Here is a 57671-nt window from a genome sequence, read left to right on the forward strand (position 1 = left end):
AACTTACCAAGTTAGAAATCAAGGGCTTCAAAAGCTTTGGCGATAAGATCACCATTAATTTTAATGAGGGTGTTACTGCTATTGTGGGCCCTAATGGCTGTGGTAAAAGCAACGTGGTCGATTCCATCCGTTGGGTTTTAGGCGAGCAAAGCACCCGCGCCCTGCGGTCGGAGAAGATGGATAACATCATCTTTAACGGTACCAAAAGCCGTAAGGCGGCCAATCTTGCAGAAGTATCATTAACTTTTGATAATACAAAGAACGTTCTCCCTACCGATTTTTCGCAGGTTACCCTTACACGCAGGCTTTACCGTACCGGCGAAAGCGAGTATCGCTTAAACGACGTACAGTGCCGCTTAAAAGATATCACCGACCTGTTTTTAGATACCGGCATAGGTGCCGATTCATACGCCATCATCGAGCTAAAGATGATAGACGAGATCATCAACAACAAGGAAGGTTCGCGCCGTAATTTATTTGAGGAGGCTTCGGGTATCTCAAAATATAAGCTCCGAAAAAAGCAAACCTTTAGCAAGCTAAAAGATACAGAAGCCGACCTGGAGCGTGTAGAAGACCTGCTGTTTGAGATTGAGAAGAATTTAAAAACGCTGGAGAACCAGGCAAAAAAAACCGAGCGTTACTATAAGCTGCGCGATCAGTATAAAACATTAAGCATTTCGCTGGCATCGTTCCGCATTGCAAACTTTAGCAAAGCGCTGGCAGCCATTGAAGAAAAAGAACAGATACAGCGCGAGCAAAGATCGGGCATTGCTACACAGATAGATACTTTGGAAGCTACGCTACAGCAAAACAAGCTGGATAGCCTTACCAAAGAAAAAAACCTTGCGGCGCAACAAAAGGCCAGCAATGAGTACACAGCAAAGATCCGTGCCTACGAAAGCGAGAAACGGGTAAAGAACGAACAGCTAAAGAACGCGCAGGATAAAGAAACCCGTTTAAAAGAGGAACTGGAACGCGATAACAACCAGTTTAAACACGTACAATACAACATTAAGCGTCTTAACGAGGAAAAATTACAGGAAGACGAAAACCTGCAAACCATAACCCTTCGCGTTGCCGAATTAAAAGAAGCCGTTGACGAACTGCGTGCCGAACAAGCCGAGGCCCGTAACCACCTTAACGAGCTGAACAGCATAAACGGCAGGTTGCAAAACCAGCTTTACAAGGCCGAAAAGGATATCGATATCCTGAACATACAGCAGCAGGCCCTTGAGCAGGAAAGCCAGCGCAATATGGAGGATACAACCAACAAAGAGGCGGAACTTTCGCATTTTAACAAGGTGGTAGCCGAGTTGGACAGCAGGGTTGAAACCTTAAAAAGCGAATACGAACTTGCTGTTGAAGCCGAAAACAAACTGCAGGAGCAAATAACAGAAACCGAAACCGGGTTAAAAACTGTAAACGATAGCATAGCTGCCGACGGCCGTAAACTGGATGCCAAGCAAAACGAATATAACCTTACCAAAAGTTTGGTTGATAATCTGGAGGGCTTCCCGGAGTCGATCCGCTTCCTGAAAAAGAATACAAATTGGGCCAAAACGGTCACCCTGTTTAGCGATATACTATTCTGTAAGGAAGAATACCGTGTAGCTATTGAAAACTACCTGGAGCCTTTAATGAACCATTACGTGGTGAATACTTATGACGAAGCTATTGCAGCTATCAACCTGTTAAGTAATTCATCAAAAGGGCGCGCGCAATTTTTCATTCTTGATAACTACGAAGCCGCCAAGCCGGCTGATAAAACCCTGGTTGATGATGCTGCAATCCCTGCCCTATCTGTTGTGGAGGTTGAGGAGCGGTACAAGCCATTGTGTAATCATTTATTAAAGAATGTTTATTTGGTTAACGATGCTACCGAGCAGGATATCAATGGCATCCAACTACCTGATGGTGTGGTGCTGATTGGCAAAAGCGGCAAGTTCAACAAATCAAAACATACTATGGCCGGTGGGTCTGTTGGGTTATTTGAGGGTAAACGTATTGGCCGGGCAAAAAACCTGGATAACCTGCTAAAGGAAATAAAACAAGCCGAAACCCGCATCCAAAACTTCAGGAACAATAGTGAAGAATTGCAGAGCCGCTTATCGGCCTTAAAGCAATCGGGTAAGGCAAACGAAGTTAGGCAAAAGCAGTACGAGCTTAACCAGTTGAATACTGAGCTGGTTACCGTTAAAACCAAACAGGAGCAATACCAGGCCTTTATTGAGAACAGCTTAAACCGCAAGCAGGATATTGCCAACAAGGTGGCGGGTATCAAAAATGAGATATTAACGCTTGGCCCGCTGCTGATAGAACTAAAAGAACAAAAGCAGGCCCAGGCCGACCTGATGCTGGATAAGCAACAGGCATTTAATGAGCTGAACGAGATGGTATCGGTGCAGTCAAACACCTATAACCAGGAGAACATCCGTTTTCATCAGCAGCAAAATAAGGTATCGGGCCTGGTAAAAGACCTTGATTACCGCGAAACGCAGCTGGAGCACCTTGATATCCGTATCAAACAAAACAGCGCCGAACTGGAAAAGGTGAAGGCCCAGATCATGGAGAACCTGCAGCAAACCGGCGACAGCGACGAGAGCCTGCTGGAAATGTACGAGCAAAAGGAAGCCCTTGAAAAAGGCACCGCCGAAGCCGAACAGGAATACTATGCATGGCGCGCCGCCATTACCGAAAGCGAGAACGAGGTATCAAAACTAAGACAAAAGAAAGACCAGGCCGAGGCTATAGAGAATGAACTGAAGGACGAGCGCAATAACCTTAAGCTGGAACTGAATGCTTTACGCGAGCGCCTTTCAGTAGAATTTGACGTAGATATTAACGACCTGCTTGACCTGGAAGTTAACGAAGCCGAGAACGAAGATGAGATTCGTGATAAAACGGAGAAGATGAAACGCCAGTTGGATGATTTTGGCGCTATAAACCCCATGGCTGTTGAAGCTTATAACGAAATGAGCGAACGACATGCCTTTATACAAGGCCAAAAGAAAGACCTGGCCGAAGCAAAAGCATCCCTGCTGGCCACCATACAGGAGATTGACGATACCGCCAAAGAGAAATTTATGGCAGCCTTTATTATGGTGCGCGAGAACTTCATTAAGGTATTCCGCTCGTTGTTTAACGAGGAAGATTCATGCGACCTGATCCTGAGCAACCCGGATCAACCACTTGAATCGGATATCGACATCATTGCAAGGCCGAAAGGTAAACGCCCGCTGTCTATCAACCAGCTTTCGGGTGGCGAAAAAACGTTGACGGCTACGGCCATCCTGTTCTCGCTTTACCTGTTAAAACCTGCCCCCTTTTGTATTTTTGATGAGGTTGATGCCCCGCTTGATGATACCAATATTGATAAGTTCAATAACATTATCCGTAAGTTCTCGAAAGAATCGCAATTCATCATTATATCACATAATAAGCGCACCATTGCCTGCACCGATATTATTTATGGCGTAACGATGGTTGAGCAAGGTATATCGCGCGTTGTACCTGTAGACCTGCGGGAACTGGCAGATTAAAAAACTTCATAAAACCAAGAAGCGGCAGGGAGTTTAACTCCCTGCCGCTTCTTGGTTTGCAGGCTATTTATTTCTTAGCCTTTGTATTATTATATATCATACCTCTAAAATACTTCTTCCCTTCAACTTGCAAACCAACCTCGCGGGATTGATCAATGCTTAACTTTTGGAGCCTTGAAAGGCTTTGTATCTGCTGCTGCGGTAAAGAGAAGTTGCCGTTTTTAACGAAGTTAAGGGCATATGAAAACAACGACTCTGTTGGGTCGCCAAAATCTTTGCTAGCATCATCACCGGCAAGTTTCCCTCTGTATAAACCTTTTTCGGGGGTCATACCGGCATAATAGCCACCATTACCTGCAGAATTTTTTGTTTCAAACTGTGGGATATACATTTGGTACTTGTTAATATCAATATCAAAGAAACCAACCGGTTTACCGTAACTGGTAGTACCTATCAGTTGAACATCCATTACAGGTATTAAATTATTTATGGTTAGTTCGCTTGCAGATGCAGTAGAACCTGTAACAATAAAGAATACATGGTTTAAGTTAAGTGTTACAGGTACATCCGTTTTTGAGAATTTAACGGTATTACCTGCAATGGTATAATCAAAATCAAAATAAGAATAGGTTTGGTTCCCATCCTTACGCAACTGGTTCTTTAAAATAGTGGCCTTGCCGTCGGCCATTGTTTTAGTGAAATTATAGGTAAACATTGTAGAACCATTTGTGCTTGCAGGTGCAATAAGATTACTCAAATATTGGGCTGTTTCCACAAATCCCCCTCCGTTGTAACGCAAATCAACAACAAGGTCGGTTATACCACCTGCTGAAAAACTGTTAAATGCAGCATCAAGGTATGGTTTGGCATTGGCCTTTGATGTAAAACTATTAAATACAATGTATCCTACTTTTTTATTATTACCGGCATCAACAATCTTTGAAGTTAAAACAGGGTTTACTGTATAAGTACCAGTTGACAGTGTTACATCAAATGTATTGCCATCTGGTTTTTTTAACGTAAGGTTAATTGTGCTTGAATTTGAGTAAGCATTAATAAGGAAGTTAACATTTGTACCGCTACCACCGGCACCACCATCATACTTTAAACCACTACCAGTACGGCCATTTATCGCAGTTATCTGGTATCCTCTTTTAAGCCCCTTAACATCAGCCGGAGAGCCTGGGTAAACATATTTAACCCTGATGTCAGTATTATTATCTATCCAAACGGGGGCAAAACCAAAATCGCCTTTTACACCGTTTAATTCGCCAGATACGCTGCCATCATCTATAAACGAATATTTAGCGTAACCGGGAGCTGGTGTGTAATATTCATACGGCTTACCGGTTTCGGGGTTGGTGCTATATTGGGTCATTGCATCAATTTCTGTTTGCAGCGCATCAATATCACTTGAGCCTGTAAAGCTGCGTGGCTTAAATGCATCGTAGGTGGGCAGGCTGGTGTTCCAGTAATATACCTGTTGTGCATATAAAAAAACCGAATCCTTTATCAAATCAAGTGCTGATGCGGTAACGGTTGGGTTATTACCGTTATTATTACCTCCATTATTAGTCGGCGTTATCTTTTTATCTTTTGAACAAGATGCTACAACAACAGTAACAACAACGAAAGACAGGTAAAATATTTTCTTCATAGTTTATATTAATTATATCCGAGTTAACGTTAGTATTATTTATATATTATATTGTTTAAGTTATATTATTTCAGTTACTGCTAAATAATCTATTCCGCAACTTTCAGCACATAAACTATCTGTGTCAGAGTTACCTATCATTACAAGGTCTCGCCTTTCAAGGTTATGCTCTTTCATCAGCAAATGCAAAGCATCAGGTTCGGGTTTGGGTGATGTTTCTTCCGTAAAATAACAGGTTAAATACGTTTCTAAACCGTGCCATTCTGTTTGCCGCATTTTATTTAGCTGCATTTGCGGGTTGCCGTTTGTTACTATAAATAGTTTTTTACGGTCTAAAACTACTTCCTGCATAAATGTAAGCATATTTTTATACAGAAGCAATTTCAACGGCAAACGCGCTGTTAACAGCATTATCTCCAAATTTTTGCGGTATTTTTCATCAACACCCAGCTCTGCAACTATGGTATCAAATACTTCACCCTCTCCTTTGTTTGTATACGTATCTATCATCAGATCGGTTGTCTGCGAGGCACTATTTAATTCGGTATACTCCAACAAGTTCGCAAAAAGATAGTAGATCTGGTAGTAATAATCTTTAGCCGGGTAAAGTACATCGTCCAGCTCAAAAATGAATGCTTTTTTGCGCGGGTCTATATCACTATAAGTTATCGTGGCCATTTATAAGGGTAATATTATATTCTTTAAATAATTGTTCTGATAGTAAAAGCACAGCAGCCTCCTGCGCGTTGAGCAGATAAATAGCATCAATGTTATTATCTAATGCCAGGGTAAGCATTTCATGCGCGTAAGTGTCTGTTGCAGGGTTAGGCAGTTTCAGGATCCCCATAAATGCGGGCATTTCGGTAAAATCGCCTAAAACAACCTCATCATTTATCAAACTATTTTTTAGCTTATGGGCCTGTGCCGACGTAGCTGATGTAATAAGAACCTTCACCTATAAATTATTTACAATTAATCCATCTTTCATTAGTATAGTCCGGTCGCTCATGTCAGATAGTTCCTGGTTATGCGTAACAATTACAAAGGTTTGGTTAAAATCGTTACGAAGCTTAATGAACAGCTCATGCAGTTCCAGCGCGTTTTTAGAGTCGAGGTTACCTGATGGTTCATCGGCAAATATCAAAGCGGGGTCGTTTATTAATGCCCGGGCCACCGCAACACGCTGCTGCTCGCCGCCAGATAGCTCTGCGGGTTTGTGGGTTGTCCTATCCCCAAGGCCAAGCATTTCTAACAATTCTTTTGCTTTTTTCTCGGCTTCGGCACGAGGTACACCTGCTATAAACGCCGGTATACAAACATTTTCGATAGCATTAAACTCTACCAGTAAATGATGGAACTGGAATATAAAGCCTATTTTTTGATTGCGGAACGCGCTTAAATTTTTATTATTAAGTTTACTAACCTCCACATTGTCAATAAACAACTGTCCCGAATCAGGGCTATCTAATGTACCCAGTATATTTAACAAAGAACTTTTACCGGCACCGGATGCGCCCACAATGGTTACAATTTCGCCTCGCTTTACTTCCAGATCGACCCCTTTTAAGATATGGAGCTTACCGTATGATTTATTTATTGATTTTGCTTTAAGCATGGGCGAAGTTAGTGAATAGAGATTAGTTAATTAGTGATTAGTTACCAAAAGTGGCAGAGCGAAACCCTCGGTTATACAAATATTACAAATCTCTAACGTGTACCCTGTAATCTTTAAAACGAAAATAGTAGCTTTACCGCAAATTCTTCAAATAACATGAACATTCACGAATATCAGGGCAAAGCGATACTAAAAAGCTTTGGCGTAAGAGTACAGGAAGGCATAGTTGCAGATACACCTGAAGAGGCTGTTGCTGCCGCTCAGAAAATGAAGGAAGACTTTGGGTCGGACTGGACAGTTATAAAAGCACAGATACACGCAGGCGGCCGCGGTAAAGGCGGTGGTGTAAAACTGGCCAAAAATGCCGAGCAGGTTAAAGAGATTGCTGGTAAGATAATTGGTATGCAACTCGTAACCCCGCAAACCGGCCCCGAAGGTAAACTGGTTAAAAAAGTTTTGGTTGCGCAGGATGTATATTACCCCGGCGAAAGCGAAACCAAAGAGTTTTACATAAGCGTATTGCTTGACCGTGCTAAAGGCCGCAATATCATCATGTACAGTACCGAAGGTGGTATGGATATTGAAGAAGTTGCACACTCTACACCAGAGCTGATACACAAAGAAGAGATTGACCCTAAAGTTGGCTTACAAGCTTTCCAGGCGCGTAAAATTGCGTTTAACCTGGGTCTGTCGGGCGATGCCTTTAAGGATATGGTGAAATTCATCACTGCTTTATATAAAGCTTATGATGCTACCGATTCATCACAGTTTGAGATTAACCCGGTGTTAAAAACATCTGATAATAAAATTTTAGCGGTTGATGCTAAAGTGAACATTGATGATAATGCTTTATACCGCCACCCTGATTATGCTGCAATGCGCGATACCGACGAGGAGGACCCTACCGAAGTTGAAGCAAGCAAAAGCAACCTTAACTATGTAAAGCTTGACGGTAACGTTGGTTGTATGGTTAACGGTGCCGGTTTAGCTATGGCTACTATGGACATTATTAAAATTGCCGGTGGCGAGCCTGCTAACTTCCTTGATGTTGGAGGTACTGCTAACGCGCAAACGGTTAAGGCTGGTTTTAACATCATCCTGTCAGACCCTAACGTTAAGGCTATCCTGATCAACATATTTGGCGGTATAGTACGTTGCGACCGCGTTGCACAGGGTGTTATTGATGCTTACCATGAAATTGGCAATATCCCTGTACCAATTATTGTGCGTTTACAAGGTACCAATGCTGCCGAAGCAAAAGAACTGATAGATAACTCTGGCTTAAAAGTATTCTCGGCTATCCTTTTAAAAGAAGCTGCAGACAGGGTTAAAGAAGTGTTAGCGCTTTAATTTGAGATTAGAGATCGGTTAATTAGAGATTATTTAACCTGAAAATATGAGGGAGCCCAAAAGGCTCCCTTTTTTGTTGCTGTTAGTTTTGTACGTAAGCACTTGATGCGGTAAGTTCCACCTGCGATACCTTGCTATAGTCGGGCACAAAGGTTTCGGCACTGCTCAGGGTCATATCCATTTCAAAGCTTTGCGGGTAAGGCGTATTTAACAAACTGCCTTTGGGTATATAAGGGAACAGTTCTGCATAGGTTTGAATCTGGCTGGCGTTTACCCGCCTGTATATAAACATACGGTGCAAGTCGCATGGTTTTTTCATGCCTGCCGCCCCTATCATTTGTATAGCGCTACTCACCGTTTGTTTGTGAAAATTTGCCACACGCACTTTTTTATCTTCTACATCCAGGCCACGCATCAGGCCTTTATCCTGTGTGGCAACACCTGTTGGGCAGGTATTCATATTACACTCTAAAGCCTGTATGCAGCCAAGCGCAAACATCATCCCGCGGGCGCTGTTGCACATATCGGCACCCAGGGCAAAGTTCTTTACCAGGTCAAAACCTGTAGCCACCTTGCCCGATGCGATCAGTTTAATGTGTTTTTTAATATCAAAACCGGTTAGCGCATCATATATAAAGGCCAGGGCCTCGCGCAGTGGCATACCAACAGAGTTTGAAAATTCAAGCGGTGCTGCGCCGGTACCGCCCTCTCCCCCATCAACAGTAATAAAATCGGGGTATATGTTTGTTTTGATCATGGCCTTGCAAATAGCCAGGAACTCGCTTTTATGGCCAACGCATAGTTTAAAGCCGATAGGTTTACCACCCGAAAGCCCGCGTAGTTTTTTTATAAAGTTCATTAACCCCACTGGGTTGTTAAAAGCGGTATGATATGGTGGCGATACCACATCCTCCCCCATTTGCACCAACCGTATACGGGCAATCTCGGGAGTAACCTTGGCTGCAGGCAGTATACCGCCGTGCCCGGGCTTTGCCCCCTGCGACAGTTTTATCTCGATCATTTTTACCTGCGGTAATACCGCACGTTCAGCAAAAGCATGTTCATTAAAAGTACCGTCGGTATTACGGCAGCTAAAATAACCAGTGCCAATTTGCCATATAATATCGCCATTGTGTTGTAAGTGATGATCGCTCAACCCGCCTTCGCCGGTGTTGTGAGCAAAGCCTCCAATTTTAGCCCCGCCGTTTAAAGCCAGGATAGCATTTTCGCTAAGTGAACCAAAGCTCATGGCCGATATATTGTACACGCTTGCACTGTAAGGTTGTGTACAATCGGGCCCGCCAACTTTTACACGTGGGGAAAGATCAAGTGCTTTATGGTCTAAAGCGGCTATACTGTGGTTAAGCCACTCGTAGCCGTTTTCGTAAACATCCAGCTCGGTACCAAACGGGCGTGTATCATCAACCTTTTTTGCCCGCTGATAAATAACGCTTCGGTTTTGCCTGTTGAAAGGTGTGCCATTGGTGTCGCTCTCTATAAAGTACTGGTATATTTTAGGGCGAAGCTCCTCCATCAAAAACCGAAGGTGTCCAAACACAGGGAAATTCCTTACTATACTATGCTTTTTTTGTATCAAGTCATAAACACCTATAATAAATACCGGCCCTAAAAGCACAAACGACCATACCGCCGGTGGCCATATTACACTCCAGATAGTAACCAGTACAAGTATTATTATAGCCGATATGATAAATAGCTTCCTCATAAAATGTAATTTGAATAAATGTATGCGCTTATCCGAGCAACAAACTTACTACGTTGCCGATATTGAGCATCCTGTAAAGATGAGGATTACTTCGGTATCATTATCTATTAAACTACCCTTTTACTTATCATTAACAATTGTGCATTAATAATATAAGTTTAAACAAACATTATATCTATTAATAACGTTATTTTGGCAAATGTCTGTAAATTGTAATACTTTGAAAACATAATAGATGTTTAAACATCTATTATTATCTTTGTTCTATAATTAATCAGAAACACAACTAAATAAAAAATATCATGGCAACAACTAAATGGGTTTTAGACCCAATGCACTCAGAAGTACAATTTAAGGTAAAACACCTTGTAATATCAACAGTAAGCGGTTTCTTCAAAACATTTGAAGGCGAATTGACTACAGAGAACGAAGATTTTACCGGTGCAGAGATCGACTTTTCACTTGATGTGAACAGCATTGATACCACACAACCACAAAGAGACGAGCACTTAAAGTCTGCTGAGTTTTTTGACGCGGCAACTTACCCGAAGATCACTTTCAAATCAACCTCGTTCACAGCTGATGGTGACGATTATAAATTAGTAGGTAACCTTACTATTAAAGATGTAACCAAACCGGTTACCCTTGCAGTTGAGTACGGTGGTAATGCCGGCGATTTTTATGGCAACACCAAAGCAGGTTTTGAAGTTACCGGTAAAATTAATCGTAAAGAGTTTGGCTTAACCTGGGATGGTGTAACCGAAGCAGGTTCTATCGTGGTAGGCGAAGACATTAAACTGAGCATGAACATACAGTTTGCTAAACAAGCGTAATTGATTATCAGCGATTAGTTACTAAAACACATACTTAAAAAAAGCTACCTTATAAATCAGGTAGCTTTTTCATGGCCGATTAAGCGTAAATATCCTTATATTGGAAAAGAATTATCCATGAAAACGCCTGCCTTAATACTGCTTGTTTTTTTGATCACAGCATGCCATACTACGCCGAAATCTAAAGAGGTTTTATCTGCAACTAAATCAAAAATCGCAGATACACTAACCGGTGATTCTTCGAAAGTGAACATTTCGACCCTCCCGACTGATACCGTGCTTGTTACAAAAGCAGAAATTGCACGAATATTGAAATTTTATCCCGAATTGAGTGATACCAGCTACAATTATAATCCGTACACTTTATACGCCATGCGTGGTTTAAATGGTACTGAAAAACAACAGGATGGGGATAAAAAAATAGATTTTAATAGCGAAGTTGGGCAGGACGATTATTTCTTGTTTTACGCTTACTTTTTAAGTTTAAAGAACGGGCGCGAGAAATACCAGGGGCAACGAGATACCTTAATTAAAATTTACGATGGTATTAATTCTATAATGCAAAATTTGGCCAATGGCGGTACCTTTTTTGGGCATCAGCAAAGGCGAATATTAGGTTATGCGGAATATTCAATTTATACTGGTATAAACAACGATTATTATAATAAAGAATACAACATCGCAAAGCAAAAATCATTTTATATAAGTTCGTTAAAACAATTAATAAACGATGATTTGAGTACCAATTTTGATATAAGCGAAAAAAGAAAACCACCCCTGCTAAAAAAATTGCTAAAAACAGTAAACGATATAGATGGTTTAATTAGTAATTACTTCTATTTAAATAATGCCCGGGAGTTTGAATACTCGAATTACTAATTTGCCTGTTACATTATGCTGATAAAGATCTACCCTGAAAACCCAAACGAAAAAGCCATTGAACAAGTGGCAGATATATTGCGCAAAGGCGGTATCATCATTTACCCTACCGATACGGTTTATGGCTTAGGCTGTGATATAACTAATCAAAAGGCCATTGAGCGGATCTGTAAGATCAGGAATATTAAACCCGAAAAGGCGAATTTTTCGTTCATCTGTTATGATCTTAGCCATATATCAGACTATATAAAGCCGATCGATAACACTACCTTTCGTGTGCTAAAGAAGGCCTTACCCGGGCCGTTCACCTTTATCTTTAATGCCAGCCACGCTGTACCAAAGCTATTAAGCTCCAACAAAAAAACAGTAGGTATCCGTGTACCTGATAATAACATCGCGCGTGAAATTGTAAAAGTTTTGGGCAACCCTATCCTGTCTACCTCCATACACGATGAGGATGATATTATCGAATACTCTACCGACCCCGAACTGATCTACGAGAAATACCAGGACCTGGTAGATATTGTGATTGATGGCGGCTATGGCGAAAACATCCCATCAACCGTGGTTGACTGCACATCCGGCGAGTTTGAAGTGATCCGTGAAGGCAAAGGCGAATTGGAAGATTATTTATAATCCTATATTTGCCACGCTTAATTTTTTAAAACAGCATATTGATCAGTAACCTTAAACAATTCGCCGAATTTATACGCTCATACGCTACCGGTGGCGGTATCCTTATCGTCTGCGTTATTGTTTCACTAATAATTGGCAATACCGGGTTACATACATCATTCAACCATACCCTTGATACCCCTATCGGCTCTTATACATCATTGACATGGATAAACGATGGTTTAATGGCTATATTTTTTCTGCTGGTTGGGCTGGAGATTAAAGACGAAGTTTTAAACGGCGAACTTTCAGATAAGCACTCGGCCACACTTCCTGTATTTGCAGCCCTTGGCGGCATGCTGGTTCCGGCCGGCATTTATGCCATCATCAATCTACATACCGCAACCAGTAGCGGCTGGGGCATCCCTATGGCTACAGATATTGCTTTTGTGGTGGCTATCATCAGCATTATTAAAAAACGCGTACCACAATCCTTACAGATATTTATAAAGGCATTGGCTATTGTGGACGATTTGGGCGCGATATTAGTTATTGCCATATTCTATTCGGCGGGCTTGCATACAATTTACCTGCTGCTGGCATTAGCCATGTTTGTTTTGCAGATGCTGTTTAACCGCTTTAATGTGCGTTATCTGCTTGCATATCTTATCCCCGGTGTGTTTATGTGGTATTTCATCCATCACAGCGGCATACATGCAACGGTGGCAGGGGTGCTAACGGCTATGGCTATTCCGCATAATGTTAAACTAAATTACTCACCGTTAAAGAAATTGATCCACCTGCTGGAGAACCCGGTGAATTTCATCATTATCCCCATATTCGCGCTGGCAAATTCAAATATCAATATCCATGAGAGTTTGGCGGGTGGCAGTATTATCACTCCGCTATCGGCGGGGATATTATTTGGCCTGTTATTAGGTAAACCTATCGGCATTACGCTATTTAGCTGGCTGGCGGTAAAGCTAAAATTATCCAGACTGGCCAATGGCGTAAAATGGGCACAGGTTTGGGGGATCGGTCAGCTGGCGGGTATTGGTTTCACCATGTCCATCTTTATGGCGCTGCTTTCTTTTGCCGATGCCGGATTACAAAGCCAGGCAAAATTCACCATACTGGTAACATCTGTATTGGCCGCAATAACAGGTTATGTTATCCTGCTCCGCATCAAAAAAAGAATCTGATGTAGAGACGCAATACTTTGCGTCTTCTTTAACACGGTAATGAATGTTCAATTAGACGCGAGGTTTCGCGTCTCTACGAAAAACAATTTAAGATTTAATCCCGTCAATAAACGCCGGGATCTTATTCATATAATCATCCTCAGCAAGCAATTTTACAAATGCGCTGCCCACAATGGCGCCGTTAGCGTATTCACAAGCTTTACTGAACGATCTGTGATCAGAGATCCCGAAACCAATAATGGTTGGGTTTTTCAGCTCCATGGCTTTAATGCGGCTGTAATAACCTTCAATACTATCCGTAAGTTGCAGGTTACCACCGGTTATGGATGATGATGACAGCAGGTAAATAAAGCTATTGCTCAATTCATCTATCTTGCGGATACGTTCCTCAGATGTTTGCGGTGTAACTAAAAATATATTACTCAGCCCGTTATCTGTAAAATGGTTACTGTACAGCATTTCGTACTCGTACATAGGCAGGTCGGGCACTATGATGCCGTCTACCCCTGCCGCCGCTGCCGCTTTGCAGAAACGTTCAATACCGTATTGCACAATAGGGTTTACGTAGCCCATTAACAGTACCGGGATATTTACACGGCTGCGCAGATCTTTCAATTGCTCAAACAGTATGTTGAGGTTCATGCCGTTATCCAGCGCTGTTTGCGAACTATGCTGAATGGTTGGCCCATCGGCAACCGGGTCTGAATACGGGAAACCTATCTCCAGAAAATCTGCCCCGGCTTTTTCCAGCGCTTCAGCAATGTCAACGGTAGTGTTCAGTTCCGGGTAACCGGCAGTAAAATATATAGAAAGCAGGTTATTATTCTTAGTTGCAAAAAGTTGGTTCAGACGGTTCATTGCAGAAGTTGTATTAGCCATTTCAGTGCAAAAGTATTGTTTAATAAATAGTATTTATAGTTTTTTTACCACAGAGGGCACAGAGTTTTTTCACAGAGAGCACAAAGCTTTACAAACTATTCAACCTCTGTGTACTTTGTGGTTCTTCTTTGTGTTCTCTGTGGTTAATAACCGCCATGCAACTAAATAATTTTGTTTTTGCTGATCCTAACTTCTACTTTAGGGCAATTCGTTTAACATTCTGTAAAAACTAAATTATGTCGCCGGCAATATTACTATCCTTCATCATTGGTTACTTTTTGGTATTGATGGTGATATCGTACCTCACCTCCAAAAAATCGTCAGATAACGATACCTTTTTTGTGGCTAACCGCAACTCCAAATGGTATTTGGTAGCCTTCGGGATGATAGGTACAGCGCTAAGCGGGGTAACCTTTATATCGGTACCCGGCAAAGTTGGCGAGCCAAGCGGCGATCAGTTCGCATACTTCCAGTTCGTATTGGGCAACGCGGCGGGTTTTATTATTATAGCTACCGTTTTGCTGCCTTTATATTATCGCTTAAAGCTTACCTCTATATATAGCTATATTGAGCAGTCGTTGGGTACATGGAGCTATAAAACAGCCGCAGGCATCTTCCTGTTAAGCCGTACTATAGGCTCATCGTTCAGGCTTTATTTGGTGGTTATCGTATTGCAGAAGTTCATTTTCGACAGCTACGGAGTACCCTTCGCAGTTACGGTGCTCATCTGTTTGGTGTTGATCTGGTCGTACACGTTTAAAGGCGGTCTTAAAACCATTATTATTACCGATAGCTTGCAGACGCTGTTCCTGGTATCATCGGTATTTCTGTCAATCTATTTCATTTGTAGAAGCCTTAATTACAATATATTTGAAGCTGCCGAAGCCATCAAGAACAGCAGCTACTCCAGGATCTTTTTCTTTAACGATTTCCTGGGCAGCCATTTTCACCTGAGCAAGCAATTTTTGGGCGGCTTGTTCATTACCGTGGGTATGACGGGACTTGACCAGGACCTGATGCAGAAAAACCTGAGCCTTAAAAACATCAAGGAAGCACAGAAGAATATGTTCAGCTTTACCGCTGTATTTGTGGTGATCAATATTTTCTTTTTAAGCGTAGGCGCACTGCTTTATATGTATGCGGCCAAAAATGGTATATCAGTAGCCAAAACCGATTACCTGTACCCTACCATCGCCCTGCAATATCTGGGTATTGTACCGGCCATGGTGTTTATGCTGGGTTTAACAGCCGCCACATTTGCCACTACCGATTCGGCACTAACGGCGCTTACCACCTCGTTTTGTGTTGATTTTCTGAACTTCAACAAACGCGGCGACGTGAACAGCAAAAAAATGATAAACGTAAGGCATTATGTACATATAGCCTTTTCGGGATTAATGTTTCTGACTATTATTTTATTTAACGCCCTGAATAACGATGCTGTGGTAACCGCTATATTCAAGGTCGCGTCATATACTTACGGGCCGTTACTGGGTCTTTACAGTTTTGGCCTGTTTGTGAGCCATAGGCAGGTAAGGGATAAACTGGTGCCTTTTATCTGTTTAATATCGCCCGCGGTGTGCTATTTCCTGAGTACCGAATCCAAAGTACTTTTAGGCGGATACGTTTTTGATAACGAGCTTATCATTGTTAACGGATTAATTACCTTTGCCGGCCTGTGGATCTGTTCATCACCTAAAATTAAAACTGTAAAAGCTAATCCTTCTTTGTCATGACTAAAATAGTCACTTGTAAACTGTTGTTATCCGTTCTTTTTTTATGTTACTGCACAAATACTAACGCGCAAGAGTATTATAAAAATTTAAACATCATCCCCTATCCGTCAACCCTTACACCGGGCGAGGGTTACTTTGTGATCAATGCACAAACCACCCTTATTGCCCCCTCCAGGTTTGTAAATGGAGCCGCACAGCTTAATAAACTCGTAAAAGCAGGAACAGGGCATACGCTCATACAGGGCAAATCAAACCCAACAAATACAGTAAAGTTTGTTTATGATGGTTCTATAAAAAACCCGGAAGCATACCGACTTAATATTACAACCAAACACATTATTATTACTGCAGGTACGCCTGCCGGCGCGTTCCACGCGGTAGAAACCATCAGGCAATTATTGCCGGTTTCTGTTGAAACAGGGCAAAAAAACACACAGGTAAGCCTGCCATCGGTAAATATTGATGACCAGCCTGCCTATGCGTGGCGGGGCATGCACCTGGACGTATCAAGACACTTTTTTTCGATAAGTTATCTTAAAAAGTTTATTGATGTAATGGCCCTTTACAAAATGAACAAGTTTCACCTGCACCTTACCGACGACCAGGGCTGGCGTGTTGAAATAAAAAAGTACCCGAAACTAACTGAACAAGGCGCCTGGCGTACATTCAACAACCAGGATTCGGCCTGTATGAAAAGGGCTGCAGATAACCCCGATTTTAATATGGATCAAAAACACATCATCCATAAAAACGGAAAAACGCTTTACGGCGGGTTTTATACACAGCAACAATTAAAAGACCTTGTTGCCTATGCGGCCAATCGTCATATTGATATTATCCCAGAAATAGATATGCCCGGCCATATGATGGCTGCTATTAACGCCTACCCTTTTTTAACCTGCGACAGCCAGAATAAATGGGGCGAGCTATTTTCAACGCCGATATGCCCATGTAGCGAAACCACCTTTGAGTTTGCCAAAAATGTATATACCGAGATCATGGACATCTTCCCTTCAAAATATATCCATATTGGTGGTGATGAGGTTGACCGCCGTGACTGGGGCAAATCTGAAGCCTGCAAGGAACTGATGAAGCGCGAAGGTATAACCAGCTTACCCGATCTGCAAAATTACTTTATAGACCGAATGGAGCAGTTTTTCAACTCAAAGGGCCGCAAACTCATCGGTTGGGACGAAGTGCTAGAGGGCAAAATAAGTTCGACAGCGATGATCATGTATTGGCGCAGTTGGGTGCCTGACGCGCCCGTTAAAGCGGCACAGCACGGCAACCAGGTTATCATGACACCCGGCACACCATTGTACTTTGACAACCCGGCCGATAAAAATTCCATTTCAAATGTATACCATTTTAACCCGGTGCCTCAAAACCTAACTGCAGAGCAGGCTAAGCTCATTATTGGGGCACAGGCTAATATATGGACTGAATACATCCCATCCGAAAAACGGGCCGATTATATGTATATGCCACGCATGACCGCCCTGGCCGAATTACTATGGACGAATAAACAAGACTATTATAAAAGCTATACCCAACGCCTTGTTCAGCAATACAGCAGGCTGGAAGCACTGAATATAAATTACAGGCAACCCGATCTTGAAGGAGTACTTGACACACGGGTTTTTATCACCTCAGATACTGTGAAAGTGAATTCGCCGTTAAGTACATCTGCCATCAGGTATACAACTAATGGTGATTTGCCCGGTCAAAACTCGCCGCTGTTACGTAATTACGTGGTGAACCACCCGCAAACTATAAAACTGGCTGCATTTACCCCAAGCGGTAAACGCGGCGATATTTATACAGTAAAATACGTGCAGCAAACACTGGCTCAACCTGTAACAGCTACAGGCGTTGCCACGGGGTTAGCAGCAAATTATTATAAAGGCTTTTTTAAAGGAGCCTCGGGTATAACACAGGGCGCTGCCGATAGCACCTTCGTTACGCAAACCATTTCGGTACCGGCATCGGTCAAGGCACCCTCGTTCGCTATAAAATACAGGGGATATATTGACGTACCGAAGGATGGCGTTTATACATTTTACCTAACCTGTGATGATAGCGGGATATTGAACGTGGCCAACCGCGAAACGGTTAATAATGATGGAATGCACTCACCAATGGAAAAAAGCGGCCAGGTTGCCCTAAAAAAAGGTTTGCAACCATTTGCTTTAGATTTTGTTGAAGGAGGCGGAGGCTACACACTTAAACTACAATACAGCATAAACGGAAATGAGCGGGAAGATGTCCCTGAATCATGGTTTAAACATAACCAATAACATAAAAGCTACTGAGCATCATATTTAATTTTTTGTAATAACATGACTGGTGAAGAAAAGATAAGACAAGCATTTGAGAATAAAAACTGGCAGGAAATAAAAGTAACAGACTCCTGGCAGATCTTTAAAATAATGGCCGAATTTGTTGACGGCTTCGAGAAACTGGCTAAAATTGGCCCCTGCGTATCCATCTTCGGGTCGGCACGTACGCATAACGATAACAAGTACTATAAACTGGCCGAGAATACCGCCCGCCTGCTTACCGAGCGTGGTTACGGTGTAATATCGGGCGGTGGCCCAGGTATTATGGAAGCTGCTAATAAGGGCGCTTACGAAGCCGGTGGTAAATCGGTAGGTTTAAATATCGAACTGCCATTTGAGCAATTCCATAATAAGTATATTGACAGGGATAAGATCCTGGAGTTTGATTACTTTTTTATCCGTAAGGTAATGTTCATGAAGTACTCGCAGGGCTTCATCATCCTGCCGGGTGGTTTTGGCACCATGGACGAATCATTTGAAGCCATAACGCTGATCCAGACCGGTAAAATTGCCCGCTTCCCTATCGTTTTTGTTGGGGTTGATTACTGGGGCGGCCTGTTTAAATGGGTAGAAGAGAAAATGCTGGCTAATGAGCATAATATCAGCCCGGACGATTTGAACCTGTACCGCGTAGTTGATACCGCCGAAGAAGCCGCAGAGCATATCTTCCGTTTCTATGACAAGTATGTATTGAAACCCAACTTTTAACGGGTTCTGTCAACATAAAAAAAGGCGGCTCAATTTTATTGAACCGCCTTTTTAGTTTAGGTAAAATAAATATTATTTACTCTCCGATGCTTTTGGCACATTGGCAACCGCTTCCGGGTCGGCAGCCATTTCAACCATGTTTACCACCTCATCAAGTACTGCCTCTGCCGAGCCTGAGTAACCGGTATATTTAAACCTGGTGTTACCGTTCTTATCAATAATAAATTTTGTTGGTATAAATTCCACCTTAAATAAACCCGCAACCTTTCCTTGCCTGCCATCAGCAGCTTTATCATCTAACAACACCTGGAAATTGTACTTTTTATCAGCTATAAACTTTTTAACTCCCGGCACATAATTATCACCACTTTCAAATGTATCCACAAACAGGAACTTCACATTCGGGTTGTCCTTGTACTTGTTCACAGCCAACTGCATACCCGGAAAGGATGCTATACACGGGCCGCACCAGGTAGCCCAAAAATCTACCACAACAACTTTACCTTTAAGGCTTGCCAGTGATACCTCTTTGCCGTCAAAATCTTTCAGCGCGAAAGCCGGTGCGGGTGTATTGATCATATCCTTCACCAGGTTAGCCCTCGCAAGCGCTGTTTTTTGCTTATCCAGCCCGGCAATGTATTCGGCAAAACCGGCATCGCTCCCTTTTACCTTAGCGTAAGCAGTAGCTAATTGGGCCTTTAATCCTTCCGAACTTTTACCCGCAACGATGGATTTTTCGGCCACTTCCTTTGTTTTGGCATATTGGCCGCTTGCGTTCAATATCATCGCGTAGTGCTCGTTTATCTCTGCATCCTGATAAGTCATACCGTTATAAACTTCACTTTGATATTTTAACGCCTCTGGGAATTTACCCAGTTTATACATGATAAAAGCGTAGGTATCAGCGTTATTTCTGTAAGTAGCACGGTTATTCTCATTAATTTGCCTGGCGGTCATAAACATACCGTCGGCGCCCGATTTTAGCTGCTCGTCTAAAATATCTAACGATTGTTTAGACAGTACCGCGGCTTCATCAAGGCGCTCACCTTTCTCGGCCCAATTCCAGGCAACGCTATTTAAAGCTATTGCTAATTGCGATTTGTTTTTCAACTGTGCAGCCCATTCATTATACTTTGCAATGTTACCGGCATTAAGATATGCCGATGCTATTTGCACCCTAAAATTATCCTGAATAGTAGCTTTCTCATTCTTCTCGGGATATTTGGCCAGGTAAGCACGATAAAGTTCTTCTTTTTTAGCCGCGTCTTTTTCTTTGTTAATGGCCATGCCCGCAGCATTTTGCGCGGCCTCGCCATTAGGGAATTTAGCAACAATAATGGCGTTCAATGAATCGGCCGAGCTTTGTTTCCTAAGCCGGGCGTACATATTAGACGCCATCATCATTTCTTTTTCTTTACCACTTTTTGTCCACGCAGCAATTTTATCTTTTACCAATTGCTGGCTGGCGGCATCTTTCGATGCGGCTATCAGGCCTACGTAATTTAAACCATAATCCAGCTCGCTTTGCGGGTATAATTCAAATTCTTTTTTGTACAGATCAATAGCTGCCGGTGCATCGGTTTTTAACTTGCTAAAGTAAGCGCCCATACCACTCCCTATTGTGTAGGCTTTCATAGCATAAGCACCTGCAACCGGTTTATCATTAGTACCATATACCAGGTATACATATCCCTTTTCAACATTATCATCTATAGCTTCGCCGCTGTTTATTTTAAAAAATAAGCTTTTGGTATCGGCTGGTACAACAAACTCTCCTGCAAGGTTTGCTCCATCTTTTTTCAGGTCAGCATCTACAGCGCTATTACGCTTATTATCTAAAAAGTAAATAGTTGCTTTAATATCCTGCTTCCCATCAAGCGGTGTTCCTGCGGGGTTATAGGTAAAGCTTATCTTCTGCCCCACCGAGGGTGTTTCATCAGATAATTTAAGATGATCTGCTGTTTGCCCAATAGCACTTTGCAGCATCAAAGCACAAGGTAGTGTGATAAGTAGGTTAAGTGTTTTCATGGTGAACTAATTTTTTAGTCAATGTAAGAATTTAGTTACATTATTTCCAAATATTATATGGCAATAAATAAAGATATTTAAAATATTAGTTGTTTATTTACGGCAATGGACGCGCTTACCCAACCCAAAAAGAAGGCTGCCCTGAGCTTTATATTTATTACGCTGCTTATCGATGTTATAGGTTTAGCCATCATTATCCCTGTTTTCCCTAAACTGATAGAAACGCTTATACATGGCAATATCAGCCAGGCATCCAAGTATTCGGGCTTGTTGCTGGTAGCTTATGCCGTTATGCAATTCCTGTTTTCGCCGCTGGTAGGTAACCTTAGCGATAAATATGGCCGCAGGCCGGTATTGCTGTTTTCGCTTTTAGGCTTTGGTATCGATTATCTTTTCCTGGCATTTGCTCCTACTATTGGCTGGCTGTTTGTTGGCCGCATAATAGCGGGTATTACAGGCGCAAGCTTTACAACGGCATCGGCCTATATAGCTGATGTGAGCGAACCCGAAAAACGCGCGCAAAACTTTGGGATGATAGGCGTTGCATTTGGCCTGGGTTTCATCATAGGGCCTGTTATAGGCGGCATACTGGGTAAAATGGATACGCATTACCCGTTTTATGCCGCTGCTGCACTGGCACTGTTAAACGCTGCCTATGGTTTCTTCATATTGCCCGAATCGTTAGACAAAGAACACCGCCGCGATTTCGACTGGAAACGCGCCAACCCAATGGGTTCTCTGATCCAATTAAGAAAATACCCGGCTGTAATTGGCCTGGCTGCATGTTTGTTCATCGTTTACTTTGCCGGCCACGCCGTACAAAGCGTGTGGACTTTCTACACCATGGAGAAATTTAAATGGACCGAAGACATTGTGGGTTATTCGTTAGGCTTTATTGGTTTGATGATAGCCATCGTGCAGGGGGGCTTGATCAGGATTGTTATACCTAAACTTGGGCAAAACCGCAGCATCTGGATCGGATTGGTTTTATACGCCATAGGTATGCTGCTTTTTGGCCTGGCTAACAAAAGCTGGATGATGTTCGCCTTTATGATCCCTTATGCCTTAGGCGGTATTTGCGGCCCTGCCCTGCAAGGTGTGATGACCAACGAAGTACCCAAAAACGAACAGGGCGAATTACAAGGCGGCTTAACCAGCTTAATGAGCCTTAGCTCTATATTCGGCCCATGGTTTATGACGTATATATTTTATTATTTTACAAGTACCAAAACAGTTATTCACCTGCCCGGTGCGCCATACTTTGTAGCATCGGCATTAATGCTGATTGGCGCGATACTTGCCGTACGTAGTTTCAAAAAAGAGAAACAATCAGTTGATAAAACATCTTATAACAGCGGTTCGCATTAACATCCCATACTTTATATGAGTAAACCCGCCCAACATGGCAAAGCCGCTTTAGGATTTATTTTCGTCACCATATTTATTGATGTACTGGGTTTAGGTGTTATTATCCCTATCCTGCCCAAATTACTGGAAGAACTTGGCCATGTTGATATTAGTATGGCCAGCCAGTATAGCGGTTACCTCACTTTCACCTACGCATCTATGCAGTTTTTGTTTGCACCCGTGTTAGGTAACCTGAGCGATCTGATAGGCCGCAGGCCTGTGTTGCTTTTTTCCCTTTTTGGGTTCGGTATCGATTACCTTTTTATGGCCTTTGCCCCTACTATTGCCTGGCTTTTTGCAGGCAGGCTGATAGCAGGTATTGCCGGGGCCAGCACCACAACAGCAACAGCTTACATAGCCGATGTAAGTACCGGCGAGAAAAGGGCTGCCAACTTTGGCCTGATAGGTGCAGCAACAGGCCTGGGATTTATTTTAGGTATTGGCCTTGGTGGTTTTTTAGGCGCTATATGGATAAGGCTGCCGTTTATTGTAGCCGCAGGGCTTGCCTTGCTGAACGCCCTATACGGCTTTTTTGTACTGCCCGAATCATTGGCGATAAAAAACAGGCGCAGGTTTGAGTGGAAACGTGCGAACCCCGTGGGCTCACTGTTAAGGTTGAGAAAATATTCGTTAGCCATAAGCACGCTGATTACAGCATATACGGTAGTTTATATTGGCCAGAAAGCGGTGGAAGGTGTATTGCCTTTTTATGTGATAGAAAAATTCCAGTGGACTACGCAAAGCATTGGGGCGCTGGGGATCTTTATAGGCCTGCTTATAGCAGGCATACAGGGAGGCTTTGTCCGCTGGACGATCCCTAAGTTTGGCTTGCGGAAAAATATACTGGCAGGCATAGCTTTTTACGGTATAGGGCTTGTGCTTATCGCATTTAACAACGTGGGCTGGCTGATGTATGTTTACATGATCCCTTATTGCCTGGGTGGTATAGGCGGTACTGCGCTACAGGGCTTTATATCTGATAATGTACCCGCCAATGAGCAGGGCGAACTACAGGGCGCGCTTGCCAGCCTGGTAAGCCTAACAACCATTATTGGCCCGCTGATGATGACCACGTTATTCCATCATTTCACCATAAAAGGAGCTTCGGTATATTTCCCCGGTGCGCCGTTTTTATTGGGTGCGATACTGATGTTTATCAGCGTTATTTTAACGATAAGAAGCTTTAAGAAAAAAAACGATTCGCATAAACTGCCCGAGACTAACTTAATGTAACCCGCTAACCCCGCCTGATATCACAAACTTCATCACATCGGCAGCGTTGCGGTTAATAGGTTTTACTTTATCTGCCGATACAATAACCACCTGCCCCGCAAACGAGTACGACATGGGAAAATATACCGCAACTTCGCCGGGCAGGTCGATAGACTTCATATCCTTTTGAACAAGGAAACCTATTTTCTTCAACCCAAATTCGTTTACTTCAACTAAAACGGGCTCGTTAAACTTCTTCTCCTCGCCTACAAAAGCTTCAGTAAGGTCCTTAATGGATGAATAGAGGAATTTAAAGAGCGGCAGGCGGTTCAGCCAGCGGGCAAACCATTTTTTAATAGGATCGGTAATAACGTTGGTAACCAGTATCCCCGCTATCAGGATGATCACAATTACATTTAAAATACCCAAGCCGGGGATGTAAAGCGGTTTACCCTGGCTGTCAACCAATATCTCGCTGCTCAGGTTAAGCGAAGTATCAATCCGCGATACGATCCAGAAGATCAGGAAGAAAGCTGCGCCAAGAGGCACAACTATCAAAAGGCCTTTAATAAAGTAATTAAGCAGGGCGCCGAATATTCTCTTCATCCGAAAATAATTAGTGATTTAGTGAATGAGCGACTTAGTGATTGGCATATCCATCTTAAATCTGCACATTCAAAATCTGCATATCTGCACATTTACTCGTAAAAGTACACTCTTTTTACCCTTTGTGAAATGTTTGTTAATATTTCATAAGGGATGGTACCTATTTGCAGGGCAAGTTCCTCAATCCGTTGTTGCTCATTAAACACAATAACCTCGTCGCCTTCTTTTACCTCCACGTTGCTTACATCAAGCATACACATATCCATGGTAATGTTGCCAACAGTAGGTACAAGCGTGCCGTTAACCAGCATGCGGCCAACACCGTTACCAAAAGCACGCAAATAGCCATCGGCATAACCAATACGCACGGTGGCTATTTTACCATCAGTTTTAAGGCTACCGTTGCGGTTATAGCTAATGGTTTCATTCGCGGCCACTTTTTTCACCTGCGATATCGTAGTTTTTAACGTGGCGACAGGCTGCAATCCGCTTTCTTCGCGCGGCACGGCTGCGTCAACACCGTACAGACCGATCCCCAGCCTAACCATATCATACTGCGCATTTGGCCAGCGGGTAATACCCGATGTATTGCTGATATGCTTAATAACCGTATACCCCAAAGCGTCTTCTATCTGCTTGTAAGCCGTTTCGAAGATCTTGATCTGCTGCATGGTAAACATATCGTGCTGCTCGGCATCACTGGCTACCAGGTGCGAGTAAACCGACTGCACCCGGATATATTGGTTGATCTCCAGCAGGTCGCAAAGCGTTTCTACCTCAAAGGCTTCAAACCCAACGCGGTGCATACCGCTATCTATTTTAATGTGCACCGGGTAGTTGATGATGTCTTCGCCCTGCGCAAATTTCACAAATTCGTCAAATAAACTAAAACTATAAATAGCAGGCTCTAACTTATTAACTACCAGCTTATCATACGATTCAGGCTCGGGGTTAAGCACCATTATGGGCATGGTTATACCATTCTCGCGAAGCTCCACGCCTTCATCGGTATAGGCAACCGCAAGGTAATCAACCTTGTTGTATTGCAGCATATTGGCCACCTCGAAAGTGCCGCTGCCGTACGAGAAAGCCTTTACCATGGCCATTATTTTAACACCGGGTTTTAGCCTGCCTTTATAAAAGTTAAGGTTGCTGAGCAGGGTGTTCAGGTTTATCTCTAAAACGGTTTCATGAGCCTTTTGCACCAGTGCGCGGCTTATCTTTTCAAACTCAAAGCTGCGCGATCCTTTTATCAGGATGGTTTCTTCCTGCAGGTGCAGCTTGCCAAGCTCTTTTAATAAAGCGGCTGTATCGGCATAAAAATGAGTTTGGGGCAGGTTAAACAGTGATGCATACTCTTGTAAAGATGTACCTACGCCAATAAAGCGGTCGACATGTTTGGTGGTTACCAGTTGGGCCACCTGTTTGTATAAAGCATCCCGTTGCAAGCCTGACTGATAGATATCCGAAAGGATCAGCGTTTTCTTTTGGTGCTGGTTTTGCTGGTTCAAAAAGTTCAACGCAATTTCAAGCGACTGGATGTCGGAGTTATAAGAATCATCAATAATAGAACAATCGTTAATTCCATGTTTAAGTTCCAGGCGCATGCTTACGGCAGCGAGGCGTTCAATCCGGTCGTCGGCATCAACCGGGCTATAACCCATGGCCAGCATGGTTGCCCAGCAAACAATAGCATTTTCTACAGATGCTTCATCCCGGTACGGTAACAGGCATTCAATCTCCTTTTCCTTATACATGGCGCGCATATAATACTTACCGGATATGGTAGTTTCGCTGAAAACATACAGATCTACCTGGTTAAACTTGCGGCTCCAGGAGAAGCACTCACGGGTTTTCAGTTCGTCTTTATGATCTATCAGCGCTTCGTAATTATAGATGAGCTGCTTGCAGTTTTTAAACAGTTTTAGTTTTTCAGACAGTTTTTCTTCCGGCGATTCAAAGCCTTCATCGTGCGCAGTACCAATATGGGTAAGCACCCCAATAGTAGGTTGTATAACGGCTTCCAGTTTATCCATTTCGCCGGTGGTTGAGATACCCGCCTCAAATATGCCAAGGTTATGCGTTTCGTTTACCTGCCAAACAGAAACAGGCACCCCTATTTGCGAATTATAACTCTTGGGGTTGCGTACAATGCTTTTTTCGGGGCTCATTAATTGGTACAGCCACTCTTTTACAATGGTTTTGCCATTACTGCCGGTAATGCCTATAACATCCAAATTAAACTGCTTACGATGATGAGCAGCTAATGCCTGCAATGCTGCCAATACATCGGCTACCACCAGGAAATTGGCATCGGGCATAATGGTATCGGGCCTATGGTTTACCACAAAATTGCGCACACCTGCGGTGTAAGCATCGGCAATAAATTCGTGGCCGTCCCTCCGGCCATCTAATGCAAAAAATAACGAACCTGCGGGGTTATTTATACGGCGGCTATCGGTAAGCAGGGTGTTTATGATGGTATCATCTACTATATTACCACCTGCATTTATAACCTGTTTTATATCACTAATAGCGTAAGAATGTTGCATGACACGAATTTGCTTATATTTCTATGAATAGAAGAATTTTTAACGAATTTTGGTTTTGATGGATACCCCTAAAAAAGTAAAAATTACCGATATAAACGTTGCTATGGCCAAGGCAGAACATTACTGCGCCTACCAGGAGCGGTCGCAGCAGGAAGTGCGCAATAAATTATATGAATGGGGACTGTGGACAGACGCCGTAGAAAACATCATCACGAGGCTGATTGGCGAGAATTACCTGAACGAGGAACGCTTTGCCAAAGCTTATGTAAAAGGCAAATTCAGCCAGAAAGCCTGGGGTCGAATTAAGATAAAGCAAGGGTTGAAACTGAAAAATGTATCGCCGGTGCTCATAAAAAAGGCGCTTTTAACTATTGATGCCAGCGACTATATGGGCGCTTTAAGCCGTTTAATTGAGAAAAAGGAAGCCACATTAACCGAAAAAGACCCTTACAAACGCAGGTATAAACTGCAACAGTACGCTTTAAGCAGAGGTTTTGAGCCCGAGCTTGCCGCAGAGGTTTTGAAAAACAGCGAGTTATAAAAAACTTAAAAAAAAGTTTAATTTTTCCTTGCAGAACATTCATTTCTGTCTATATTTGCACTCCCGCAAACGCAGTAATGCAAAGCAGGAAATACCAACGCGAAAGTAGCTCAGTTGGTAGAGCACGACCTTGCCAAGGTCGGGGTCGCGAGTTCGAATCTCGTCTTTCGCTCAAATCCCTTCATAACCCGGAGGGATTTATTGTTAAAAGGTTAATCACCTGCTCAGATGGTGGAACTGGTAGACACGCAGGACTTAAAATCCTGTTCCCGTTAAAGGAGTGCGGGTTCGATTCCCGCTCTGAGTACTAAAGCCCGATACATGTCCGTATCGGGCTTTTTTGTTCTATACCGGTTCTACTTCGGCCCCAGGCTATTGCCAGGGATGGTGTTTGTGACAATATCGAAATATTATTTTTCAGCGCCCAATATGCCTGTAAGTGTTCACAAACCAACCTGTAAGCGCGGTAATAAAATCAACAAAAGTCATCCAGCGAGATCTGTTCAAATATTCTGATCTTTCTCATTGTTGTTGTTTTAACCTTTTTATTCGCCTACTGTACCTGTTTTAACCTCTCCTGCCTTTTTATAATTAACCAGGATAACGCCGCTTGGGGTAACTGTACTTTCTGCAATGGTAAATGCTGCCGGTGCGGCGCTGTCGTCAAACAATCGTTTGCCTTTACCTAACACTACAGGGTGAATATTAAGCCAGAACTCGTCAACCAGATCATGCTTTAACAGTAGCTGAACAAGCTCGCTGCTTCCCCAAATTTTAAGGTCGGATCCCTCTGATCTTTTAAGCTTTTTGATATCTTCCACACCGGTAAGGAATATACAATTGTTCCAGTCCGACTTTTCAACGGTATTAGAGAGTACATATTTGGCAACCTCATTTACGCCCGGCCAGTGCTCTGCATGCCGGGGCCAGTATGATTCAAAAATGTCGAATGTTTTCCTGCCCAAAAGAAGGTCTGCAGGTTCCAGTTGTTTTTGCATGGCCTTGCCCGAAGCCTCGTCACCATAGGGTGCGGTCCAACCACCATATTTAAAGCCGCCTGATGGATCTTCTTCCGGGCCGCCTGGAGCCTGCATTACGCCGTCTAAAGTTATAAACGATAAAACAATTATTTTTCTCATGTCATTTTCCTCCTGTTACAGTTTATTAGAAATTGGTTTTGTTATGATACAAATCTCAATATTATGACCACAACGCGTAGGGTGTATATGCGACAAAACAAGGGTACATTGTGACCAAAAGCGGTTAACACGGTAAATATGTATCAATCTTACCTACTTCTGTATAAACTGCACGCCGCGCGCCCATATAACTTTGCCTTAACATTTTAAAACAACAACAATGGCAAAAACAATTTTTATTACCGGCGCCTCACGTGGCTTCGGTAAACTATGGGCCGAGGCACTTTTGCAACGAGGCGATAAAGTAATAGCAACAGCACGCGACCTGAGTACACTCAACGATCTGGTGAGCAAATACGGTGATAATATTTTACCGCTGCAACTGGATGTTAACGACCGCGCTGCCGATATCGCAGCTATCCAAAAAGCTAAAGAGCACTTTGGCAGTATTGACGTGCTGATCAACAACGCGGGTTATGGCCTGTTTGGCAGCGTTGAAGAAACAAGCGAAAAAGAAGCACGCGAACAAATGGAAACCAACTTTTTTGGTTTACTATGGCTTACACAGGCGGTATTGCCTGTAATGCGCCAACAGGGACACGGTCACATCATCCAGGTATCAAGCGTGTTAGGGCTGGTTACTTTACCGGTACTGGGCTTATACAATGCCTCTAAATTTGCGGTAGAAGGTTTGAGCGAAACATTAGCCGCCGAAGTAAAAGGCTTTGGCATTAACGTTTCACTAATTGAACCTAATGGTTTTGCAACCGACTGGGCGGGCGCATCGTCTGCGCGAACTGTTGCTATGCCCGAGTATAATGCCGTACGGGCGGCTTTCCAGGCAGGGTTAACGGATGATATTTTCGGTGTACCGGAGGCCACAACCCCAGCGGTACTGAAACTGATAGACAGTGAAACCCCTCCCCTGCGTTTATTCCTTGGTAAAGTGGCTTACCCCTGGGTAAAACAAACTTACGAAGGCCGTTTTGCCGAATGGGAGAACTGGAACGAGGTTGCATCTGCCGCACACGGTAAATAACCTGTTTAAATGATATTGTTTTGACTGATCTACGCCGTATTACGGCGTAGATTTGTGTAACTTGTATAACCATGCAACACTATAAAAATTTAGCGGATATGCACCGTGCAAACGGTTTCCCAATGCCTGAAAACCCGTTATTTAGTCTTTACAGATGTACACAAACCTGCGGCCTCGGCGACAGGGAGTTCACGTCAGATTTTTATATGATCGGGTTTAAGAAACTGAAGTCGGGCCAGATTATGTATGGCCGTACGGAGTACGACCACGATAACGGTAGTATGATGTTCATTAAACCACGCCAGGTTATTGAATTTCAGGGTGTGGAGTTTGAGGAAGACGCGTTCATCATATTTATACACGAGGATTTTTTGAATGGCCACATTTTGCATACCGAGATGAATAAATACGCTTTTTTTGACTACGAAGCCAACGAAGCGCTGCACCTTTCGCCATCCGAGGAGCAAATTATGTGGGACCTTTACCACAAGTTAGACGCAGAGTACCACAACAATACCGACGAGTACAGCCGCGATATCATACTAACGCATATCGATTCGATGCTGAAATACTCGCAGCGCTTTTATAAGCGCCAGTTTATAAACCGCACCCAGCTATCGGGCAAAACAGTATCTAAATTTAATGATGCCCTGGCTGCCTACTTTGCAAACGGGTTACTGGTTACGCTGGGCTTGCCGAGTGTGAATGTTATGGCATCGCAGCTCAACCTTTCGCCGCGTTACCTGAGCGATATGCTTAAACAGGAAACCGGCAAAACTGCTATAGAACTAATCCATATTTACCTGGTTAACGAGGCCAAGAACCGATTAAAGAGCGACGACCAGCGGGTATCAGAAATAGCGTACGAGCTCGGTTTTGAAAACCTGCCCTATTTTTCGAGGCTTTTTAAAAAGGAAACAGGCTTAAGCCCTAACCAGTTTAAAAAGAGTTTGGTTAATTGATCTGGCAAACAGCTAACAGGCTCTCAAAATTCTTTTAGAATTACGGCTCCATTTTTTTGAAATTCTTATATTTTTATGCTTTGCAATTAATTGATATTACAACTCTTTTAAAGCATTAATTTACTTAAATCATTAAAACATGGAAAATAATAAGGCGCCGCTGTTTACTTTTAGTATCATAGCAATTATTTTGGGCGTAGCATTGCATAAACAATTCGATTATGAAAACTTCAAGTTTGAGAAACCGGCACTGGCAATTGTTTACTTCATCGTTTTTGCAGCCTCTGTTTTTTTTATAATTAAAGGCTCAAAAGCAACAACCAACACGGGGAATAACGATTAAAATTTAACCGATAATTTTTCTGAAACAAGCTTGCCGCCCTTGTAATATTCAAAAAACCATTCGTCGCCTTTTTTGAGTGCTATACCGCTGGTATCTGCATTACTGGCTATGTAAACGTTTTCTGCGGATGTTTTAAGCAGGGTTAAAACTATTTTTGGGGTGGTATCTATCAACTGGTAACCGTTGGCAATGGCCTGTGCATACAATGTACCGGCCGGGCGGCTGGTTACCTTTTCGGTTGATTGTACCGGCGTTATTGGAGCTGCCGCCGCCGATGGTTTTACAGGTGCTTGCACGGCTTGGGTTACCGGCGTTTGTTTTTCGGGTGTTATTGCTGCTGTAACAGTTGGCTGCGATGCCTCAGCAGCCGGCCCGCTATAACTGTACGAAACAGAGGTAAAAGCATCCCTTAAAGCTATATTATAGGCTGTTTTATAATCCTTCTCCCGGCTTTTGCCGGCATTACTTTTATAAACAACATTACCTTTGCAATCTTTTAATATAAGCGTGATTTCGGTGGTGAGCATCCCGCTTTTTTCCAACAGATCGGCGCTTAGCGTTTGGCATTTATTGTTGGCTACTTCAGATGGCATGTCGGCATTTTCAAGATAAACTGTAAGCCCTTTATACTCTAAAAGTCCTTTAGTGAGGCTTTTTAGCATATCCTGATAAGCATCTTTAAACTGCGTAAATTTTTCGGGCACTACCACATATTTATAATTATTAATGGTGGTTTGCGAGTAGCCTGATAAAGAGATAAATAACAACAACAGTAAAACAGACCTTTTCATGTATTAAACCTATTAAATTATAAATTGGGTAACAGAATTGATTGCATTAAAATTAAGGTTATTTCTGGAATGAGTGACAATTTGTTGAATAGGCTACCACCTTTACCCCAACACCAACAACGCCGAATTAATAATATCGTCAAAAACGGCCCGCTCGGTGGTCGATTTCGCAGTTACCTGTATGCCCTTCACCGTATTAAACAGGAACCGGGCCAGGGCACGCGCATTTTGTGTTTTGGCTATCTCGCCACTCTCCTGTCCTTTTTCAATCGCCCGGAAAAACGAATCTTCTACCGCCTGGTCGTTCTTTTGGATCATCTCGCTCACTTCTTTATCATGCAGGGCCACCTCTACTTCTGCATTTACAATAAAGCAGCCTTTTTGGCTTTTATCGTTCAGCAGGTTGCTAACAACAAAATCAAGCAGGGCTTTGATGGTTTCTTTCGCAGATGTATTGCCTTCAATGATCTGTACAAACTTACCGGTATTGGTGCACTGGTAACTCTCCAGCGCTTTTATAAACAAGCTGTGTTTATCCCCATAGGTGTCATATAAGCTGGATCGGCTGATGCCGAGCTCGTCTACAAGGTCCTGCATGGAGGTGGCATTATAACCCTTTAGCCAAAAAAGGTTAACCGCCTTAGCCAGCACTTCGTTTTCATCAAAATCTTTCGTTCTTGCCATAACAGGAATAGCTTTGCTTAAAATTAAGCAAAGCTATTCATTTAAATATATTTATTAAAAGCAGGTATTATCTAACACCGCCACCTGCAAGCAGGGTTTCGTTTGTTAACCAGCGCGAATCGTCTGACGCCAGGAAAACTGCTATCAGCGCGATATCTTCCGGCTGACCGATCCTGCCCAGCGGTGTGGTTTTAACGGCTTCGTGGTGGAAGTCGCTGCCAATAAAGCCCGCAGCATGCGTACCTTCGGTTTCAACCATGCCCGGGTTAATTGAGTTTACCCTGATGTTTTTAGGACCAAGCTCTTTTGCCAATACGTGTGTAATAGCATCAACCGCGCCTTTTGTTGCTGAATAAACAGCACTGCCTGCAGGGGTAATAGCACTCACTACCGACCCAATATTGATGATACTGCCACCATTTGTATTGAAGTTTGCTACGGCAGCTTGTGTGGTTAACAATAACCCAAGCACGTTGGTATCAAACTGATTGTGAAAATGATCTTCGGTTATCTGCCCTATCTGGCCAAATTCGTACACACCGGCGTTATTTACCAGTATATCTGTAGGGCCAAATGCTTTGGTGGTTTCTTCAAACAAACGGGTAACATCCGCTTGTTTAGCCACGCTGCCCTGTACCGCGATGGCTTTACCGCCTGCTGCTACAATCTCTTCAACAACTTTATCGGCGCCTTCTTTTGATGACGAGTAATTTACCACTACCGATGCGCCTGCTGCTGCAAGGCTTTTTGCTATACCTGCGCCAATGCCTTTAGAGGCGCCGGTTACTACTGCTACTTTGTTTTCTAATTTTTTCATTTTTGTGAACAATTATTTATTAATTGGAATAATCGTTCCGCAAATATATAGCAATAACGGAATGAGCGTTCTGTTATTTTAAAAGATCATTTTAGGATGACAAATTGAGTGAAATACGCGCTCGTAATAAACCCGGGGTGTTTAATGCTTAATAAGCATATCAATCAAAACGCCCAGCAGCAAAGCAGCTACAGAAAATGTAAATAGGCCCAGCAGGTAGGCAAAAAACGATTTTACGTAATCTGATACCTTTTTCCCGTTAAAAAACTGAGCGATGGCCCAGGTACAATAGGCCATGCAGATAACAGTTGATATCTGCATAAGCTTAATCTTTAACAAAGCTTCAACAATGGCGAAAACGGAAAAGATGAGCATCTCCATGCCTATAGCAAAGCATAGCAAAATTAATATCTCAAAAAAGTTATAGTTATATTTTCTAAAAAACAGCTTTAACCAAAAAGCGATAAATATCCCCATGATGATATTGGCATACCCGTAATGGCCTTCTACCCAGCCGAAGATGTGGAATATGGCAGACTTTTTTGGACCTGTATAATTTATATACGCTTCCTCTACATGGAAAAAATGATTGATGGAAGAATATATTAGCGAGGTAATGATTATAAAAACAATGGGCTTTACCAGGCGCTCGCGGTTATCGCTAATAAACTCCCTGATGCTTCTCCCCGGGTAGATCAAAAGCTCCTTAACTGTATATAAGATCCCTTTTTCGAAATGTAGCAGGTGTTGAATTTCGTGCGACACATAATGCGCATCTACCCTTTTTAATGATCTGGCATGGCCACAATTAGAACAATATTTATCTGTAACAGGGCTTGTACAATTTTTGCAGGTAATAGTATCTAACACGTGTATATAGTATATTAATAAGGTTTTGACTTTGGGGCAAAAGCTTACCACTCAAAATCAAACCAAGATATGGATTATTCGGGTTCCCCGGAGAATATTTTCTGTTTAACTATTCGCCAACTAAACAGGCTATTTTGATTTTGTTATCCTATTAGCTGTATTCTTCAGAATTTGATAGCTTTGGGCATGAAAACATCTGCCCTGCTTGTTGTATTTACACTTTTTTGTTCCGCTACATTTGCACAATCCTTAACATCTATGAAATGGTATAGTAAACCTGTTAAATCGGCTGTGGAGGGTAACACCTTAAAAATGACCGTTGACCCTGGCACTGATTACTGGCAGGTAACACATTATGGTTTTAAAAGAGATAACGGCCCATTCTATTATACAGAACAAGCAGGCAACTTTGAGGCAAGCGTAAAAATTACCGGGGCGTACCAGGAACTGTTCCACCAGGCAGGCCTTATGGTGCGTATTGATAATAAAAATTGGATAAAAACCGGTATTGAGTATGTAGACGGTGTACAAAATGTAAGCGCAGTGGTTACCCGGGAGGTGTCCGACTGGTCGGTAGTGCCAAGGCATGACAGCCCAAAATCTGTTTGGCTAAAACTGTTGCGCAAAGGCGATTATGTAGAGATCAAATACTCTTTTGATGGTGTAAAATACGATATGCTTCGCCTGGCCTATTTCCCGCCAAATGTAAAGGCTATGATAGGTATGGTAGCGGCCGCCCCTGGCAAACAGCATTTTGATGTTACATTTGAGGATTTTAAAGTACAGGAAGTTAAGTAACATTCACCGGCGATTATAAATCCCTACATTTGCACTTTATGAAGCACGAAGATATAATTACCGCATTACACAAAATAGCTACTACCGGCGCGGCGGGTAACCTTACTAAAGACGAGCTTGCCAAGCTAAGATCATATACCCTGATAGATATTTTTAAACCGGATGGTAAAGGCAAAAAAGAAACTTACGGCCTAACCAAAAAAGGGCGTGTAATGCTAAAAGCTAATATAAAGCCCGAAAAAACTGAGGAGGCGGAAGACGGGGATTCAGAATGATCTTATCCCAGATAATTGGGCGGGAAAAGCTTTTGCCCATATTTTTCGGCAATTGCTGTAAACTTCTTCAGGGTTTCTTCATCAATAGGTTGCGGGGCTATATATTCACCCGCTTTTACCGGCTTGCCAATTTCCATAAACATTTCTTCGAGCCCGGCGGGTACAACAGTGCAAAGTAATTTGGCCAGGTTAGCCGATTTATTTTTGAAACAATGCACCATACCACCCAACGGGATATTTACAAAAGCGCCTTTGGTTGCCGTGAACGTTGTTTCTTCGGTTTTCACCTCTACCTCTCCTTCTATCACATAAAACGATTCCTGGAAACCAGCATGTGCATGCGGCCCGGGCCCACCGCCTGCAGGTACCGACATTTCTATCACTGCAAACGCACCATTGGTTTGTTTGCCACTCACCAGTATGCGGTAAATACCGCCCGCTATAGATAGGTTATCACCATCATGCGGACCGGTTGCCACTAAAACGTTTCCTGAATTTTCCATATGCTAGCAACATAAAGTTACGGTAACTGTTCTATAAAAGCAAAAATGATAAACTAACAGGTATATTTAATATATTGCAGTTAGCATATTACATAATACTTGATGAAAAAGCCGGTTAACAACACCTTATCGCGCAGAAAATTTATCGCTGCTTCGGCCATATCAGCCGGGGGATTAGCATTATTATCCGTTAAACCTGCGCTGGCAGATGGCATACTATATCCCCCAAAGCAATATACCGTTCAGCAGGTTATTGACCTGATCATAAAGGAAGGCAACCTCTCGCCTATCCCCGATACGGTTGATACGCTAAAATCAGGCTCGGCAAACCAGGTTGTTACCGGCATAGTTACCACTATGTTTGCCACGGTTGATATTATAAAACAGGTAGCAAAGCTGAATGCTAACTTTATTATAGCGCACGAACCCACCTTTTATAACCATACTGATAACCCCGATTGGGTGAAAGACAACACCGTTGTTAAACAAAAACAGGCATTGCTCAAAAAGCATAACATTACCGTATGGCGTTTTCATGATTATATCCATTCCCTAAAACCTGATGCTATAAGCTACGGAACTGTAAAAAAACTAAACTGGTTACCTTATTTCAAAACCGGCGAAGCAACCATTACCATCCCCCCTGTTACGTTACAGCAGCTGGTTCAGCATTTTAAAACATCGCTGGGGATAGCGCACCTGCGCATTATTGGCAACCCCGAACAAAAATGCAGTCGTGTTACATTATTGCCGGGCGCATGGGGCGGCCAGGAGCAGGTTGGGCACGCCGAAAAGGATAAACCTGATGTATTGGTTGTTGGCGAGCTCTCTGAATGGGAAACTGCCGAATACATACGTGATGCACGGGCAATGGGCTCTAACATGGCTTTAATAATATTGGGCCACGCTTTGAGTGAACAAGCCGGTATGGAATATTTTGTAGATTGGCTTCAGCCAAAATTAAATGGCGTAAAGGTTAGTTATATCACAACCAGCGATCCGTTTACTTGGCTATAGCCCATTTGGAACCTACCTGAAGTATAAAAATCAGGATAACTATTGAAATTGCCAAACAGCATAACAGGGCCGGACTGTATTGATATATATTTACATCGCTTAAAATTGTACATGCCTTTACTAACTATAACAGGCTGTACTTTTTTAAGCGATGTAAATTAAAATGGCACCTATTAATAAACCGCGTCGGGCGCGTTATAGTCGAAAATAAAATCAACTATTTTTTTCAACTCGGGCATTTTTAGTTTAGTGCCTTTGTATTCCCATTTCTCTTTTTCTTTGTCAATGCTTATCTCACCCAAAAAATTCGGGTCGTTGCTATCTGTAGGTTCGTGTGGAACATCCTTATGGTAAAGTTTATTCAGGAATTTTGCTGCAAATATTTTGTATGCGCCGCTTCCCCATACACCTCTTTCAGTAACAATTTCAACGTGCTTCTCGGTTTCGTTTTCTGTACCAACTTTTAAGATCACCATATTGCTTTAAGATTATATTGTTATGACAAAAATACGTGTAAGTTGTTTGATTAATTGTTAACTTTTTGATAAGATAATATTACATTAATACATGGTTCAAAATTAACTAAAAATTGAAAAACAGAGCAACCAGGCCCAATAAAAACGTATAATTTGGTATATTTGATCCCCTTAATTACTGGCGCTAAATAAACTATATAATTGAAATTGCGTTTGCATATACCTATGTGTTTTTATAGAAGTATTGCTGTTATTATACTTTTAGCTACTGCCCCGCAAACGTTATGCGCCGCCCAACCTGTTGCAGATACAATTGAACATTACAATAAGTTAATTTCCCGTTATCGGTACGACAAGCCCGACTCGGCCATTTACTTTGCAAACATTGGGCTTAACCTTGCCAAACAATTAAAAAATTTACCCGGGCAGGCCCTGATGCTTAATCAGCTGGGGATGATAGATGATAATTTAGGGCAGTATGATGATTCTCGAAAAAAATACCTGAAATCTCTTGAACTTTATAAACAGGCAGGCCATACAAAAGGCATGGCTACAGAGAACATTCGCCTGGGTGTGGTTGAGTTGCGCAAAGGCCAGTACGATAAAGCCATTGAATACTTTTTAAGGTCGCTTGATTTAAGCCAGCACAATGGCAACCTGCTTGGCCAAATGGAAAGCTATATTACACTGGGCGAGGCTTTTGCCGGTCAAAAGAAATATCCCGAAGCCATCAGTTATTACCGCACTGCCGAAAAAATAAACGATAGCATCCCCTTTTCAAACCTGTCTCTTAACCTTTTTAATGATATCAGCATAGCCTATCGCGAAACAGGCAAATTTGCCGAGGCGAAGCCTTATTTATTAAAAGGCATTGAACTAAGCAATGTACCCCAATACCAGGGACTAAATATTACCCTAATCAATACGCTTGCATCGGTATATGCTAAAGAGGGCGACATTAAAACATCTATCGAACTGCAAAAATCGGCACTTGATAAAGCCCGGAAGATAAACAATTACATACGCCAGATACAAACCCTAACCGGCCTGGCAACTACTTATGGCAAGGCCGACCCTGCAAATTCCTTATTCTATTGGAAACAGGCCCTGCAATTATCTGAAAATAAGAACGCCTATAAAGAACAAATAGACGAACTGAACGCTATTGCCGATATTTATGAACATCAGCAGGATTATAAAGCGGCTTATAACGCGCGTAAAAAGCAATACCAATTGGCTGATGAGTTCTTCTACAAGAAAATGTCAAAACAGATAGTAAGCCTGCAGGATGCTTTTGAGCTAAACCAGTCAAAGGCCCGTGTGCAGGAATTGCGTTTTGCAAATAACAAACAGGGGCTTGAGCGCAAGGTTACACTAATAATACTGGCCGGGGTTATCATCATCCTTATTATTTTGGCTTTTTATTATTTCAAAACGCGCCACCTAAACCATTTGCTTCACAAAACAAATGCCGATCTGCAGGAATCAAATACGGTTAAGGATAAGCTATTTTCAGTACTGGGGCATGATTTACGTTCGCCTTTTATATCGGTACTTAACCTGTTACAGATCATTGATGACGACCTTGAACCAGAACAACGTAAAGAGATACTGCAACGCCTTGAAATAAATACAACGGCATCTTTAGAAACCCTTGATAGTTTACTTAGGTGGGGGCAAATGCAAATAAAAGGTATCCCCCTAAACCAAACAGCCCTGCAGGTAAACCCCTTAGTACAACGTGCGGTGATCTTTCTTTCGGGAGTTGCCGATACAAAAGGCATCAGGATAATTAACGCGGTAGCTGCTGATACAGTAGTTACAGCTGATGCCGACCATTTTGAATTTATTATACGTAATTTATTATCAAATGCTATAAAATTCAGTAAACCGGGCGGAGAGGTTTTGATAAATACGGCAATTAGTGATACTGAGGTAGCCATTACCGTAAATGACAGCGGGATTGGTATAGAGCCCAACAAATTAAAAAATTTGTTTAACCGTGGTACAGAAAGCACACGCGGCACAGGCAACGAAGCCGGTACCGGCCTTGGGCTGTTATTGTGTAAGGAGTTTGTAGAAATAAACGGCGGCAGCATAACTGCCGAAAGCAAACCCGGGGTAGGCTCCGCATTTACTATAAAGCTAAAAAAGGCCTGATAGCTTATTCGGGCTTTTTCGCCTCTTCATCATCCACTTCCCGTTCAACCACCAGGCTGCATTCGCCAACAAATATGGCTAATGCGCCAATTGCTGCCAATACCGGTGCTACAACTGCAGCCACCACCCCAATAGTTAACGGAAAATGAGCCAATGTTTTTCCGTATTTATCATTAATACTGATGCTGGTAATGTTGCCCTCTTCAATAAGCTCTTTAACTTTATTGACCAGGTTTTTACCGTGCAGGCTAAAGGTTTCTTTTGTTGTCATATTGGTGATATTAAACCCTCCCTAAAGTTACAATGATTTTTGCATGGCCACGGCAGTGTCCGGGCAAACATGCGTAAATTCTGATGCCGCTTTTACTTCTTCCGGGATATCCATACGGGCAATGTGCTCATATCCTTTATACTCAAAGTAATCTTTAGCGGTTTCGGTGAGCAAATAAATTGCACCGAGCCCTTTCTCTGTAGCCAGCGTTTCTATTCTTTTAAGCAATGCAGCGCCAATACCCTTATTTTTTAAACTGCTGTTAACCGCCAACGAACGTAATAAACCATAATTACCATAAATTTCTAAACCCACAACTCCTGTTATGGCGTTATTATCTATCGCTACAAAAAAGTTGTTAAGCAATCCAGGTAGATCAACTGTCGGTAATTCTTGAGCAGCTAATAGCTCAATTACTTCGTCTCTGTACAGCTCTGCGGGTTTTATTTCCATATTCATACGTAATTTATAGATATAAGCAGATACCTTTTAGATTGTTTTGATATGTAACATTAACCTATTAGGAAAGACTTTTGCATATAACAAACTTACAGGCCCTAAGCATTACAGTTTATAGGGCGTGGCCAATGTTAACGCTATCAGGCCACGCTCAGCAAAGGCAATTCTATTACATAGGTTACACCTTTGCCGGGCATGGTATCAATATCAAGGCTGCCGCCAATATAGGCAATACGCGATTCAATATTTTTGAGCCCCAGGCCTTTACTGGTTTTAAACAGCGTTTCCTTATCAAAACCAATACCATCATCTACTATCATCAGGGTTAGTTCGGTATCATGGTTCACCAGTTCAATATGGATATTTTTTGCCCTGGCGTGTTTAAACACGTTTGATATGATCTCCTGAACGCTGCGGTAAAGCATAAGCGTGGTTGTTTTATCAATGGCAATTACATCTGTATTTACCCATTCGGTATAAATATTTACCAGTTCCTTATTGTTTATCCTGCATATAAACTCTTCAATTGCCTCCCGCAGGTTTTTGTTAAGGATATATGGCGGCATCATACTGTGCGAGAGGTCGCGCACCTCTTTTATCGAATCGTCCAGCATTTGCAGGGCGGCATTATCATCTGCATTATTAGCCCCATCCAGTTGCGCAAACTCCAGCTGCCGGCGTGCGCTGCAAAGTAACTGGCCAATACCATCGTGCAGTTCGCGGGCAAGGCGCTGGCGTTCGTTCTCCTCGGCGTCCATAATGCCCCGGGCGCGCAGGTGTTCTTCTTCCAGCATGGCCTCGCGGAAACGTGCCTGTTGCTTAACCCTGTACCTGTTGTAAACAAGGTAAAATATAATGGCTGTAAAAACGATAGTTGCAATTAAGGCATATATACCTATCTGGTTGCGGCTAAGCTCGGCCTGCTGCTCTTTTGACTGGGCGGTGAGCAGTTTGTTCTGCTGTTCTTTTTTAACGGTTTCGTACCTGGTTTGCAGTTCTTCAATATCCTTGTTATGCTTGGCATCCATTGCCTTTTCTTTTAGCTCAAGGTGCTGCTTTTGATAGCCATACGCCTGTTTAAATAAACCCTGTGCGGCGTAAGTTTGCCCAAGTATTTCATAACCGTACAGCTCAAGCTCGGTATATTTTAATGCCTTTGCACCGCTAACCGTTTGCAGGAAATTTTGGGTAGCTTCTTTAAACCGGTTTTGTTTAAGGTATATCTCGCCCATATTGGTAATGGCCAGCACCTCGCCCACTTTATCGCCTACGCCTGCCCGTAGTTGTTTGCTTTCGCCAAGTGCCCTTAACGCAGCATCCAGCTCGTTTTTGCCAGAGAGCGCCGAGGCCTGATAATCGAGCGCGTACGACATGCCCAGCTTATCGTTTATGTTTTTATACAGCTCATAACTGTTTTTAAAATATACAATGGCACTATCAAGTTTTTCGCTGTCTAAAAACATCAAGCCACGGTTGTTTACGGCGGTTGGCAGTTGCCTTTTATTGTTTATGGCAGCTGCATATTGTATAGCCTTTTTACTTACCTCATCTGCCTCCTTAAACTTTTTTACACGCAGGTAAAAAATGGTCATATCAGAATATAGCTCGGCCAGGCCGCTGGTATCTTTTACGCTTGTGTAAAGGCGTTCAGATTCAAAGTACCAGCGCAGGCACTCATCATACTTGCCAGACAGGTAATTACCCAGGCCACGTACAAACGCGCCTTCGGCCTCAAGCTTGGTTTGCTTATCCGCCTTTGCTTTTTCGTAGGCTTTTGTTGAATAAGCAATAACTTTAGCGAAATCTTTGGTTTTATTAGCCCGGGCCGAATCAAGTAGTTGCCTGGTAGTTTGTGCCGATATGTTAAGGCTGATAAATGCAATAAACAGTACGGTTAAGGGGATACGGTACATGATATGGTTTTAATTATTACCCTGAATGTAGACACTATTGCTTCGCTAAAAGCGATTTATTATCAAAATACTACATATGTAGTACGCCAAAACCCGGTTATTGAGGTTTTTAAGAACTTGTTACCCTTTTGGGTTGTATAATATTATATATCTTACCTGTATGAAAATTTTTCAGCAAACGCTTGATCTGCCCCAAAAACGCAGGGGCTTCCATATCATTACTTATGAGGTTATAGAAGCGCTGCCGCAACTCCATGACATTAAAACAGGCATTTGCCAGGTGTTTATACAGCATACATCGGCTTCGTTAAGCATCAATGAAAATGCCGACCCTACCGTAAGGCAGGATTTTGAAATGTACTTTAACAAAGCTGTACCCGAGAACGACCCCGACTACCGACATGATGATGAAGGCCCCGACGATATGCCCGCGCACCTCAAGGCGGCCATGCTGGGTTGCTCGGTAACCATCCCTATCCGCAACGGGCGGCTGGCCCTCGGGACCTGGCAAGGCATCTATTTATGCGAACACCGTAACCATGGTGGCACAAGGCGACTGGTTATTACTGCCTGGGGGGAGTAATGGAATCCTGAGCCTATCCGGAAGAATGTCGTTAAACCCTTATTCGCTTTTTATTGGCATTGCGAAGCCGGAAAAGGTCGAATCAAGGTCGAAAAAAGGCGAAAAAAAGTCATTTTTTGGTGGATTTTTCCCGTTAATTTTTTACCCCACATGCTTCCTGATCTTAATAAACACCAGCTTGCTGGTTGGGCAGTTGCTCTTATCGGCAACGCTGTTTACAGGCACTAAAACGTTCCCTTCGGGATAATAAGTTGCCGTGTTTCGTTCGGGGATATTATAAGGAACGATGATAAAAAGGCGGGCAACGCGCTCTATGCCATCATAGTAATTAAACAGGTCTACTTTATCGCCCTGCATTAAACCGGCTTTGGCAATATCTTTAGGGTTCATGAATATCACCCGGCGTTCGTTATGGATGCCACGGTACCTGTCGTCCATACCGTAAATGGTTGTGTTAAACTGGTCGTGACTGCGGATGGTGGTCATCATGTACTCATCATCAGCCATTTTATGCTCAGGTAACTGTGTAATGGTAAATGGAGCCCTGTCCTTAAACTTCTCTGTTTCAAACTTACCTTCACGTGCCCCATTGGGCAGGTAAAAGCCCCCCGGGAGGCGCACACGCTGATTGTAGTTCTCAAAACCGGGTATTACTTTGCCTATATCATCACGTACGGCATCATAACTGTTGGCAAACCTATCCCAATCAATAACAGTACGTTTAGCCAAAGTTGCTTTAGCCAGCCCGCACACTATTTGTGTTTCGTTCAGCAGATCTTTTGATACCGGCTCCAATACCCCTTTCGACATTTGTACCACCCCCATCGAGTTTTCGCAGCTGATGAACTGATCTTCGCCGTTTATCACATCCTTATCGCTGCGGGCAAGTGTAGGCAGTATTATCGCTTCCTCGCCATGTACCAAATGGCTACGGTTTAATTTGGTAGATACATTCACGCTCAGTTCCAGCTTGCGCATAGCATCGGCAGTATAAGTAGTATCCGGTGTAGCCGAAAGGAAATTGCCCCCCATGGCAAAAAATACCTTTAGCTTGCCCTCCTGCATGGCTTTTATAGATTCCACTACGTCAAAACCGTTTTGTTGCGGCGGGGTAAAGCCATAAACTTCCTGTAACTTATCTAATTGTTCTTTTTTAGGTTTATCCCATATCATCATAGTGCGGTTACCCTGCACATTACTATGGCCGCGTACAGGGCATAAGCCTGCCCCTGCCTTGCCTATACTGCCTTTAAGCAGGGTAAGGTTCACAATTTCTTTAACCGTGTCTACGCCGTTCTTATGCTGCGTAACACCCATGGCCCAGCAAATAATAATTTTGCTTTTGTATTTTAACAGATCGGCTGCTGCCTTTACCTGCTCAACCCGTACACCGGCAGCGGCGCATAAAGCATCTACATTAAAGTGTTTTACACGCTCTATAAACTCAGTATACCCAACGGTGCTTTTCTCAATAAATTCCTTATCGAATACCTTACCCGGTTCTTGCTGCTCTGCATCGTATAAAAGCCTTTCCACGGCTTTAAGTAAGGCCATATCACCATTTATTTGTACCTGCAGGTATAAGTCGGCCAGTTGGGTGGTAATACCCATAATACCTTTAACCGCTTGGGGGTTTTTAAAGCCCATCAGCCCGGCTTCGTGCAGCGGGTTTATGGCTATGATCTTTGAGCCTTTATTTTTGGCTTTCTCCAAAGCGGTAAGCATCCTGGGGTGGTTGGTACCCGGGTTTTGCCCAATGATGATGATCACATCAGTATCGTAAAAATCATTAAGGGTAACAGTGCCTTTACCTATGCCAATAGCCTCGGCAAGCCCCACACTGGTAGATTCATGACACATATTAGAGCAATCGGGCATGTTATTGGTGCCAAATTCACGCACAAAAAGCTGATAAACAAACGATGCCTCGTTACTGGTACGGCCCGATGTGTAAAATGCCGCTTCATCAGGTGATGCCAGGCTATTTAATTTATCACCAATTTTATGAAAAGCATCATCCCAGCTAATGGACTGATAATGCGTACCGCCTTTTGGCAGATACATTGGCTGCGCGATACGCCCTTTTTTACCAATTTCCATATCATCCAGCTTAGCCAGGTCGATAACGGAGTTTTGTGCGAAAAATTCAGGTGTTAACTTCTTTGTGGTGGCTTCTTCGGCTAATGCTTTGGCCCCGTTCTCGCAATACTCAGCTACCGGCGAACGGTCGTCGTCAGGATCAGGCCAGGCACAACTGGAACAATCAAACCCACCCTTCTGGTTCATTTTAAACAAAGCCCCGGGGCCGCGTACAACACCGGTTTCTTCAAAAACATCCGCTAATGCTGCTGCTACAGCGGGAATACCGGCAGCCCATTCTTTAGGTTTGGTAACCTTTAATTTATGCAGCGCTTCCGGGTTCTCGGCGGCGGGTTGCTCCTTAGTTTCTTTGCTCATAATTATTAGCTAAAGGGTTTGGATAGTTATCGCTCTGGTCTTCATCTACCTCATCAAGGCAGGTAAAATCTTTCTCCACCAGTAAATGCAATTCATCTGTTTTTCGTTCAAAACCAACCTGATCAGTGCCTGTCCATTCATCGGCCATATTTGGGGGCACCAGCATGGTAATAATGTTATTTTTAAATGATGCTGATAATTCGGCTTCTGCAGTTCGTTGCAGAATGTAGGTGAGCTCATCATCGCCTATCTGTACCTTCTCTTTAAAAAAACCATCCCGTGCAAATGCCTCTACCTCGCTGCGGGTTAGCCTGTACCGTAGTCCGTTATTTTTGATACGAATTTTCATAATTTGGTATTAAAATGCGCTGTGGCGCTGTATAAATATTGAACCGCTGCCCGCGAAGAAAGCCTGCCAGCGTAATGTTAAACTCTTGTGCTAACTGCACCGCTAAACTTGATGGCGCACCAACCGCGGCAATAATATTAATACCCGCCATAGCGGCTTTTTGCACCAGTTCAAAACTGGCGCGGCCGCTTAACAACAATACCGTATTATCCAACGGCAGGCTTAGTTGATTTATGGCTGCACCGATCAGTTTATCCAAAGCATTGTGCCGCCCCACATCCTCGCGGACTAACAGCAAGTCGCCATTCGTGGTAAATAAAGCGGATGCATGCAGGCCGCCGGTATCAGCAAAAACCTTTTGATGCCGTCGTAATTTATCGGGTAGATTAGTTATAATTTCAGTTGAGATAAAATTATTATCTAACTGTCCATCAATATAATTACTAACAGTACGTATAGCGTTTATTGAACCTTTACCGCAAACCCCGCAGCTGGATGTTGTGTAGAAATTGCGCTCTGTGTTTTGCAAATGCGGAGTTATGTTTTCGGCCAGGCTAACCTGTATTACATTCTCGCGGTTATCGGCGCAGGCTATAAAGCAATGTTCTGCAGCCTGGATATCTGAGGCTTTTTTAATGATACCTTCAGTAAATAAAAAGCCTGTGGCCAACTCTGCATCATTACCGGGCGTGCGCATGGTAACGGAAATATTCTGCACTTTGCGCTCCCCTGCCGGGCCGTGCTCTAAACGGATCTCTAAAGGTTCTTCGATAGCGATAGCATCTGATAGCTCTTCGCTTATGCCATCAGTTACCCTTGTAACCTGTATTTGCTGAACGGCGTTGTTGGCCATAATCAAATATACAATTTGGCAGTAAATATTGTTCTTGTTTAACATAACTATGGCATGATAAGTTATGTTATGAACAAGATTGTTGCATATTTGTAACACGGATAAATTATGGAGATCAACATACTGGCATTCGGCATTGCCAAAGACATATTCGGGGTATCAAGCATTAGTGTTGAAGTATCCGAGCAAGGAAATATTGCAACACTTAAAGCCCTGCTTGAAGAAAGATATCCCAAGCTAAAGCAACTTGCCAGCTACATGGTAGCCGTGAATAATGAATATGCTGAAGATAAACTTATTATTACCGAACGTGATGAAGTGGCGATAATCCCGCCGGTAAGCGGAGGATAAATGCAAACCCAGATAGAAATACATGCCGAACCTTTAAACATCCAGCAATGCATTGATTGGGTAATGTCGCCTGACTCTGGCGGGATTGATGTTTTTATAGGCACCGTGCGTAATGCCACCAAAGGCAAAACTGTGCTAAAACTTGAGTTTGAAGCTTATAATAAAATGGCTATCAGTGAAATAAATAAAATAACCAAACAAGCATTTAAACAATGGCCGGTACAAAAAGTATTAGTTCATCACCGTACCGGTACGCTGCAGGTTGGTGAGATACCGGTTATTATAGCGGTATCTGCCGCGCACCGTGATGCTGCTTTTGAGGCATGCCGATATATTATTGACACCCTGAAACAAACCGTACCTATCTGGAAAAAAGAATTTTTTGAAGATGGAGAGGTTTGGGTAGCCGCGCATCCGTGAACCGGAATTTAAGATTTGCGTCATTGCGAGGAGCGATAGCGACGTGGCAATCTTCGATAGAAAAGTCGGCAGCATGAATGTCGAAGATTGCCACGCTTCGCTCACAATGGCGCACTTTTTACCAACTACCTAACCCGCCTTCCAAAGAATATGCCTTAACCCCCGGTAATTTCTGTTGAAGTAGTTTTACAGCTTCCCCGCTCCTTTTGCCTGATGAACAATAGAATACATAGGTTTTACCGGGCTTAAACTCATCAAGATTATCCTCTACCTCGTCCAACTCAAAGTGCATGCCTCCTATATCAAACTCATCGCGCTCCTGGTCGGTACGTACGTCAACGAGTTCCAATGTATGAGTTGCCAACCCTTCTTTTGTTGCTTTGGCGTTAATGGTGAGGATCTCTGTAGTTTGCTGCAAGGCGGTAATTTTAGTTTTGGTTGATGCACCTAATTTGATCATCCTGCTTTGCATGGTTTGGGCGTCGAACAGTAACACTTTACCAATAAGGATCTCACCGGTATTTGTAATGAGCTTTATAACCTCATTAGCCTGCATACAACCAATTATTCCGGCCAGTGTGGGTATCACACCACCTACCGAGCAGTTAGGCACCTGCGTGGCATCTACCTGCGGGTACAGGTCGCGGTAATTGGGCGAATAGCTGCCATCTTCGGTTAGTACGTTCCAAACGGCAACCTGCCCTTCAAACTGGTAAATAGCCCCGTACACTACGGGCTTGCCGGTTAGTACAGCAGCATCGTTCAGTAAATAACGGGTCTCAAAATTATCGGTGCCGTCTACAATAACATCATAGGCATCAATTATTTGCAACACATTGGCTGAAGTTATTTTATCTATTACTGGCAATAAAGTAATATCCGGATTTTGCTCTTGCAATCGCTCACATGCTACCTCTGCTTTTAGCTGCCCCGCGTCTGCCGGATTGTATAATATCTGCCTGTGCAGGTTACTTATCGAAACAATATCAAAATCAGCAATGCCGATAGTGCCTACACCAGTTGATGCCAGGTACTGAGCGGCGGGGCAACCCAGGCCGCCTGCACCTACTACCAGTACTTTTGCCTGTTTTAAAAGCTGCTGCGCCGTTTCACCGAAACCGGGCAGTGCTACCTGGCAACTATATCGCAACAGATCAGGATGCATGGTTTGTGGCAATTTTTTGATGAAGGATACGCTTTATCTTTTCCAGTTCTTCGGGTGTGTTTACATTAGCTAAGGCATCCGGGTTGGGCGATTGCAACACTGCTACATCGCTGTTTATAAGCACCTTACGCGGGCAGGAATACCCTTGCGCTAAATATTGAAGTAACACCGGATAACTTTTTGGCTCATAAATAGTTATCAATGGTTCGGGGAAGCCTTTATAATCACTTTTATAAGCCGTAGCAATAGTGGCTGTGTTGCGGTTATTTACCAAATGCTCTATCACATCAGCATCTACTAAAGGCAGGTCGCAGGCTATAACCAGCCATGCCGCATCCGGCTGATCGCGAAATGCAGAGAGGATAGCGCCAAAGGGCCCAAGACCGATAAAGGTATCTGGCAGACTTGCATAATCGGCACTTATCGTCTTTTGCTGCTCCTCATCCCGGCAGGAAATATAAACCTGCTGGCAATACTTTTTCAGCAGGTCGGCCATGTGGTAACGCTGTTCTTTACCGTACCAGTTTACCCCACCTTTATCAAAACCCATACGGGTACTTTTGCCACCGGCCAACACCAATCCGTTTAAAACGGGTTTGGCTTGCTGTAATTTTTCTTGAAAAAATTCTACGATCTGCCGGGTATCGTTATTTAAACTCAGCACAGGGATCTGCTCCCAATTAGGGATAGCCTCCTGTATATAATCAAACACGCCTTCGGCATTATCAGCAAAAAGGAAAAGCTGCACATTGGTCAATTGCTCAAGCCTGCGCTGCAGGGAAGCTTTTTTGTTGCTATCGATAATAACCACCTGCGCTTTTGCTGGCTGATGGTTCCCATTAACCAATACCAGATCCATAGCCGAAAATAGTTCGCGCTGTGTAAATGGTGTTAAGCCCGCTTTATAATTTAGTTGACTATGGTTAAGCTGATCTGTATACTCTAACGCTGCGCCACTGGCAAGTTTGCCGGGCATGCCAACCACCGTATCATCATTGTGCGAAGTATCGGCATATGCGCATTGGTATTGGGGCGATAAGGCAGTGATCAGCTGATCGGCCAGGAACTTAATCACCGTACAAGGCCCGCCTAAAATAGCCCATTCGTTCCGGCCGAAGTTACCCATGGCGGGCCGGGCAATGTTGGTGTGCTTTTTATGCTCGTTTAAAATCACGCTTACCTCCTGTTTTTGAGATCAGTTTGGTTTCCTTTATCACAATATCATGGCTCATGGCCTTACACATATCGTACACGGTTAGGGCCGCAATTGATGCACCAACCAGTGCTTCCATTTCAATACCTGTTTTGGCTGTAATACTTGCCGTACATTCAATAATTACTTCATTTGTTTCAGATAACTCAATAGTAACCTTACAGTTATCCATACCAAGCGGGTGGCAAAGCGGTATCAGGTCGCCGGTTTTTTTGGCGGCCATAATACCGGCAATAACAGCCGTTTGAAACACCGAACCTTTTTTAGTTTGCAGGTCGCCTCCAACCAGATGCACCAATACTTCATGAGGCAATACCACAATACTGCGCGCGGTGGCCGTACGGTGTGTAATTGCTTTGGCAGATACATCAACCATGGTAGGGTTATCGTTTTTATCTAAATGACTGAAATTTGATTCCACTGATTTTATTTCTTTGATTTCACCGATTACTTGATTACACCGATTTGAATAAGCGAATTTTGAATACCTCTCCTGCTTTAAATTCATTTCGCTCTAAAGGCAGTTCCATAAAAGCATCGGTATCAGCTAAGTTAGCAAAATCACCCGATCCGTTCCCTTCAACGGGCTGTGCCGATAAAATACCTTGTTTTGTAAAGTTAAGCTTTACCTGTAAAAAGTATTTTAATGGCGGTGTAAAAATAAAATCATGGGCTAATTGGGCGTATACATGCGCCTTTGCAGGCAAGCCAAGCACAGCATCCAACCACAATAAAAAATAACGGTGCAGGCACATAAACGTAGCAACAGGGTTACCGGGGAATGCGAATACCAGTGCACCATTATCATGCCTGCCAAACCAAAACGGTTTGCCGGGACGCTGCTGCACCTTATGGAACAGCTTTTTTACCTGAAGTTCTTCCAGCGCCTGCGGGATATAATCAAACTTACCCATGCTGATACCGCCGCTTAGCAGTATTACATCATAACTTTGCAGGCAGTTCTGCAATTGCTGTTTGGTTATTTCCGGATCATCAGGAATGTGCAGCATATCGGCATTCAGCCCATGTTGCTTTAAAACCGCTTTTATGGTGTAATTATTCGATTTTCTTATTTGATAATCGGAGGGCGAATCGGCCACATCTACCAATTCGTCGCCTGATGATATGATCATTACTTTTGGCCATTTTTTAACTAGCAGATGAGCTTTCCCTACCGATGCAGCTAAACTAATGATGGCAGGTGTTACGTATTGATTTGCAGCAGCTACAATATCGCCTTGTTTTTTATCTTTTCCCTTTTGGTGGATATTTTGCCCCTGTTTAATATCGGTTATAAGCAGCCTTGCAGTGCCGTTTTCTATCTCCAGGTCTTCATACCGAATAATAGTATCAACCGATGCAGATAAAGCAGCGCCGGTCATGATCTCGATGCATTCATTCGCATCGTTAATATCAATAGGTTGCTCACCTGCTGCCTGTGTTATTTTAATTTTAAATGTAGAGATACCCTGTTCAATAGCTTTATAGGCTATCGCGATGCCATCCATGATTACCCTGTTATAGGGTGGCAGGTCACGGTCGGCTTCGATAGCTTCTGCCAAAACACGGCCAGGCGCCAGTTCGAAGGGCACGGTTTCGGTACCGTAATCTTTTAACTGAGCAAGTATTATAAGCTCGGCTTCTTCTACCGTTATCATTATTTAGTTAATTTAGCCACCAATAGTAGCCATTGATTCATGAAAGTTTTGATTCTCCAGACGTTTTCGTTCTGCCTCCCAGCCGTCCTTCTCGCGTACATTAAAGGCGGCACGTAAAGTTTCTTCCAATTTAACATCGTTCATCCCCAAACGCATCAGGTCTTTTATATTCAGCACACCGTCATCGTAAAGACAATTTTTTAAAACACCCTGAGGTGTTATACGGATACGGTTACATGTACCGCAAAACGTACGCGAATATGCCGCTATAATACCCACACTGCCCTTATGACCGGTGATATGGTAATTATACGAAGTTGAAAACTGAGGGTCGGGCACTTTTTGAATATCTGCGAAGCTTTGTCGGATCTCGTCAAAGATCCTTACATAATCCCACACTATGCCACTATAACTGTGCCCCTCGCCATTAAAAGGCATTTCTTCAATAAAACGCACGCTGACCGGTAAATCTTTGGTCAGTTGTACCAGCGGAAGTATATCCTGCGTATTTTTACCAGCCATTACCACGGTATTTATCTTAACCTCAATATCGTGCTTTAAAAGCTGCTGCATGGTTTCCATTACGCTGGCAAACTCATCGCGGCGGGTAATGGCAAAAAAGCGATTGGCATCCAAAGTATCTAAACTCAGGTTTACCGAGCGCACACCTATCGCTTTTAGTTCGGCCACATGCGGGGCTGTTAAAACACCATTTGTGGTGAGGCTTAACTCTTTTAGCCCATCCAGTTTAGAAAGCGCTGTAAGCAGCTGCATAATGTCCTTGCGTACAAATGGCTCGCCACCGGTAATGCGGATCTTTTCGACACCCATTTTAACCAGCAAAGTACAAGCCTGCAGCATCTCCTCGTAGGTCATCAGTTCCCTGCGCGATAGCCAGTTCAATCCATCCTCGGGCATGCAATAAAAACAGCGCAGGTTGCAGCGGTCGGTAACAGCCAGCCGCAGGTAATTGATCGTTCGTCCGTGGTTATCTAAAAGCATTGCTACTAATTAAACGCAAAAAAGACGCGATGTTTCGCGTCTCTAAACTTTATTATTTTACTACCGAAAATTTATATATCGATTGTGTTTTATAGGTTTGGCCTGGCTCTAACTCTGTAGACGGGAACGTAGGCTGATTTGGTGAATCAGGGTAGTGCTGTGTTTCCAGCGCGAATGAGGTACGGAACTCATCTTTTTTGCCGCCCTTCATCACATTTTGCGCCTGCATAAAGTTACCGCTGTAAAACTGCAAAGCAGGTTCTTCGGTAAAAACTTCCATTTTTATGCCGCTTTTATCACCAATTACGGTAGCAATAGGTGTGGTGATATCATGCTTGCTCAACACAAAATTATGGTCGTAACCTTTACCATCTTTTAGCTGGATGTTATCTGTATTGATACGCGCCCCAATTTTTGTGGGTTTTGTAAAATCAAACGGTGTACCGGCTACGGCCTCTATTTTACCTGTCGGGATAAGCGTGCTATCTACCGGGGTGTAGTTATCGGCAGCTATTTGTACGGTATGGTCTAAAATAGTACCGCTGCCTTCGCCATTCAGGTTAAAAAAGGCGTGGTTGGTAAGGTTTACCACTGTGGTTTTGTCTGTAGTAGCCAGGTAGCTCACCTTCATGGCGTTATCATCGGTAATCTGGTAAGTAACTTTCACATTCAAATTACCGGGAAAACCGCCCTCCATGTCTTTTGCAAGGTAACTTAACTCTAAAGTAGCGCTGTCTATCTGTTTGGCATCCCAAACCACTTCCTGAAAACCGGGATGCCCGGCATGCAGGGTGTTAGGCCCATTGTTGGTAACCAGTGTATATTCTTTACCGTTTATTTTGAATTTCCCTTTAGCTATACGATTGCCATAACGGCCAATGGTTGCACCATAGTATGGTTCTTTTGAGTTAATAAAACCGTCAACGCTTTCAAAACCTAAAACAACATCTGTCAACTTACCATCTTTGTTGGGCACAAGCAGGCTTACAATACGGCCACCATAATTGGTAACGGCTGCTTCTACGCCATTTTTGTTTTTAAGGATGTAAAGGTGTGTTTGTTTCCCATTGATGGTTTTCTCGAAGGCAGATGCCGGTGGTAACTGTGGTGCGGTTGCGGTACTGTCGGTCATGGTATTAGTTTTTTTAGCTGATTGATTACAGGCAGCAACAAATATGCTTCCCGAAATTGCGAGGGCTAAAATTGGTTTTTTAAATGAGTTTAGCATAATATTTTTATAATTATTGTAGTATTTTATTTGTTCTGCGATGGTATTGTTAACAAAGCACCCTCTTTAACAGGTTCGCCAAAATTTGGTGTACCATCTTTATTCCAACTGAACTTTTGCATACGGGGCGACCGGTAACCGCCGCAACCCTGCCCCGGTTTTGAGTTGGCATGATACAAGATCCAGTCCTCCCGCCCATCGGGAGATTTAAAGAACGAATTATGGCCTGGCGCATACACATCATTCTTAACAGATTTTTTGAAAACGGGTTTTGCCGATTTTTTCCATGAGCGAGCATCAAGCAGGTCGCTATTGGCAGATGCGGTAAGAATGCCCAATGCATAAAAATCCGTCCAACAGCCGCTGGCGGAGTAAATAAGGAATAACTTATTACCGTGTTTTAGTATCTCGGGGCCTTCGTTTACGTTCACATGCGGCGGCTTGCTGTCCTTTCCTAAGTCGCCGTATTTTTCCCAATCGTAAAGCGGACTTGAGATCTTTGAACGTTTACCCTCAATTGTCCAGGCGTTTTTCATTTTAGCGATATAAATATCCTGCTGCCCGTTCTCGTCGCCTTCCCATCCGGCCCAGATCATGTATAACTGGCCTTTATGTTCGAAAATCGAGCCGTCTATCGCCCATTTATCACTATCATCACCTACTTTACCTTTAAAGGTCCATTCGCCGGTAAGCGGGTCGGGCGAAGCATTTTCCAGTACATATAAGCGGTGATGGTTATTATCGCCATCATCGGCAGCAAAATACATATACCACTTATGGTTAATATAATGCAATTCGGGCGCCCAAAGCTCTTTGGAATAAAGGGTATTGGCAGGTGGGGTCCAAATGGTTTTCTTTTCGGCGGATGCCAGTTGGGCCATATTTTTGGTTTTCCAGATCACCAGATTATTCTGGGTAGAATTTGTGTAGTAGTAATAACCGTTGTGGTAAATCACCCATGGGTCGGCCCCCGATGGCAACAGCGGATTAGTAAATGTTTTTTGCTGTGCGAAAGAGATCTGCGTACCAATAATAAACACCAAACAGATTAATAGTCTTTTCATCATCTATAAATTTAATGCATCGGGCCCTAAAACAGCGCTATCGCAAATATAGGTTGGCACTATGCCCGTGGCCGATATGCGGTTCTCATAATCAGATGCCTGGGTATTCCCTGTAAGTACCAGCACAGTATCAAGGCCAAACTTGTTACCGCCAATAATATCTGTTTGCAGGGTGTCGCCTACCATTACAATTTGTTTTTTACTGATAGAGCGGTAATCGCGGATCAGATCATAAGCAAACATAAACATCTGCGAGTCGGGCTTGCCAAAACGGATGAATTTTTTGCCTACAATGGTTTCTATCATCTGTGCTATACCGCCAATGGCAATCCCCACATCGCTTTTTGATACCGGGTATGCATAATCTGTATTAGCCACAATAGCCGGGATGGTGCGTTTACGCAGCAGGTTAACAGTTTTGTTAAGGTCTTCGCACCAGTCAAAACCCTCATCATCCATAAACACCAGCACATTCACTTTATCAATGTTAGTGCTGTTTATATCGCGTACGGGCAAAGTGTGCAAGCCTGCGCTCTCCAGGTAATGCGCCGAATCTTCGGTGCCCAGGTACGCTACAATACCATCGTTTACCTTTAAGTCCAGGTATTCTTTGGTGAGCATACCCGATGAGATGATCCTGTCGGATGTAACAGCGTAAAGCCCTTTATCGTGGTATGATTGTGCCAATTGGCCCGGGCTGCGAGACGCATCGTTGGTTACAATATAATATTCTTTTTTCTGCGCTTCAAGGTACTCAAAAGTACGTTCAATACCCGGTACCAAGCCGCTATGCGTTTTTAAAACGCCAAAAGCATCGAAAAAAATGATCTCGTAGCGGTCAATAATCGATTTAAAATCTTCAATGCGTTTCATATACTGGTAAATGTTATAATCCTAAAGCTTTAATAATCACTTCGGCATCGAAGTCCCTGTCAACCGATGGCAGGTAAATCTCTATTGCTTCAGCCTGCAGTTTTTTAGCATATTGTTCGTTAAAAAAATACTTCCCGTCCTTTATCACATAATTCAATATAAAAAAGCGGTACGCTTCTTTCAAAAACCTGATCTCATCTGCTGTGATGGGGTTAACCTCGTGATATTCTTTCAGGAAGGTGATAAACCGATCTTCCATCATAGGGCCTATCACATAACTAAAAACGGTACGGTCTCCGGCATCAGATACCACGCGGCTAAAAAAGTAAAAGTCGAGCAGGCGGTAACTCATCCTAAACCAATCGTAATCCCATCTGGAGTACAATTCAAGTTCGGGTGTAACAGAGAAGTTGCCGATATTCCAATCGATAAAAACCGGAATTATCTCGAACGATTTCATGTTATACCGCGACCTGTTTTTAATAAACTGCTCACAATGATGTTTTATCAATTCGGCATTGCCAAATTTGCCAGGATTTTTCTCTAACTGGCGCTGCAGGTCGTAAATATCGGTACGTAACGTTTTAGATGATTTTGGCAATACATTTTTAACGCGCGAACAAGCTTTATGAAACTTACCCAACTGTATACCCAGTTTTTTTATCTGATCGTTATCAAGGCGGCGGGGCAACCTGTCTAAAATACGGGTTGGGTTGTAAAACACCACCCAGGCATCGTCTTTACCGTGTTTGTAACGATATACGTATACCCTATTGTTCTTAAGCAGTGATTTTGAAAGCAGGTTCTCGAACGGATAAAGCAGGTTATTTGATAAGGACTGGATGATACGGTGATCCTCCTTAAAATGTTCAAACTTGCCAAAAAATGAAAGTTTGGCAATAATGATATCCTCATCATGAAACGTGATGCGATAAACGTGATTGGTAGAAACCATCGCACTGATATCTTCAATATCCCTGATGGTTTTAGAACTATCGTAGCCTTCCCAGGCCGATTTTATAATGAGATGAAAGTCCACTTTAGATTGGGTTTATAATTGCATAGATAGGTTATTTAACCACAAAGGGCAAATTATATAGTTTAATTAACCACAGAAGGCACAGGGTTTTTCACAGTGTTCACAGAGATTCATTCATAAGCGGTAATGAGTCATATATGTTATTTCATTTTCAATCATCCAATCTCTGCGTTTCTCTGTGGTTTCAACCTCTGTTAACTCTGTGGTAAAAAAACAACAAACTATATCGACTCGAAATACCTCTTCAGCTCCCAATCGCTTACGCTTTTGGCGTATTGGCGATGTTCCCACAGGCGGGTATTGGTGAAATGTTCCACAAAACCTTCTCCAAACAATTCTTTGGCAATGGCGGATTGCTGCATAGCTGTTGCTGCATCATAAAGGCTTGCATGCAAGCTCCCGTTGCTTTTATTTTGATAGCCGTTGTCAATAGTTGGGGCTGTATCAAGTTTTAACTTATGTTTTATACCGTATAAGCCCGATGCCAGAGCCGCTGCAATGGCTAAATATGGGTTGGTATCTGAACCCGGGATGCGGGTTTCCAGCCTGGTGGCTGTTTTTGATGTATTGATAACCCGTAATGCCGTAGTACGGTTATCTATCCCCCAGGTGATGGTGGTCGGCGCCCAGGCACCTTCAACCAGGCGTTTATAACTATTGATGGTTGGCGCATACATAGGCAGCAAATGCGGCAGGCAATAAAGCTGGCCGGCAAGGTATTGCTTATGTAACTCGCTCATTTTGTTTACATCTTTGTCATCATAAAATAAATTCTCTGATCGGTCTTTTGTCCACAAACTTTGGTGGATATGGCCGCTGCAACCCGGCAAATCCTGGTTCCATTTAGCCATAAAGGTTGCGGCAATACCATGCCGGTAAGCAATTTCTTTAACAGCGGTTTTAAACAATACAGCCTTATCCGCAGCATCTAACACTTCGGAGTGAGCAATGGCGGCTTCATATACTCCGGGGCCTGTTTCGGTATGCAGGCCTTCAATCGGAATGTTAAATTCCGTTAACAGGTTAAACAGGTCATAATAGAAAGCGCTGTTTTGCGAGGTGCGCAATATCGAGTAGCCAAACATACCCGGCGATAAGGGTTCCATATTGGCAAAACCCTTTTGCTGTAGCGTTTGCGGTGTTTCATTAAAATTGAACCATTCAAATTCCTGTGCAAACTCAGCGTGATAGCCCATATCTGTACATTGTTTGGCTATTTGCTTTAACAGGCTACGCGAGCAGGCAGGTAATGCTTTATTATCCGGCCCGGTATAATCAGCTAAAAAGAACGGGATATTATCCTGCCAGGGAACGGTTCGCATGGTCGACAGATCAATATAACATTGTTTATCGGGGTAACCGGTGTGCCAACCTGTAAGCTGCACATTATCATAGGTAACATCGGTACTATCCCATCCAAAAACCACATCGCAAAAACCGATACCATTTTGCAGGCCATCCATAAGTTTTTGAAC

Annotated in this window: 53 protein-coding genes, 2 tRNA genes and 1 pseudogene (2 of these 56 running past the window's edge); 24 read left to right on the forward strand and 32 right to left on the reverse strand. The window is 43.1% G+C overall.

Translation table 11 applies throughout. The features are described from left to right. Positions 1-3539, forward strand: the 3' portion of a protein-coding gene (smc, locus tag IDJ75_RS18990) for a chromosome segregation protein SMC (RefSeq protein WP_191177237.1). 4 nt of this gene lie to the left of the window's left edge; only the last 3539 of its 3543 coding nucleotides appear in the window; its start codon lies off the left edge, out of view; it ends in the stop codon at positions 3537-3539. Between the two features lie 67 nt (positions 3540-3606). Here the strand turns inward: smc and IDJ75_RS18995 are convergent, their stop codons facing one another. Genes IDJ75_RS18995 through IDJ75_RS19010 form a run of 4 tightly spaced genes read right to left on the reverse strand, consistent with a single transcriptional unit; the run spans position 3607 to position 6811 of the window. Continuing rightward, positions 3607-5196, reverse strand: a complete 1590-nt coding sequence (locus tag IDJ75_RS18995; RefSeq protein ID WP_191177238.1) for a S41 family peptidase — start codon at positions 5194-5196, stop codon at positions 3607-3609. Between the two features lie 60 nt (positions 5197-5256). Next, positions 5257-5874, reverse strand: coding sequence for an HAD family hydrolase (locus IDJ75_RS19000; RefSeq protein ID WP_191177239.1), 618 nt, complete (start codon positions 5872-5874; stop codon positions 5257-5259). Beyond that, positions 5855-6151, reverse strand: a complete 297-nt coding sequence (locus tag IDJ75_RS19005; RefSeq protein WP_191177240.1) for a hypothetical protein — start codon at positions 6149-6151, stop codon at positions 5855-5857. Before IDJ75_RS19005 ends, IDJ75_RS19000 begins: the two co-directional genes overlap by 20 nt. Then, positions 6152-6811 (reverse strand): ABC transporter ATP-binding protein, encoded by a 660-nt coding sequence (locus IDJ75_RS19010; RefSeq protein ID WP_191177241.1) that lies wholly within the window; start codon positions 6809-6811, stop codon positions 6152-6154. A gap of 153 nt (positions 6812-6964) precedes the next feature. On the opposite strand from IDJ75_RS19010, the pseudogene sucC reads away from it, so the two are divergent. Then, positions 6965-8161: pseudogene (sucC, locus tag IDJ75_RS19015) on the forward strand (ADP-forming succinate--CoA ligase subunit beta); the annotation flags it as partial. Between the two features lie 82 nt (positions 8162-8243). Here the strand turns inward: sucC and IDJ75_RS19020 are convergent. Next, positions 8244-9887, reverse strand: a complete 1644-nt coding sequence (locus IDJ75_RS19020) for an FMN-binding glutamate synthase family protein (RefSeq protein WP_191177243.1) — start codon at positions 9885-9887, stop codon at positions 8244-8246. 302 nt (positions 9888-10189) lie between these two features. On the opposite strand from IDJ75_RS19020, the gene IDJ75_RS19025 reads away from it, so the two are divergent. From IDJ75_RS19025 to nhaA, 4 genes are all read left to right on the forward strand, one after another. Then, positions 10190-10720: a YceI family protein gene (locus IDJ75_RS19025; RefSeq protein WP_191177244.1), complete on the forward strand. Its 531-nt coding sequence runs from the start codon at positions 10190-10192 to the stop codon at positions 10718-10720. A 117-nt stretch (positions 10721-10837) separates the two neighbouring features. Continuing rightward, positions 10838-11599 carry a hypothetical protein gene (locus IDJ75_RS19030; protein ID WP_191177245.1) on the forward strand — a complete coding sequence of 254 codons (762 nt, stop codon included), beginning with the start codon at positions 10838-10840 and terminating at the stop codon, positions 11597-11599. Between the two features lie 15 nt (positions 11600-11614). Next, positions 11615-12235, forward strand: coding sequence for an L-threonylcarbamoyladenylate synthase (locus IDJ75_RS19035; protein WP_191177246.1), 621 nt, complete (start codon positions 11615-11617; stop codon positions 12233-12235). A gap of 38 nt (positions 12236-12273) precedes the next feature. Beyond that, the gene (gene nhaA, locus IDJ75_RS19040) at positions 12274-13416 is read left to right on the forward strand and encodes a Na+/H+ antiporter NhaA (RefSeq protein ID WP_224746677.1); all 1143 of its coding nucleotides are present in this window, start codon (positions 12274-12276) and stop codon (positions 13414-13416) included. 87 nt (positions 13417-13503) lie between these two features. On the opposite strand, the gene trpA is transcribed toward nhaA, so the two are convergent. After that, positions 13504-14274 (reverse strand): tryptophan synthase subunit alpha, encoded by a 771-nt coding sequence (gene trpA / locus IDJ75_RS19045; protein WP_191177302.1) that lies wholly within the window; start codon positions 14272-14274, stop codon positions 13504-13506. A gap of 257 nt (positions 14275-14531) precedes the next feature. On the opposite strand from trpA, the gene IDJ75_RS19050 reads away from it, so the two are divergent. Genes IDJ75_RS19050 through IDJ75_RS19060 form a run of 3 tightly spaced genes read left to right on the forward strand, consistent with a single transcriptional unit; the run spans position 14532 to position 19078 of the window. Continuing rightward, positions 14532-16031 carry a sodium:solute symporter gene (locus tag IDJ75_RS19050; protein WP_191177247.1) on the forward strand — a complete coding sequence of 500 codons (1500 nt, stop codon included), beginning with the start codon at positions 14532-14534 and terminating at the stop codon, positions 16029-16031. Next, positions 16028-18328, forward strand: coding sequence for a family 20 glycosylhydrolase (locus IDJ75_RS19055; RefSeq protein ID WP_224746678.1), 2301 nt, complete (start codon positions 16028-16030; stop codon positions 18326-18328). Before IDJ75_RS19050 ends, IDJ75_RS19055 begins: the two co-directional genes overlap by 4 nt. Positions 18329-18370: 42 nt before the next feature. Next, on the forward strand, positions 18371-19078 hold the full coding sequence (locus IDJ75_RS19060; RefSeq protein WP_191177248.1) for an LOG family protein: 708 nt from the start codon (positions 18371-18373) through the stop codon (positions 19076-19078). 72 nt (positions 19079-19150) lie between these two features. On the opposite strand, the gene IDJ75_RS19065 is transcribed toward IDJ75_RS19060, so the two are convergent. Beyond that, positions 19151-21106, reverse strand: a complete 1956-nt coding sequence (locus IDJ75_RS19065; protein ID WP_191177249.1) for a TlpA disulfide reductase family protein — start codon at positions 21104-21106, stop codon at positions 19151-19153. A 105-nt stretch (positions 21107-21211) separates the two neighbouring features. Here IDJ75_RS19065 and IDJ75_RS19070 point away from each other — a divergent pair, with 105 nt between their 5' ends. Beyond that, positions 21212-22474, forward strand: coding sequence for a TCR/Tet family MFS transporter (locus IDJ75_RS19070; RefSeq protein ID WP_191177250.1), 1263 nt, complete (start codon positions 21212-21214; stop codon positions 22472-22474). A gap of 15 nt (positions 22475-22489) precedes the next feature. Further along, positions 22490-23746 carry a TCR/Tet family MFS transporter gene (locus IDJ75_RS19075; RefSeq protein WP_191177251.1) on the forward strand — a complete coding sequence of 419 codons (1257 nt, stop codon included), beginning with the start codon at positions 22490-22492 and terminating at the stop codon, positions 23744-23746. On the opposite strand, the gene IDJ75_RS19080 is transcribed toward IDJ75_RS19075, so the two are convergent. Beyond that, positions 23738-24331 carry a DUF502 domain-containing protein gene (locus IDJ75_RS19080; protein ID WP_191177252.1) on the reverse strand — a complete coding sequence of 198 codons (594 nt, stop codon included), beginning with the start codon at positions 24329-24331 and terminating at the stop codon, positions 23738-23740. The genes IDJ75_RS19075 and IDJ75_RS19080 overlap by 9 nt on opposite strands. A 92-nt stretch (positions 24332-24423) precedes the next feature. After that, positions 24424-26883, reverse strand: coding sequence for a bifunctional UDP-N-acetylmuramoyl-tripeptide:D-alanyl-D-alanine ligase/alanine racemase (locus IDJ75_RS19085; RefSeq protein ID WP_191177253.1), 2460 nt, complete (start codon positions 26881-26883; stop codon positions 24424-24426). 58 nt (positions 26884-26941) lie between these two features. Here IDJ75_RS19085 and IDJ75_RS19090 point away from each other — a divergent pair, with 58 nt between their 5' ends. The 3 genes from IDJ75_RS19090 (at position 26942) to IDJ75_RS19100 (ending at position 27731) form a co-directional block, all read left to right on the forward strand. Continuing rightward, positions 26942-27424 carry a regulatory protein RecX gene (locus tag IDJ75_RS19090; protein WP_191177254.1) on the forward strand — a complete coding sequence of 161 codons (483 nt, stop codon included), beginning with the start codon at positions 26942-26944 and terminating at the stop codon, positions 27422-27424. 99 nt (positions 27425-27523) lie between these two features. Then, positions 27524-27596, forward strand: a tRNA-Gly gene (locus tag IDJ75_RS19095). 50 nt (positions 27597-27646) lie between these two features. After that, positions 27647-27731: transfer RNA gene (locus IDJ75_RS19100), tRNA-Leu, on the forward strand. 238 nt (positions 27732-27969) lie between these two features. Here the strand turns inward: IDJ75_RS19100 and IDJ75_RS19105 are convergent. Next, entirely contained in the window at positions 27970-28563 is a 594-nt protein-coding gene (locus tag IDJ75_RS19105) for a dihydrofolate reductase family protein (RefSeq protein WP_191177255.1), read from the reverse strand. A gap of 220 nt (positions 28564-28783) precedes the next feature. Between IDJ75_RS19105 and IDJ75_RS19110 the strand changes: the two genes are divergently transcribed. The 3 genes from IDJ75_RS19110 (at position 28784) to IDJ75_RS19120 (ending at position 30907) form a co-directional block, all read left to right on the forward strand. Next, on the forward strand, positions 28784-29602 hold the full coding sequence (locus tag IDJ75_RS19110) for an SDR family NAD(P)-dependent oxidoreductase (RefSeq protein ID WP_191177256.1): 819 nt from the start codon (positions 28784-28786) through the stop codon (positions 29600-29602). A gap of 71 nt (positions 29603-29673) precedes the next feature. Next, positions 29674-30564 carry a helix-turn-helix domain-containing protein gene (locus IDJ75_RS19115; RefSeq protein ID WP_191177257.1) on the forward strand — a complete coding sequence of 297 codons (891 nt, stop codon included), beginning with the start codon at positions 29674-29676 and terminating at the stop codon, positions 30562-30564. A 139-nt stretch (positions 30565-30703) separates the two neighbouring features. Continuing rightward, positions 30704-30907, forward strand: a complete 204-nt coding sequence (locus tag IDJ75_RS19120) for a hypothetical protein (protein ID WP_191177258.1) — start codon at positions 30704-30706, stop codon at positions 30905-30907. Here IDJ75_RS19120 and IDJ75_RS19125 read toward each other — a convergent pair. The 4 genes from IDJ75_RS19125 to IDJ75_RS19140 all read right to left on the reverse strand — a co-directional run bounded on the left by IDJ75_RS19125 (position 30904) and on the right by IDJ75_RS19140 (position 33964). Next, on the reverse strand, positions 30904-31698 hold the full coding sequence (locus IDJ75_RS19125; protein ID WP_191177259.1) for a hypothetical protein: 795 nt from the start codon (positions 31696-31698) through the stop codon (positions 30904-30906). The two genes, IDJ75_RS19120 and IDJ75_RS19125, sit on opposite strands and share 4 nt — an antisense overlap. A gap of 102 nt (positions 31699-31800) precedes the next feature. Next, positions 31801-32382, reverse strand: coding sequence for a TetR/AcrR family transcriptional regulator (locus IDJ75_RS19130; RefSeq protein WP_191177260.1), 582 nt, complete (start codon positions 32380-32382; stop codon positions 31801-31803). Between the two features lie 67 nt (positions 32383-32449). Further along, the gene (locus IDJ75_RS19135; protein WP_191177261.1) at positions 32450-33199 is read right to left on the reverse strand and encodes an SDR family NAD(P)-dependent oxidoreductase; all 750 of its coding nucleotides are present in this window, start codon (positions 33197-33199) and stop codon (positions 32450-32452) included. A gap of 141 nt (positions 33200-33340) precedes the next feature. Further along, a complete protein-coding gene (locus IDJ75_RS19140) occupies positions 33341-33964 on the reverse strand; it encodes a DUF3667 domain-containing protein (RefSeq protein WP_317173794.1) in 624 nt (207 codons plus the stop codon). Positions 33965-34327: 363 nt separating this feature from the next. Between IDJ75_RS19140 and IDJ75_RS19145 the strand changes: the two genes are divergently transcribed. Both IDJ75_RS19145 and IDJ75_RS19150 read left to right on the forward strand, forming a co-directional pair. Next, positions 34328-34867: a DUF1349 domain-containing protein gene (locus IDJ75_RS19145; protein WP_191177262.1), complete on the forward strand. Its 540-nt coding sequence runs from the start codon at positions 34328-34330 to the stop codon at positions 34865-34867. 38 nt (positions 34868-34905) lie between these two features. After that, the gene (locus IDJ75_RS19150) at positions 34906-35142 is read left to right on the forward strand and encodes a hypothetical protein (RefSeq protein WP_191177263.1); all 237 of its coding nucleotides are present in this window, start codon (positions 34906-34908) and stop codon (positions 35140-35142) included. A gap of 2 nt (positions 35143-35144) precedes the next feature. Here IDJ75_RS19150 and IDJ75_RS19155 read toward each other — a convergent pair whose 3' ends face one another. After that, positions 35145-35645, reverse strand: a complete 501-nt coding sequence (locus tag IDJ75_RS19155; RefSeq protein WP_191177264.1) for a cupin domain-containing protein — start codon at positions 35643-35645, stop codon at positions 35145-35147. A 102-nt stretch (positions 35646-35747) separates the two neighbouring features. On the opposite strand from IDJ75_RS19155, the gene IDJ75_RS19160 reads away from it, so the two are divergent. After that, a complete protein-coding gene (locus tag IDJ75_RS19160; RefSeq protein WP_191177265.1) occupies positions 35748-36662 on the forward strand; it encodes a Nif3-like dinuclear metal center hexameric protein in 915 nt (304 codons plus the stop codon). A 173-nt stretch (positions 36663-36835) separates the two neighbouring features. Here IDJ75_RS19160 and IDJ75_RS19165 read toward each other — a convergent pair whose 3' ends face one another. Next, positions 36836-37138 (reverse strand): hypothetical protein, encoded by a 303-nt coding sequence (locus IDJ75_RS19165; protein ID WP_191177266.1) that lies wholly within the window; start codon positions 37136-37138, stop codon positions 36836-36838. Between the two features lie 225 nt (positions 37139-37363). On the opposite strand from IDJ75_RS19165, the gene IDJ75_RS19170 reads away from it, so the two are divergent. Continuing rightward, the gene (locus IDJ75_RS19170; RefSeq protein ID WP_191177267.1) at positions 37364-39298 is read left to right on the forward strand and encodes a tetratricopeptide repeat-containing sensor histidine kinase; all 1935 of its coding nucleotides are present in this window, start codon (positions 37364-37366) and stop codon (positions 39296-39298) included. 4 nt (positions 39299-39302) lie between these two features. Here the strand turns inward: IDJ75_RS19170 and IDJ75_RS19175 are convergent, their stop codons facing one another. From IDJ75_RS19175 to IDJ75_RS19185, 3 genes are all read right to left on the reverse strand, one after another. Beyond that, on the reverse strand, positions 39303-39569 hold the full coding sequence (locus tag IDJ75_RS19175) for a DUF4342 domain-containing protein (protein ID WP_191177268.1): 267 nt from the start codon (positions 39567-39569) through the stop codon (positions 39303-39305). 27 nt (positions 39570-39596) lie between these two features. Continuing rightward, complete coding sequence (arsN2, locus tag IDJ75_RS19180) at positions 39597-40022, reverse strand: arsenic resistance N-acetyltransferase ArsN2 (RefSeq protein ID WP_191177269.1); 426 nt, start codon at positions 40020-40022, stop codon at positions 39597-39599. A gap of 146 nt (positions 40023-40168) precedes the next feature. Then, on the reverse strand, positions 40169-41941 hold the full coding sequence (locus tag IDJ75_RS19185) for an ATP-binding protein (RefSeq protein WP_191177270.1): 1773 nt from the start codon (positions 41939-41941) through the stop codon (positions 40169-40171). Positions 41942-42101: 160 nt separating this feature from the next. Between IDJ75_RS19185 and IDJ75_RS19190 the strand changes: the two genes are divergently transcribed. Next, positions 42102-42524 carry a secondary thiamine-phosphate synthase enzyme YjbQ gene (locus IDJ75_RS19190; RefSeq protein ID WP_191177271.1) on the forward strand — a complete coding sequence of 141 codons (423 nt, stop codon included), beginning with the start codon at positions 42102-42104 and terminating at the stop codon, positions 42522-42524. 141 nt (positions 42525-42665) lie between these two features. Here IDJ75_RS19190 and IDJ75_RS19195 read toward each other — a convergent pair whose 3' ends face one another. From IDJ75_RS19195 to fdhD, 3 genes are read right to left on the reverse strand one after another with little or no spacing between them, the layout of a single operon-like run. Further along, positions 42666-44981, reverse strand: a complete 2316-nt coding sequence (locus IDJ75_RS19195; protein WP_191177272.1) for an FdhF/YdeP family oxidoreductase — start codon at positions 44979-44981, stop codon at positions 42666-42668. Beyond that, a complete protein-coding gene (locus tag IDJ75_RS19200; RefSeq protein ID WP_191177273.1) occupies positions 44965-45330 on the reverse strand; it encodes a DUF7009 family protein in 366 nt (121 codons plus the stop codon). Before IDJ75_RS19200 ends, IDJ75_RS19195 begins: the two co-directional genes overlap by 17 nt. Then, the gene (gene fdhD, locus IDJ75_RS19205) at positions 45308-46183 is read right to left on the reverse strand and encodes a formate dehydrogenase accessory sulfurtransferase FdhD (protein ID WP_191177274.1); all 876 of its coding nucleotides are present in this window, start codon (positions 46181-46183) and stop codon (positions 45308-45310) included. The genes IDJ75_RS19200 and fdhD overlap by 23 nt, the downstream gene beginning before the upstream one ends. 108 nt (positions 46184-46291) lie before the next feature. Between fdhD and IDJ75_RS19210 the strand changes: the two genes are divergently transcribed. Continuing rightward, positions 46292-46534 (forward strand): MoaD/ThiS family protein, encoded by a 243-nt coding sequence (locus IDJ75_RS19210; RefSeq protein WP_191177275.1) that lies wholly within the window; start codon positions 46292-46294, stop codon positions 46532-46534. Beyond that, entirely contained in the window at positions 46535-46954 is a 420-nt protein-coding gene (locus IDJ75_RS19215; protein WP_191177276.1) for a molybdenum cofactor biosynthesis protein MoaE, read from the forward strand. 118 nt (positions 46955-47072) lie between these two features. Here the strand turns inward: IDJ75_RS19215 and IDJ75_RS19220 are convergent, their stop codons facing one another. The 10 genes from IDJ75_RS19220 to IDJ75_RS19265 form a co-directional block, all read right to left on the reverse strand. Continuing rightward, positions 47073-48119: a HesA/MoeB/ThiF family protein gene (locus IDJ75_RS19220; protein ID WP_191177277.1), complete on the reverse strand. Its 1047-nt coding sequence runs from the start codon at positions 48117-48119 to the stop codon at positions 47073-47075. Beyond that, positions 48109-49293 (reverse strand): NTP transferase domain-containing protein, encoded by a 1185-nt coding sequence (locus IDJ75_RS19225; RefSeq protein ID WP_317173795.1) that lies wholly within the window; start codon positions 49291-49293, stop codon positions 48109-48111. The genes IDJ75_RS19220 and IDJ75_RS19225 overlap by 11 nt, the downstream gene beginning before the upstream one ends. After that, the gene (gene moaC, locus IDJ75_RS19230; protein WP_394368117.1) at positions 49274-49753 is read right to left on the reverse strand and encodes a cyclic pyranopterin monophosphate synthase MoaC; all 480 of its coding nucleotides are present in this window, start codon (positions 49751-49753) and stop codon (positions 49274-49276) included. Before moaC ends, IDJ75_RS19225 begins: the two co-directional genes overlap by 20 nt. Before the next feature lie 34 nt (positions 49754-49787). Continuing rightward, positions 49788-50990 carry a molybdopterin molybdotransferase MoeA gene (locus tag IDJ75_RS19235; RefSeq protein WP_191177279.1) on the reverse strand — a complete coding sequence of 401 codons (1203 nt, stop codon included), beginning with the start codon at positions 50988-50990 and terminating at the stop codon, positions 49788-49790. Between the two features lie 12 nt (positions 50991-51002). Beyond that, positions 51003-51992, reverse strand: a complete 990-nt coding sequence (gene moaA / locus IDJ75_RS19240) for a GTP 3',8-cyclase MoaA (protein ID WP_191177280.1) — start codon at positions 51990-51992, stop codon at positions 51003-51005. Positions 51993-52044: 52 nt separating this feature from the next. Beyond that, positions 52045-53124 (reverse strand): aldose epimerase family protein, encoded by a 1080-nt coding sequence (locus IDJ75_RS19245; protein WP_224746679.1) that lies wholly within the window; start codon positions 53122-53124, stop codon positions 52045-52047. A gap of 122 nt (positions 53125-53246) precedes the next feature. Next, positions 53247-54284: a glycoside hydrolase family 43 protein gene (locus IDJ75_RS19250; RefSeq protein ID WP_191177282.1), complete on the reverse strand. Its 1038-nt coding sequence runs from the start codon at positions 54282-54284 to the stop codon at positions 53247-53249. A gap of 3 nt (positions 54285-54287) precedes the next feature. Then, positions 54288-55157 carry an HAD-IIA family hydrolase gene (locus IDJ75_RS19255; protein WP_191177283.1) on the reverse strand — a complete coding sequence of 290 codons (870 nt, stop codon included), beginning with the start codon at positions 55155-55157 and terminating at the stop codon, positions 54288-54290. Positions 55158-55170: 13 nt separating this feature from the next. Continuing rightward, entirely contained in the window at positions 55171-56196 is a 1026-nt protein-coding gene (locus IDJ75_RS19260; RefSeq protein ID WP_191177284.1) for an aminoglycoside phosphotransferase/kinase family protein, read from the reverse strand. A 221-nt stretch (positions 56197-56417) separates the two neighbouring features. Then, positions 56418-57671, reverse strand: the 3' portion of a protein-coding gene (locus IDJ75_RS19265; RefSeq protein ID WP_191177285.1) for a glutamine synthetase family protein. The gene runs 105 nt beyond the window's last position; the window shows 1254 of its 1359 coding nt (coding positions 106-1359); its start codon lies off the right edge, out of view; the stop codon is at positions 56418-56420.

It is taken from the genome of Mucilaginibacter rigui, assembly GCF_014773275.1.
In the GTDB taxonomy this organism is placed as follows: Bacteria; Bacteroidota; Bacteroidia; order Sphingobacteriales; family Sphingobacteriaceae; genus Mucilaginibacter; species Mucilaginibacter rigui_A.

Excerpts from the sequence above, each read along its gene's own strand:
- IDJ75_RS19250 (WP_191177282.1), bottom strand. The coding sequence starts at position 54,284 with ATGAAAAGACTATTAATCTGTTTGGTGTTTATTATTGGTACGCAGATC.
- IDJ75_RS19065 (WP_191177249.1), bottom strand. The coding sequence starts at position 21,106 with ATGAAAACACTTAACCTACTTATCACACTACCTTGTGCTTTGATGCTG.
- IDJ75_RS19110 (WP_191177256.1), top strand. The coding sequence starts at position 28,784 with ATGGCAAAAACAATTTTTATTACCGGCGCCTCACGTGGCTTCGGTAAA.
- IDJ75_RS19145 (WP_191177262.1), top strand. The coding sequence starts at position 34,328 with ATGAAATGGTATAGTAAACCTGTTAAATCGGCTGTGGAGGGTAACACC.
- IDJ75_RS19115 (WP_191177257.1), top strand. The coding sequence starts at position 29,674 with ATGCAACACTATAAAAATTTAGCGGATATGCACCGTGCAAACGGTTTC.
- IDJ75_RS19195 (WP_191177272.1), bottom strand. The coding sequence starts at position 44,981 with ATGAGCAAAGAAACTAAGGAGCAACCCGCCGCCGAGAACCCGGAAGCG.
- IDJ75_RS19105 (WP_191177255.1), bottom strand. The coding sequence starts at position 28,563 with ATGAGAAAAATAATTGTTTTATCGTTTATAACTTTAGACGGCGTAATG.
- IDJ75_RS19235 (WP_191177279.1), bottom strand. The coding sequence starts at position 50,990 with ATGATAACGGTAGAAGAAGCCGAGCTTATAATACTTGCTCAGTTAAAA.
- IDJ75_RS19200 (WP_191177273.1), bottom strand. The coding sequence starts at position 45,330 with ATGAAAATTCGTATCAAAAATAACGGACTACGGTACAGGCTAACCCGC.
- trpA (WP_191177302.1), bottom strand. The coding sequence starts at position 14,274 with ATGAACCGTCTGAACCAACTTTTTGCAACTAAGAATAATAACCTGCTT.
- IDJ75_RS19130 (WP_191177260.1), bottom strand. The coding sequence starts at position 32,382 with ATGGCAAGAACGAAAGATTTTGATGAAAACGAAGTGCTGGCTAAGGCG.
- IDJ75_RS19080 (WP_191177252.1), bottom strand. The coding sequence starts at position 24,331 with ATGAAGAGAATATTCGGCGCCCTGCTTAATTACTTTATTAAAGGCCTT.
- IDJ75_RS19085 (WP_191177253.1), bottom strand. The coding sequence starts at position 26,883 with ATGCAACATTCTTACGCTATTAGTGATATAAAACAGGTTATAAATGCA.
- IDJ75_RS19050 (WP_191177247.1), top strand. The coding sequence starts at position 14,532 with ATGTCGCCGGCAATATTACTATCCTTCATCATTGGTTACTTTTTGGTA.
- IDJ75_RS19215 (WP_191177276.1), top strand. The coding sequence starts at position 46,535 with ATGCAAACCCAGATAGAAATACATGCCGAACCTTTAAACATCCAGCAA.
- IDJ75_RS19255 (WP_191177283.1), bottom strand. The coding sequence starts at position 55,157 with ATGAAACGCATTGAAGATTTTAAATCGATTATTGACCGCTACGAGATC.
- IDJ75_RS19035 (WP_191177246.1), top strand. The coding sequence starts at position 11,615 with ATGCTGATAAAGATCTACCCTGAAAACCCAAACGAAAAAGCCATTGAA.
- IDJ75_RS19090 (WP_191177254.1), top strand. The coding sequence starts at position 26,942 with ATGGATACCCCTAAAAAAGTAAAAATTACCGATATAAACGTTGCTATG.
- IDJ75_RS19150 (WP_191177263.1), top strand. The coding sequence starts at position 34,906 with ATGAAGCACGAAGATATAATTACCGCATTACACAAAATAGCTACTACC.
- IDJ75_RS19185 (WP_191177270.1), bottom strand. The coding sequence starts at position 41,941 with ATGTACCGTATCCCCTTAACCGTACTGTTTATTGCATTTATCAGCCTT.
- IDJ75_RS19055 (WP_224746678.1), top strand. The coding sequence starts at position 16,028 with ATGACTAAAATAGTCACTTGTAAACTGTTGTTATCCGTTCTTTTTTTA.
- IDJ75_RS19120 (WP_191177258.1), top strand. The coding sequence starts at position 30,704 with ATGGAAAATAATAAGGCGCCGCTGTTTACTTTTAGTATCATAGCAATT.
- IDJ75_RS19165 (WP_191177266.1), bottom strand. The coding sequence starts at position 37,138 with ATGGTGATCTTAAAAGTTGGTACAGAAAACGAAACCGAGAAGCACGTT.
- IDJ75_RS19070 (WP_191177250.1), top strand. The coding sequence starts at position 21,212 with ATGGACGCGCTTACCCAACCCAAAAAGAAGGCTGCCCTGAGCTTTATA.
- IDJ75_RS19010 (WP_191177241.1), bottom strand. The coding sequence starts at position 6,811 with ATGCTTAAAGCAAAATCAATAAATAAATCATACGGTAAGCTCCATATC.
- IDJ75_RS19025 (WP_191177244.1), top strand. The coding sequence starts at position 10,190 with ATGGCAACAACTAAATGGGTTTTAGACCCAATGCACTCAGAAGTACAA.
- IDJ75_RS19060 (WP_191177248.1), top strand. The coding sequence starts at position 18,371 with ATGACTGGTGAAGAAAAGATAAGACAAGCATTTGAGAATAAAAACTGG.
- IDJ75_RS19190 (WP_191177271.1), top strand. The coding sequence starts at position 42,102 with ATGAAAATTTTTCAGCAAACGCTTGATCTGCCCCAAAAACGCAGGGGC.
- IDJ75_RS19155 (WP_191177264.1), bottom strand. The coding sequence starts at position 35,645 with ATGGAAAATTCAGGAAACGTTTTAGTGGCAACCGGTCCGCATGATGGT.
- IDJ75_RS19220 (WP_191177277.1), bottom strand. The coding sequence starts at position 48,119 with ATGCATCCTGATCTGTTGCGATATAGTTGCCAGGTAGCACTGCCCGGT.
- arsN2 (WP_191177269.1), bottom strand. The coding sequence starts at position 40,022 with ATGGAAATAAAACCCGCAGAGCTGTACAGAGACGAAGTAATTGAGCTA.
- moaA (WP_191177280.1), bottom strand. The coding sequence starts at position 51,992 with ATGCTTTTAGATAACCACGGACGAACGATCAATTACCTGCGGCTGGCT.
- IDJ75_RS19210 (WP_191177275.1), top strand. The coding sequence starts at position 46,292 with ATGGAGATCAACATACTGGCATTCGGCATTGCCAAAGACATATTCGGG.
- fdhD (WP_191177274.1), bottom strand. The coding sequence starts at position 46,183 with ATGGCCAACAACGCCGTTCAGCAAATACAGGTTACAAGGGTAACTGAT.
- IDJ75_RS19175 (WP_191177268.1), bottom strand. The coding sequence starts at position 39,569 with ATGACAACAAAAGAAACCTTTAGCCTGCACGGTAAAAACCTGGTCAAT.
- IDJ75_RS19135 (WP_191177261.1), bottom strand. The coding sequence starts at position 33,199 with ATGAAAAAATTAGAAAACAAAGTAGCAGTAGTAACCGGCGCCTCTAAA.
- IDJ75_RS19000 (WP_191177239.1), bottom strand. The coding sequence starts at position 5,874 with ATGGCCACGATAACTTATAGTGATATAGACCCGCGCAAAAAAGCATTC.
- IDJ75_RS19075 (WP_191177251.1), top strand. The coding sequence starts at position 22,490 with ATGAGTAAACCCGCCCAACATGGCAAAGCCGCTTTAGGATTTATTTTC.
- IDJ75_RS19160 (WP_191177265.1), top strand. The coding sequence starts at position 35,748 with ATGAAAAAGCCGGTTAACAACACCTTATCGCGCAGAAAATTTATCGCT.
- IDJ75_RS19170 (WP_191177267.1), top strand. The coding sequence starts at position 37,364 with ATGTGTTTTTATAGAAGTATTGCTGTTATTATACTTTTAGCTACTGCC.
- IDJ75_RS19030 (WP_191177245.1), top strand. The coding sequence starts at position 10,838 with ATGAAAACGCCTGCCTTAATACTGCTTGTTTTTTTGATCACAGCATGC.
- IDJ75_RS18995 (WP_191177238.1), bottom strand. The coding sequence starts at position 5,196 with ATGAAGAAAATATTTTACCTGTCTTTCGTTGTTGTTACTGTTGTTGTA.
- IDJ75_RS19020 (WP_191177243.1), bottom strand. The coding sequence starts at position 9,887 with ATGAGGAAGCTATTTATCATATCGGCTATAATAATACTTGTACTGGTT.
- IDJ75_RS19125 (WP_191177259.1), bottom strand. The coding sequence starts at position 31,698 with ATGAAAAGGTCTGTTTTACTGTTGTTGTTATTTATCTCTTTATCAGGC.
- IDJ75_RS19245 (WP_224746679.1), bottom strand. The coding sequence starts at position 53,124 with ATGACCGACAGTACCGCAACCGCACCACAGTTACCACCGGCATCTGCC.